Origin of the sequence: Pseudooceanicola sp. (genome assembly GCF_029213205.1) — a bacterium.
In the GTDB taxonomy this organism is placed as follows: Bacteria; Pseudomonadota; Alphaproteobacteria; order Rhodobacterales; family Rhodobacteraceae; genus Pseudooceanicola.
Window position 1 is genome coordinate 1 of record NZ_JARGNH010000023.1, and the last position, 48,525, is coordinate 48,525.

At 63.3% G+C, this 48,525-nt stretch carries 53 protein-coding genes and 1 pseudogene; 21 read left to right on the forward strand and 33 right to left on the reverse strand.

Features of this window, described 5'->3' with window-relative positions:
- Positions 1 to 50 precede the first annotated feature (50 nt).
- Together P1U48_RS14625 and P1U48_RS14630 are read right to left on the reverse strand one after the other, a co-directional pair.
- Positions 51 to 392, reverse strand: a complete 342-nt coding sequence (locus P1U48_RS14625) for an SH3 domain-containing protein (RefSeq protein WP_366142903.1) — start codon at positions 390 to 392, stop codon at positions 51 to 53.
- A gap of 849 nt (positions 393 to 1,241) precedes the next feature.
- Positions 1,242 to 2,270, reverse strand: a complete 1,029-nt coding sequence (locus P1U48_RS14630) for an NADP-dependent oxidoreductase (RefSeq protein ID WP_301069920.1) — start codon at positions 2,268 to 2,270, stop codon at positions 1,242 to 1,244.
- A gap of 103 nt (positions 2,271 to 2,373) precedes the next feature.
- Here P1U48_RS14630 and smpB point away from each other — a divergent pair, with 103 nt between their 5' ends.
- The 8 genes from smpB (at position 2,374) to P1U48_RS14670 (ending at position 7,729) form a co-directional block, all read left to right on the forward strand.
- Entirely contained in the window at positions 2,374 to 2,847 is a 474-nt protein-coding gene (gene smpB / locus P1U48_RS14635) for an SsrA-binding protein SmpB (RefSeq protein ID WP_301069922.1), read from the forward strand.
- A 39-nt stretch (positions 2,848 to 2,886) separates the two neighbouring features.
- Complete coding sequence (locus tag P1U48_RS14640; RefSeq protein ID WP_301069976.1) at positions 2,887 to 3,528, forward strand: ribonuclease D; 642 nt, start codon at positions 2,887 to 2,889, stop codon at positions 3,526 to 3,528.
- A 9-nt stretch (positions 3,529 to 3,537) separates the two neighbouring features.
- Complete coding sequence (locus P1U48_RS14645; protein WP_301069924.1) at positions 3,538 to 4,518, forward strand: KpsF/GutQ family sugar-phosphate isomerase; 981 nt, start codon at positions 3,538 to 3,540, stop codon at positions 4,516 to 4,518.
- A gap of 1 nt (position 4,519) precedes the next feature.
- Positions 4,520 to 5,131 (forward strand): LPS export ABC transporter periplasmic protein LptC, encoded by a 612-nt coding sequence (gene lptC / locus P1U48_RS14650; protein WP_301069977.1) that lies wholly within the window; start codon positions 4,520 to 4,522, stop codon positions 5,129 to 5,131.
- Between the two features lie 2 nt (positions 5,132 to 5,133).
- The gene (gene lptA, locus P1U48_RS14655; RefSeq protein ID WP_301069926.1) at positions 5,134 to 5,637 is read left to right on the forward strand and encodes a lipopolysaccharide transport periplasmic protein LptA; all 504 of its coding nucleotides are present in this window, start codon (positions 5,134 to 5,136) and stop codon (positions 5,635 to 5,637) included.
- Positions 5,634 to 6,395: an LPS export ABC transporter ATP-binding protein gene (gene lptB / locus P1U48_RS14660; RefSeq protein WP_301069928.1), complete on the forward strand. Its 762-nt coding sequence runs from the start codon at positions 5,634 to 5,636 to the stop codon at positions 6,393 to 6,395. The genes lptA and lptB overlap by 4 nt, the downstream gene beginning before the upstream one ends.
- A 243-nt stretch (positions 6,396 to 6,638) precedes the next feature.
- Positions 6,639 to 7,208, forward strand: coding sequence for a ribosome-associated translation inhibitor RaiA (gene raiA, locus P1U48_RS14665; RefSeq protein WP_301069930.1), 570 nt, complete (start codon positions 6,639 to 6,641; stop codon positions 7,206 to 7,208).
- 56 nt (positions 7,209 to 7,264) lie between these two features.
- The gene (locus tag P1U48_RS14670) at positions 7,265 to 7,729 is read left to right on the forward strand and encodes a PTS sugar transporter subunit IIA (RefSeq protein ID WP_301069932.1); all 465 of its coding nucleotides are present in this window, start codon (positions 7,265 to 7,267) and stop codon (positions 7,727 to 7,729) included.
- An 8-nt stretch (positions 7,730 to 7,737) separates the two neighbouring features.
- Here P1U48_RS14670 and P1U48_RS14675 read toward each other — a convergent pair whose 3' ends face one another.
- The 9 genes from P1U48_RS14675 to cysQ all read right to left on the reverse strand — a co-directional run bounded on the left by P1U48_RS14675 (position 7,738) and on the right by cysQ (position 18,036).
- On the reverse strand, positions 7,738 to 9,168 hold the full coding sequence (locus P1U48_RS14675; protein WP_301069933.1) for a nodulation protein NodH: 1,431 nt from the start codon (positions 9,166 to 9,168) through the stop codon (positions 7,738 to 7,740).
- A gap of 6 nt (positions 9,169 to 9,174) precedes the next feature.
- On the reverse strand, positions 9,175 to 10,875 hold the full coding sequence (locus tag P1U48_RS14680; RefSeq protein ID WP_301069934.1) for a beta-1,6-N-acetylglucosaminyltransferase: 1,701 nt from the start codon (positions 10,873 to 10,875) through the stop codon (positions 9,175 to 9,177).
- Between the two features lie 16 nt (positions 10,876 to 10,891).
- The gene (locus P1U48_RS14685) at positions 10,892 to 11,878 is read right to left on the reverse strand and encodes a glycosyltransferase family 2 protein (protein WP_301069935.1); all 987 of its coding nucleotides are present in this window, start codon (positions 11,876 to 11,878) and stop codon (positions 10,892 to 10,894) included.
- Positions 11,879 to 11,951: 73 nt separating this feature from the next.
- Positions 11,952 to 13,175 (reverse strand): glycosyltransferase family 1 protein, encoded by a 1,224-nt coding sequence (locus P1U48_RS14690; RefSeq protein ID WP_301069936.1) that lies wholly within the window; start codon positions 13,173 to 13,175, stop codon positions 11,952 to 11,954.
- Positions 13,165 to 14,148, reverse strand: coding sequence for a UDP-glucose 4-epimerase GalE (gene galE / locus P1U48_RS14695; RefSeq protein ID WP_301069937.1), 984 nt, complete (start codon positions 14,146 to 14,148; stop codon positions 13,165 to 13,167). The genes P1U48_RS14690 and galE overlap by 11 nt, the downstream gene beginning before the upstream one ends.
- A gap of 8 nt (positions 14,149 to 14,156) precedes the next feature.
- The gene (locus tag P1U48_RS14700) at positions 14,157 to 15,047 is read right to left on the reverse strand and encodes a UTP--glucose-1-phosphate uridylyltransferase (protein ID WP_301069938.1); all 891 of its coding nucleotides are present in this window, start codon (positions 15,045 to 15,047) and stop codon (positions 14,157 to 14,159) included.
- 156 nt (positions 15,048 to 15,203) lie between these two features.
- The gene (locus tag P1U48_RS14705) at positions 15,204 to 16,442 is read right to left on the reverse strand and encodes a glycosyltransferase (RefSeq protein ID WP_301069939.1); all 1,239 of its coding nucleotides are present in this window, start codon (positions 16,440 to 16,442) and stop codon (positions 15,204 to 15,206) included.
- Positions 16,439 to 17,239, reverse strand: a complete 801-nt coding sequence (locus P1U48_RS14710; protein ID WP_301069940.1) for a manno-octulosonate cytidylyltransferase — start codon at positions 17,237 to 17,239, stop codon at positions 16,439 to 16,441. The genes P1U48_RS14705 and P1U48_RS14710 overlap by 4 nt, the downstream gene beginning before the upstream one ends.
- A complete protein-coding gene (gene cysQ / locus P1U48_RS14715) occupies positions 17,239 to 18,036 on the reverse strand; it encodes a 3'(2'),5'-bisphosphate nucleotidase CysQ (protein ID WP_301069941.1) in 798 nt (265 codons plus the stop codon). Before cysQ ends, P1U48_RS14710 begins: the two co-directional genes overlap by 1 nt.
- Positions 18,037 to 18,168: 132 nt before the next feature.
- On the opposite strand from cysQ, the gene P1U48_RS14720 reads away from it, so the two are divergent.
- Together P1U48_RS14720 and P1U48_RS14725 are read left to right on the forward strand one after the other, a co-directional pair.
- On the forward strand, positions 18,169 to 18,990 hold the full coding sequence (locus P1U48_RS14720; RefSeq protein WP_301069942.1) for an ABC transporter permease: 822 nt from the start codon (positions 18,169 to 18,171) through the stop codon (positions 18,988 to 18,990).
- The gene (locus tag P1U48_RS14725) at positions 18,987 to 19,613 is read left to right on the forward strand and encodes an SH3 domain-containing protein (RefSeq protein ID WP_301069943.1); all 627 of its coding nucleotides are present in this window, start codon (positions 18,987 to 18,989) and stop codon (positions 19,611 to 19,613) included. Before P1U48_RS14720 ends, P1U48_RS14725 begins: the two co-directional genes overlap by 4 nt.
- Here P1U48_RS14725 and P1U48_RS14730 read toward each other — a convergent pair.
- The 7 genes from P1U48_RS14730 to P1U48_RS14760 form a co-directional block, all read right to left on the reverse strand.
- A complete protein-coding gene (locus tag P1U48_RS14730; protein WP_301069944.1) occupies positions 19,610 to 20,950 on the reverse strand; it encodes a pitrilysin family protein in 1,341 nt (446 codons plus the stop codon). The two genes, P1U48_RS14725 and P1U48_RS14730, sit on opposite strands and share 4 nt — an antisense overlap.
- Positions 20,947 to 22,284, reverse strand: coding sequence for a pitrilysin family protein (locus P1U48_RS14735; protein WP_301069945.1), 1,338 nt, complete (start codon positions 22,282 to 22,284; stop codon positions 20,947 to 20,949). Before P1U48_RS14735 ends, P1U48_RS14730 begins: the two co-directional genes overlap by 4 nt.
- Positions 22,285 to 22,415: 131 nt before the next feature.
- The gene (locus tag P1U48_RS14740) at positions 22,416 to 22,943 is read right to left on the reverse strand and encodes a DUF3035 domain-containing protein (RefSeq protein ID WP_301069946.1); all 528 of its coding nucleotides are present in this window, start codon (positions 22,941 to 22,943) and stop codon (positions 22,416 to 22,418) included.
- Between the two features lie 50 nt (positions 22,944 to 22,993).
- Entirely contained in the window at positions 22,994 to 23,464 is a 471-nt protein-coding gene (lspA, locus tag P1U48_RS14745; protein WP_301069947.1) for a signal peptidase II, read from the reverse strand.
- 10 nt (positions 23,465 to 23,474) lie between these two features.
- Positions 23,475 to 25,076 (reverse strand): bifunctional phosphoribosylaminoimidazolecarboxamide formyltransferase/IMP cyclohydrolase, encoded by a 1,602-nt coding sequence (gene purH, locus P1U48_RS14750; protein ID WP_301069948.1) that lies wholly within the window; start codon positions 25,074 to 25,076, stop codon positions 23,475 to 23,477.
- Between the two features lie 28 nt (positions 25,077 to 25,104).
- Complete coding sequence (locus P1U48_RS14755; protein WP_301069949.1) at positions 25,105 to 26,847, reverse strand: heparinase II/III family protein; 1,743 nt, start codon at positions 26,845 to 26,847, stop codon at positions 25,105 to 25,107.
- Positions 26,848 to 26,959: 112 nt separating this feature from the next.
- Positions 26,960 to 28,330, reverse strand: a complete 1,371-nt coding sequence (locus tag P1U48_RS14760; protein ID WP_301069950.1) for a transcription antitermination factor NusB — start codon at positions 28,328 to 28,330, stop codon at positions 26,960 to 26,962.
- A gap of 66 nt (positions 28,331 to 28,396) precedes the next feature.
- Between P1U48_RS14760 and P1U48_RS14765 the strand changes: the two genes are divergently transcribed.
- Positions 28,397 to 28,573 (forward strand): DUF1674 domain-containing protein, encoded by a 177-nt coding sequence (locus P1U48_RS14765; protein WP_301069951.1) that lies wholly within the window; start codon positions 28,397 to 28,399, stop codon positions 28,571 to 28,573.
- 299 nt (positions 28,574 to 28,872) lie between these two features.
- Here P1U48_RS14765 and dapB read toward each other — a convergent pair whose 3' ends face one another.
- Complete coding sequence (gene dapB, locus P1U48_RS14770) at positions 28,873 to 29,682, reverse strand: 4-hydroxy-tetrahydrodipicolinate reductase (protein ID WP_301069952.1); 810 nt, start codon at positions 29,680 to 29,682, stop codon at positions 28,873 to 28,875.
- Between the two features lie 97 nt (positions 29,683 to 29,779).
- Here dapB and rbfA point away from each other — a divergent pair, with 97 nt between their 5' ends.
- Complete coding sequence (gene rbfA / locus P1U48_RS14775; protein ID WP_301069953.1) at positions 29,780 to 30,184, forward strand: 30S ribosome-binding factor RbfA; 405 nt, start codon at positions 29,780 to 29,782, stop codon at positions 30,182 to 30,184.
- On the forward strand, positions 30,181 to 30,933 hold the full coding sequence (locus P1U48_RS14780) for a phosphodiester glycosidase family protein (protein ID WP_301069954.1): 753 nt from the start codon (positions 30,181 to 30,183) through the stop codon (positions 30,931 to 30,933). The genes rbfA and P1U48_RS14780 overlap by 4 nt, the downstream gene beginning before the upstream one ends.
- Here P1U48_RS14780 and P1U48_RS14785 read toward each other — a convergent pair whose 3' ends face one another.
- Entirely contained in the window at positions 30,934 to 31,143 is a 210-nt protein-coding gene (locus P1U48_RS14785) for a cytochrome c (protein ID WP_301069955.1), read from the reverse strand.
- 77 nt (positions 31,144 to 31,220) lie between these two features.
- Here P1U48_RS14785 and P1U48_RS14790 point away from each other — a divergent pair, with 77 nt between their 5' ends.
- Entirely contained in the window at positions 31,221 to 32,396 is a 1,176-nt protein-coding gene (locus tag P1U48_RS14790) for an acyl-CoA dehydrogenase (protein ID WP_301069956.1), read from the forward strand.
- A 223-nt stretch (positions 32,397 to 32,619) separates the two neighbouring features.
- Positions 32,620 to 32,980, forward strand: a pseudogene (locus tag P1U48_RS14795) (IS481 family transposase); the annotation flags it as partial.
- 48 nt (positions 32,981 to 33,028) lie between these two features.
- Here the strand turns inward: P1U48_RS14795 and P1U48_RS14800 are convergent.
- From P1U48_RS14800 to ccoN, 8 genes are all read right to left on the reverse strand, one after another.
- On the reverse strand, positions 33,029 to 33,505 hold the full coding sequence (locus tag P1U48_RS14800; RefSeq protein WP_301069957.1) for a MarR family winged helix-turn-helix transcriptional regulator: 477 nt from the start codon (positions 33,503 to 33,505) through the stop codon (positions 33,029 to 33,031).
- 303 nt (positions 33,506 to 33,808) lie between these two features.
- Complete coding sequence (locus P1U48_RS14805) at positions 33,809 to 34,255, reverse strand: molybdenum cofactor biosynthesis protein MoaE (protein ID WP_301069958.1); 447 nt, start codon at positions 34,253 to 34,255, stop codon at positions 33,809 to 33,811.
- Between the two features lie 3 nt (positions 34,256 to 34,258).
- Positions 34,259 to 34,507 (reverse strand): molybdopterin converting factor subunit 1, encoded by a 249-nt coding sequence (gene moaD / locus P1U48_RS14810; protein WP_301069959.1) that lies wholly within the window; start codon positions 34,505 to 34,507, stop codon positions 34,259 to 34,261.
- 2 nt (positions 34,508 to 34,509) lie between these two features.
- Positions 34,510 to 35,169: a CDP-diacylglycerol--glycerol-3-phosphate 3-phosphatidyltransferase gene (gene pgsA / locus P1U48_RS14815; protein WP_301069960.1), complete on the reverse strand. Its 660-nt coding sequence runs from the start codon at positions 35,167 to 35,169 to the stop codon at positions 34,510 to 34,512.
- Between the two features lie 216 nt (positions 35,170 to 35,385).
- Positions 35,386 to 36,246, reverse strand: coding sequence for a cytochrome-c oxidase, cbb3-type subunit III (gene ccoP / locus P1U48_RS14820; protein WP_301069961.1), 861 nt, complete (start codon positions 36,244 to 36,246; stop codon positions 35,386 to 35,388).
- A gap of 1 nt (position 36,247) precedes the next feature.
- Positions 36,248 to 36,442 (reverse strand): cbb3-type cytochrome c oxidase subunit 3, encoded by a 195-nt coding sequence (locus tag P1U48_RS14825; RefSeq protein WP_301069962.1) that lies wholly within the window; start codon positions 36,440 to 36,442, stop codon positions 36,248 to 36,250.
- A 10-nt stretch (positions 36,443 to 36,452) separates the two neighbouring features.
- Positions 36,453 to 37,244, reverse strand: a complete 792-nt coding sequence (gene ccoO / locus P1U48_RS14830; protein WP_301069963.1) for a cytochrome-c oxidase, cbb3-type subunit II — start codon at positions 37,242 to 37,244, stop codon at positions 36,453 to 36,455.
- Between the two features lie 12 nt (positions 37,245 to 37,256).
- Positions 37,257 to 38,861 carry a cytochrome-c oxidase, cbb3-type subunit I gene (gene ccoN, locus P1U48_RS14835; protein ID WP_301069964.1) on the reverse strand — a complete coding sequence of 535 codons (1,605 nt, stop codon included), beginning with the start codon at positions 38,859 to 38,861 and terminating at the stop codon, positions 37,257 to 37,259.
- 207 nt (positions 38,862 to 39,068) lie between these two features.
- Between ccoN and P1U48_RS14840 the strand changes: the two genes are divergently transcribed.
- A complete protein-coding gene (locus P1U48_RS14840) occupies positions 39,069 to 39,908 on the forward strand; it encodes a universal stress protein (RefSeq protein WP_301069965.1) in 840 nt (279 codons plus the stop codon).
- A 234-nt stretch (positions 39,909 to 40,142) separates the two neighbouring features.
- Here P1U48_RS14840 and fnrL read toward each other — a convergent pair whose 3' ends face one another.
- On the reverse strand, positions 40,143 to 40,889 hold the full coding sequence (fnrL, locus tag P1U48_RS14845; protein ID WP_301069966.1) for a transcriptional regulator FnrL: 747 nt from the start codon (positions 40,887 to 40,889) through the stop codon (positions 40,143 to 40,145).
- A gap of 66 nt (positions 40,890 to 40,955) precedes the next feature.
- On the opposite strand from fnrL, the gene hemN reads away from it, so the two are divergent.
- Positions 40,956 to 42,311, forward strand: a complete 1,356-nt coding sequence (hemN, locus tag P1U48_RS14850; protein WP_301069967.1) for an oxygen-independent coproporphyrinogen III oxidase — start codon at positions 40,956 to 40,958, stop codon at positions 42,309 to 42,311.
- Positions 42,312 to 42,346: 35 nt separating this feature from the next.
- Here the strand turns inward: hemN and P1U48_RS14855 are convergent, their stop codons facing one another.
- From P1U48_RS14855 to P1U48_RS14865, 3 genes are all read right to left on the reverse strand, one after another.
- A complete protein-coding gene (locus tag P1U48_RS14855) occupies positions 42,347 to 44,011 on the reverse strand; it encodes a CHAT domain-containing protein (RefSeq protein WP_301069968.1) in 1,665 nt (554 codons plus the stop codon).
- 55 nt (positions 44,012 to 44,066) lie between these two features.
- On the reverse strand, positions 44,067 to 44,234 hold the full coding sequence (locus P1U48_RS14860; RefSeq protein WP_301069969.1) for a hypothetical protein: 168 nt from the start codon (positions 44,232 to 44,234) through the stop codon (positions 44,067 to 44,069).
- A 170-nt stretch (positions 44,235 to 44,404) separates the two neighbouring features.
- Positions 44,405 to 45,097, reverse strand: a complete 693-nt coding sequence (locus P1U48_RS14865) for a dienelactone hydrolase family protein (protein WP_301069970.1) — start codon at positions 45,095 to 45,097, stop codon at positions 44,405 to 44,407.
- 200 nt (positions 45,098 to 45,297) lie between these two features.
- Between P1U48_RS14865 and P1U48_RS14870 the strand changes: the two genes are divergently transcribed.
- The 4 genes from P1U48_RS14870 to P1U48_RS14885 all read left to right on the forward strand — a co-directional run bounded on the left by P1U48_RS14870 (position 45,298) and on the right by P1U48_RS14885 (position 48,332).
- Complete coding sequence (locus P1U48_RS14870; protein WP_301069971.1) at positions 45,298 to 45,762, forward strand: NUDIX hydrolase; 465 nt, start codon at positions 45,298 to 45,300, stop codon at positions 45,760 to 45,762.
- Positions 45,763 to 45,857: 95 nt separating this feature from the next.
- On the forward strand, positions 45,858 to 46,292 hold the full coding sequence (locus tag P1U48_RS14875; RefSeq protein WP_301069972.1) for a DUF1178 family protein: 435 nt from the start codon (positions 45,858 to 45,860) through the stop codon (positions 46,290 to 46,292).
- 8 nt (positions 46,293 to 46,300) lie between these two features.
- Complete coding sequence (locus P1U48_RS14880; RefSeq protein ID WP_301069973.1) at positions 46,301 to 46,945, forward strand: SDR family NAD(P)-dependent oxidoreductase; 645 nt, start codon at positions 46,301 to 46,303, stop codon at positions 46,943 to 46,945.
- Positions 46,946 to 47,096: 151 nt separating this feature from the next.
- On the forward strand, positions 47,097 to 48,332 hold the full coding sequence (locus P1U48_RS14885; protein WP_301069974.1) for an aspartate kinase: 1,236 nt from the start codon (positions 47,097 to 47,099) through the stop codon (positions 48,330 to 48,332).
- Here P1U48_RS14885 and P1U48_RS14890 read toward each other — a convergent pair.
- Positions 48,329 to 48,525, reverse strand: a 197-nt coding sequence (locus P1U48_RS14890) for a hypothetical protein (RefSeq protein ID WP_301069975.1), incomplete at its 5' end; no start/stop codon positions are given. The two genes, P1U48_RS14885 and P1U48_RS14890, sit on opposite strands and share 4 nt — an antisense overlap.

Sequence of the window (48,525 nt, forward strand, 5' to 3'; positions counted from 1 at the left end):
GGAATTACTTCACTGCTGCCGGATATGTCGCAGGTTAAAGGCGGGACGCTTTAATCAACGTTGCAACACCCGTAGAGCGTTTCAGATCCGCCGCCCATGGCAGGCGTGGTTTGGGTCAGTGATGTGATCGGGTCCGCACCGTTGATGAGCGACCTATAGCCCACCGTGCGATCCCCGGCGATGGTCAGGCTCCAGAACGGTTCTGTTCCGCGGCATGTGAGGCCCAGCGGGAAGCCGTTCACCGTCGTGCCGCCACCGCTTTCGGCAGCGCGGGTGAGATAGCCCATGTGAATATAGCCGACCTGGCCGTTGAGCGTGATCTGCCCCCAGTCGTCGGAGACACGGTTGGTGATGTTCACCACCGAATTGGGCGTCAGGCCACCGAGCCGCACGCGCGCGCAGTTCGGGGGAGGACTTGTTCGTGGTCTTGCTCATGAGGCCCCAACCCACTCAGGAGTTGGCGCCTCCGGCAAACTCGGGGCGGTTCAAAGCACTAAAGGCCTACGCGCGCATCGAAAACGCGATACGCGGCAGGCAATCACAATAGAATAAGCGGAAAATCGAATTGAAGTGCGGCGTAAGCTGCCCTTTTCTTGTTTGAGCACCACGGATCGCTGCGCAGCCTCATGTCAAGCCATGATGATGAGCCAATTCATCTCACACACTCTGCGGCCGACAAAAAGGCACGCAGATCGTAGCGGGGTGATGGGACCGACTTTGGGGAGAACACCGGGATGATCTCAGCCGGCAAAAAATGAAATCCATTTTTTGATCGCCGCCTCTTCGCACCATATCCCTTTAGGAAAGAGCCGAACTTACATCCGCGCCACTTAGCAGGTTGCTGAACGAGCCCTGCCTCGACAGGGCCTTGAGAACATGATTCACCCTTTGGGCCGCACCGACGGGGGTGAGGATGCGCGGGACGGACGAGACGAGCGGGCCGTGGTTCACTCTGACAATAGCCGCCAACCACCCCGCCAGACCACCCCCGTTTCGTGCCGCATGACGCGGAGAAACGGCCCGCGGGGCACATATCGAGCCGCCAAAGGGCATCGCGATCAGGCGAAACAGCCCTGACGCGGGGACAGCGTTCCTGATAAGGGACTGTTTCGGCACCCTGTTAAATGTGATTCACACGGGTCGGGAAATCCACTATTCTATTGGTGCGTTTGATCCATAAGGCCGAAAACATTCCCGCCGGAGGCAATGCGCCGCAGGCGCGCATTCAGATCAGGCGCGGTTCAAACATCCGACAACTTGACCACCTGCTTGCCGACATTGCCGCCCTTCAGCAGCGACATGAACGCGGCGGGTGCATTTTCCAGCCCCTCGGCCACGTCTTCGACATGGGCGATCTGCCCGGATTTCACCTTCGGCCCGACCTCGGCCAGGAATTCCGGGAAGCGTGAGACGTGATCGGTCTGCAACAGCCCTTGCACGGTCAGCCGGTTCACCAGGATCATCCGCCACAGCTTGCCCACCGGGAACGCGGCGGATTCATCGACCGCGCCGTTATACCAGGCAATCATGCCGCAGATGATCACCCGGCCATGCAGGTTCATCACCGGCAGCACCCCGCCCAGGGTCGGTCCACCGACATTTTCGAAATAGACGTCGATCCCGTCCGGGCATTCCGCCCGCAGCGCCGTGCCCATTGCCCGCGCGTCCTTGCCGCGGTGATCGATACAGGTGTCAAAGCCAAAGGTCTCGACCGCCATCCGGCACTTATCGGCACCGCCAGCGACACCGACAACCCGCAGCCCGGCCTGTTTCGCCAGCTGCCCGACCATCGAACCAACCGGCCCGGTGGCGGCGCCGACCACCAGGGTTTCCCCGGCTTTCAGCTTGCCATAGGCGGTGACCCCGGCCCAGGCGGTGAAGCCGGGCATGCCCAGCACCCCCAGCCCCGCCGACAGCGGTGCCAGGTCAGGGTCCCATTTCATGCAGGCATCACCATTGGCGACGCCGTGATCGGCCCAGCCAAAGCGCCCGACCGCGTAATCGCCAACCGCGAAACCGGGATGTTTCGAGGCGATGACCCGGCCAATGCCGCCGGCCTCCATGGTGCCGCCGATCGGCACCGGGCTGGCATAGCTTTTCACGTCATCCATGCGGCCGCGCATATAGGGGTCCAGTGACATATAGGCGACCTGCACCAGGATCTGGCCGTCGCGCGGGGTCGGCATCTCGGCCTCTTCCAGACGGAAGTTTTCGGCGGTTGGCGCCGCGCTTGGTCGACTCGCCAGAACGATACGTTTCAGTTTGCTCATGTGAACTTCTCCCTTTTCCTCAACCTATCGCAGCTGCGCGCCGTGCCAAGCTGAAAGGTCCGGCTTGGCGAGCCGCAACGAAGCTCCTATATGCAACAGCACCATGGCCAAGAACTCAGATACTCCCAATTACAAGGTGGTCGCCGAAAATCGGCGGGCGCGGTATGATTACGCGATCGAGGATGATGTCGAATGCGGCATGCTGCTGATGGGTTCCGAAGTGAAGAGCCTGCGCACCGGCCAAGCCAACATCGCCGAATCCTACGCCACTGTCGACAATGGCGAATTGTGGCTGGTGAATTCCTATTTCGCCCCCTATCCGCAGGCGATGTTCCCGCATGAGGAACGCCGCCGCCGCAAGCTGCTGGTCAACAAGCGGGAACTCGCCCGGATGTGGTCGGACACCCAGCGCAAGGGGATGACCCTGGTGCCGCTGGTGCTGTATTTCAATCACAAGGGCATGGCCAAGCTGAAGATCGGCATCGCCAAGGGCAAATCGGCGCCGGACAAGCGCGAGACCGCGGCCAAGCGCGACTGGAACCGGCAAAAGCAGCGGCTGCTCAAAGATCACGGCTGAGCCCTACGTTGCAACGGCATCCCTGCCGGGCTATGCCAGATCAGCAACCAGACCGAGGCATCCGAATTGACCAATCACCTTTATCAACATGACCTGCCCGATGGGCTTGATCTGGGTCCGGTGGTCGCCATCGACTGCGAAACCATGGGGCTGAACCCGATGCGCGACCGGCTGTGCCTGGTACAGATGTCGGGCGGCGACGGTCACAGCCATATCGTGCAGATCGCGGTCGGCCAGAGCGCCGCGCCGAACCTGTGCCGGATGCTGGCCGACCCGAACGTGTTGAAGCTGTTCCACTTCGGCCGGTTCGACATTGCCGCGATGTTTCACGCCTTTGGCACCCTGGCCGCGCCGGTCTATTGCACCAAGATCGCCAGCAAGCTGGTGCGCACCTACACCGACCGGCACGGGTTGAAGAACCTGACGCAAGAGCTGATCGGCGTTGATCTCTCCAAGGTCCAGCAATCCAGTGACTGGGGCGCTGAGACGCTGAGCCCGGCGCAGTTGGACTATGCCGCCTCGGATGTCCTTTACCTGCATCGTCTGCGCGAAGAGCTGGACATTCGGCTGGCCCGCGAGGGGCGCAGCGACCTGGCGCAATCCTGTTTCGATTTCCTGCCAACCCGGGCCCGGCTGGACCTGGCCGGCTGGCCCGAAACCGATATCTTCTCCCATAGCTGAGCCACAGCCATGACCGACCGCGCCGCCATCTTCCTGACCACCGCCCGCCGGGTCATCGGGATCGAGGCGGCGGCGCTGAACCTGCTGGAATCGGCGCTGGACGACAGCTTTGCCGAGGCGGTCGAGGTGATGCTGAACGCCAGGGGCCGGATCATCGTCTGCGGTATGGGCAAATCCGGCCATATCGCGCGCAAGATCGCGGCGACCCTGGCCTCGACCGGGACTCCGGCGCAATTCGTGCATCCGGCAGAGGCCAGCCATGGCGATCTGGGCATGGTGGCGCAGGGCGACGTGGCACTGATCCTGTCCAATTCCGGTGAAACCTCCGAGCTGGCGGATATTCTGGCCCATGCCAAACGGTTCCGCATCCCGGTGATTGGGGTGGCGGGCAATGCCAGCTCGACCCTGATGCAGCAATCGGATGTCGGCATCGTGCTGCCCGAGGCGGACGAGGCCTGTGGCACCGGTGTGGTGCCGACCTCGTCGACCACGATGGCGCTGGCCCTGGGCGACGCGCTGGCGGTGGCGCTGATGGAACAGCGCCAGTTCACCGCCGAACATTTCCGCGCCTTTCATCCCGGTGGCAAGCTTGGCGCGCAGTTGCGCCTGGTGCGCGACCTGATGCACCGGGGCGACGCCCTGCCGCTGGTCGCGGGCAGCGCCCCGATGAGTGATGTGCTGATCGAGATCAGCCAGAAAGGCTTTGGCGTTGCCGGGGTCACCGGCCCGGACGGGCGGCTGGCCGGGATCATCACCGATGGCGACCTCAGGCGGCATATGTCCGGCCTGCTGGATCACAGCGCCGCCGAGGTGATGACCGCGGATCCGCGCTTCATCAGCCCCGACGCCCTGGTCCAGGAGGCGGTGGCAACGATGAACGAACGCCGGATCACCTGCCTGTTTGTTGTCGACCAGTCACAGGACCCAGGATCGGGGCAGGCAATCGGGCTGATCCATATCCACGATTGCCTGCGCATCGGTCTTGGCTGACATGACGCTCAGGGATCGGCATTCGCGTGTGGTGGCCTGGCTCAGGGTGCTGCTGCCGCTCAGTGCGCTGACGATCCTCTCAACCCTGTTCCTGCTGTCGAGCAAGGTCGAACCGCCCAGCGATCTGCCGTTTGCCGAAGTCGGGCTTGAGGATCGCGCCCGGCGTCAGCAACTGACCCGGCCCAGCATTTCCGGCGCCACCGATCGCGGCGACCTGATCAAACTGACCGCCGACTCGGTGCGCCCGGATCCCGAGCGGCAGGAAATCGTCCATGTCAGCGGCGTCACGGCCCGGATCGACACTGTCGACGGCAGGGTGATCCGCCTGCGCGCAAACAGCGCGGAGATCAACCGCAGCACCCAGCGAGCCGAACTGCGTGGTGACGTGGTGGTCACCGCCTCGAACGGCTATGAGATCCACACCGACATGGCCCAGCTGGCCTTTGCCGCCCTCGATGCCTCGGCCTCCGGCGCGGTGCGCGCCACCGGGCCAGAGGGGCAATTGACCGCCGGTGGCATGCGCTTGACCTCGGACCCCACGACCAATGACATTCATTTGGTTTTCACCAACCGGGTGAAGCTGATATACGACGCCCAAAGTCCCAAGGAATGAGTATGGCCCTGGATATCCGATCCGCATTGCGGCACCTCGCCCTGATTGCCGCGCTGGCAGTGCCTGCGCCCGGCCTCGCCCAGGGGCCCAGCCTGGCGTTTGGCGACAATTCGGCGAATTCCGACGCCCCGGTCGAGGTCGAGGCCGACAGCCTGGCGATCAATCAATCCGATGGCACCGCCGAATTTTCCGGCAATGTGCTGATCCTTCAGGGCACGATGAAACTGACCGCCACCCGGGTTCTGGTCACCTATGCCGAGGATCAAAGCCGGGTGCAGAAACTCGAAGCCACCGGCGGCGTGGTGGTGGTCAGCGGCGCCGATGCCGCCGAATCCGACCGCGCCGATTACGATCTGGACCAACGCTCCATCGTGATGATCGGCAATGTGGTGATCGTGCAGGGCCCGAACACCCTGACCTCGGATCGGATGACCATCGACCTCGAGGCCGGCACCGCGCGCATGGACGGCCGGGTGCGCACCCTTCTGAAAACGGGTGACAAATGACCGACGCGCCGCAACTCCATGCCGTAGACGGCACCTCAGGTTTGCGCATCGTCAACCTGCGCAAGAGCTATCGCAAACGGGTGGTGATCCGCGACGTGTCCATCGATCTCGATCGGGGCGAGGTCGTCGCGCTGCTCGGTCCGAACGGCTGTGGCAAGACCACGACATTCTATTCCATCGCCGGTCTGGTGGTGCCCGAAGGCGGGCATGTACTGATAGACGGGCGCGAAGTCACCGGCCTGCCGATGTATCGCCGCGCCCGGCTCGGCATCGGCTATCTACCCCAGGAAATGTCGATCTTTCGCGGGCTGAATGTCGAAGACAATATTCTGGCGATTCTGGAAATTGCCCAGAAGGATGCGCACAAACGCCGTGAGCGTCTCGAAGAATTGCTGTCGGATTTTTCGATCGAACACCTGCGCCGCGCCCCGGCGCTGGCACTGTCGGGCGGCGAACGGCGGCGGGTGGAAATCGCACGTTGTCTGGCCGCCGACCCGAAATACCTGCTGCTCGACGAACCCTTTGCCGGGGTTGATCCGATCTCGGTCGCTGATATTCGGCATCTTGTCGCCGACCTCAAGAAACGCGGCATTGGGGTGCTGATCACCGATCACAATGTTCGCGAGACTCTGGAAATCGTCGATCGCGCCTATATCTTGCATGATGGCAAAGTGTTGATGTCGGGGTCGCCGTCCGAGGTTGTGGAAAATGAAAACGTGCGCCGGGTCTATCTTGGCGACAGTTTCCGCATTTCCTAACACCGTTGCACTCCATCAACCTGTCGCAAACGAAACCCTGCCGAATCCGTTGACAGGATGGTGGCATGTCGACTCAAATGGGACTATGACAGCCGCGTATCATGCCAGATGCCGCCGCACGACCGGACCAACCGGGACTGGTGGCTGCACCAATGACGGGTTGTTCAATCACGGCAATGCGGACTGACCGAAACCGGCGCCTGGCGCCCGGTCCCACCGAATTGCCCCTTGGAAGGAGTCGCCATGCGCTACCAGATCACCGGAAAACACATTGACGTTGGGGAAGCCCTGCAAACCCATGTTCAGACTGAATTGGGTGAGGTTGTCGGCAAATACGCCCAGCGTCCCATTGATGCGACCGTCGTTTTTTCCAAAAGCGCACATGAGTTCGTCTGCGAGGCGGTCGTGCACCTCAGTTCCGGCCTTACCGCGCAGGCCAAGGCCCATGCGACCGAGATCTATGCCGCCTTTGATGAGTGCAACGAAAAGATGGACAAGCAGCTGAGGCGCTACAAGCGGCGGCTGAAAGATCACCATGCCAAGCGCGACCAGCCGGTTGAACATCTTGAAGCGGCCTCGTATATCCTCGCCGCGGATCAGGAAGAGGGGGAATCGGACGCCCCTGACCTGCAACCGGTCATCGTGGCCGAGATGCAGACCCAGATCCCGTCGCTTTCCGTTGGTGAAGCGGTGATGCATATGGAATTGGCGGGCGCACCGGTCTTGGTGTTCCGTCAGCAAGGCAAGGACGGGTTGAACGTCGTATACCGCCGCGATGACGGCAATATCGGCTGGATCGACCCGCGCATGTGAAGCGTTAGCCCCGCCGTCAGGCGGGGCGGCCCCGCGGCAGAGCAGGACGGAAATTAATGGATCTTTCGCCACTACTGAAAGCCGAGGCCGTCAAGGTTATCGGGGCGGCTTCGAGCAAGAAGCGACTATTGCATGATCTCGGTGAATTGGCACAGACGGCACATGGGCTGGACTCCAGCCGGGTTGTCGAGGCGCTGATGGAACGCGAAAGCCTGGGCCCGACCGGTGTCGGGCATGGCGTGGCGCTGCCGCATGCGCGCCTGTCGGGGCTGAGCGACGTGACCGGCGCCTTCATTCTGCTGGAAAAGCCCGTCGATTTCGACAGTGTCGACCGGCAGCCGGTTGATCTGGTGTTTGCCCTGTTCGCACCCGAGGATTCAGGAGTCGAACACCTCAAAGCGCTGGCGCTTGTCTCGCGGACCTTTCGCGATCCGGGGATTTGCAAGAAGTTGCGCGCCAATGCCGATCCCGCAACAATCTATGCGATCCTGACCTCGGATCAGGGCGTTCAGGCCGCCTGAGCGGCCTCTCAGCCCATCCAGGCGTCAAACCCGAACATCATGTAATCACGCTGATAGACATCGGCGGTCCTTGCCTCGACCTCGGCATCGTAGAAGGCTGCGAGCGGGACAAACCCGCTGTCCGGTTCCGCTGTCGGAACCGGCGCATCAGGCCGACCGATGGCGGCGGCCAGATGCGGCAGCCCGGTGGTCATCTCGGACTCGCGCAGCACCCTATCGGGCAGCGCGAATTGCCCCATGCCTTCGAGCGTCGCGCTCTGGCTGGCCCAGCACGGGTCAATCCGGATCGAGGTCTGGCCGGCCAGGTTGGCCTTGACGAAATCCAGAAACGCCAGGAAAGCCGTCTTGTGCTGGCCAGCGTCCCAATCAGCGCCAGGCGCCTGGCCGGGAATCGGCAGTTTGTAGCGCTTGCGCAGGGTGCGCCGGATCTCGGTCAGGCTGCCCTCACCCGTCGCCAGAATCCGCTCGCAGAACGCCCGATGGGCACGGACGACCGGATGGCTGACGATGGTAAAGCTGCGGTGCCCCTTGTGCCGTCGCTTCCATTGCCGCAGATCCTTTTGCGACAGCCGGGTCTGCAACTGATCCTCGCCAACCCCGTCCAGCGCCGCCAGCCAGGCCCGCACCGCCGTCTCAGGGCCGGAGCGCACTGGCAGATACATTAGCGCGGAGTCAGCCGCGGCGACATAGGACGGCACCGCAGGGCCACGGCGCGGTTCGAAATTCGGGGTTCGCGACAGGTTGAACCGGTCGAGCCGGGCCAGCGCCTGCTCCATCTCCCGGAAATTGGTGACCTTGTCAGATACCGGCGCAGGGTTCTGGCGCTTCAGGCTCTGATCCAGCCCCTCGAGCCGGTCCGGCTGGCCCAGATAGGCCGCCAGCCCGTTCATCACGCTGACATCCTGAAGATCCTCATAGGCGACATAAAACGCGGTCTGGCCCGCGCGTTGCAGCGCATTCATCAGCTGCACCTGAAACGCCTGAAGCGCCTCGAGATGGGCCTCGAATTCGGCCGGATCAAAGGGAATGGCATCTTCTCTGCGACGTCGCACATCGGTCAGCTTCCACTGGCCGGTGGCCTGGGCGATCTTCCAGCTGACATAGCTGTCAACCGGGTTGCGGGTCAGCACGATCTTGGCGCAGCGCGGATCATTCACCACGATGTCGAACACCCGCGGGTCGTGGTCGTGGAAATAGCGGAACCCGCCCAGCCCGTCCGTGCGTTCGCGGATCGTCCGAATCAGCCGTTCGGGATTTGAATCGCGGATCTCCTGGGTGATCCCCAGAATCTCATCACGGTTCGGATAGCCGATGAAATGCGGATTGAACGCCTCGCCATGGCAGGTGATCCGGGGAAAGGCATTCAGGTTGGCCTCAAGAAAATTGGACCCGGTTCGCATTTCGGCAAACACGATGAAATAGTCGAATGGGCTGCTCATGTTCACTTACTTCTGCACCAGATAGGGTTTCGGTTTCTTGACGAGCCGGGGCATCGGATCGGGCGAGGACGGGAAATCACCCATCAGATAGGGGTGCATGCCCTGGTTTTTCAGGTTCTGCAGGAATTGGCCAAAGCCGGCCAGATCGACCATCTTCGGGGCCTCGGACAGGCGCCGATTTGACTGCACGCCCAGCTCTTCGATGATCATCTGCAACGGTTCCATCGGTGCCTCGATGAATTCCGCCATGGTCCAGATCCGCGACCGCGCCTTGGCATAAGGCGAGCGCAGGGCGTCGAGGAATTTCGATTCGACCTTTTGCAGCAGCGCCGCCTCGGCGCGAATTTCGCTGAAATTATTGTTGGAAAAGAACAGCGGCAGCGCCCAGGCCCCCGAGATCACCGCGATCTGCGCATTGGGATCCTTGGACAGCTCCCAGATGATGTCCTGATTGTCGCGCGGGCCGAACTGAAAACATTGCCGCTCGCCACGGGTCGACCAGATCAGATTGGTCAGAAAGGCGCGCGGGTTGTAATCGCGAATTTCGGCGCTGTCGGAAATCGCGCCGTTGATCACCTCTTGACCGCCGGCAAATTCGACCCGCTCCTGGCCAAAGAGATGGCCATGCACCCGCATCCCGGTCATCCGGTTCAGCCAGGGTTCAAAATCCTCAAACAGGTTGGCAAAGCCTTGGAACACCGCGTATTTGGCGCAGGTCGATCCATTTTCCCAGCCGGGATTGGGCCAGCGCGATTGCATGTAAAGGCCGGGGCGCCCCCGGGTCCGGCGATCGACGGCGCGGCTGAAAATCCGGTCAATCTTGCCGGGATTGGGCTCGGTTCGCTTCAAGGCGGATTCTGAATCTGTCAGAAACGCCCGATAAAGCCGCCCGGCGTTCGGCCAGATCTTGCGCGCCACGAAACAGTCAGAGCGACGCAGCAATTGCAGGTGGTCGTCATAGAAAATATGCGGCTTGCCCTGAAAGTCGAACTTGGACAGGGTCAGCGACCGGCTTTCGATATGTTGCGAATAGAGCCGCGCCAGGGTCTGGAAATAGCTTTCATCGGGGATCCAGACCCGGCGGAAATAGCGATCATAGGTCAGCCGATCCGGGTCTTCGAGGATCGCCGACAGGGTTTGACGGGTCAGGCACCACCATTGCGAACCCATATGCGGGGTGATGCCATTGGGCACCCTGCGGCGGAACCCGACCCGGCGCTGCAGGGCGACATAGCGGTCAAACAGAAAGCGGTGGTTCTTCCAGGAGAAGGGAAAGCGCAGGGTAAAGCGTTCGCTGTCCAGCCCGCCAACCGTCCAGGGCACATCGGCGGTGGTGGCGCTTTCGATGAAGTCGGTCTTGGGGCGGGCGGCGAGGTAATCGATCAGCTCTTGCACCGGGCGCAGCGGCAGGCACGAGCCCGAGGCCAGATAGACATGTCGGACCGCGGGAAATTCCTTCAGCATCAATTCCGACGCTTCCTGGGTCGCGGCGACGATACCCCAGGTGCCCCATTCGCAGCGGTGGCGCGGCGAAAACCGAATGATCGGCACATCCGACAGCGACTTCTTGAACGCCTTGAAGGTTTTGCGCGACACGTTGTCGTCGGCGTGAATGACAACAGGACACCCCGCCGCCGCCCAGTGACGGGCGACCTGCTCGGCCCTGTTCAGGGCGGTGTGGACCAGCATCACAATGCCGACTGTCACGTGGGCACCTCCGTGATCATGCCCAATTGCCCTTTGACATCAGCCCGAGGATCTCCAGCTGGCGCCAGTTGATGTATTTCTCTGACCAGCGGCACCACAATTCCGGGTTGTCGCGCAGGCTTTCGGCATAGGCGCGGTATTCGACCGAGGCCGCATAATGCTGTTTGCGCTCCAGCTCTTCGGCGGCCTTTTCGCTGAAGGTGTGCAGGAATTTCGTGTGCAACAGGATGCCGCTGGCCTTTTCGCCGCCCCATTCGTCATAGACCAGGTTCAGGCCACGCGGCAGCAGCATATGGGTCGAGCTGACATAGGCATATTTCCGGTCCCATTTGACCAATGGGATCTTGTTCAGCGCCGGGGCCTTTTCCGGAGTTTTGGGGAAAAACGCCCGCATCCGGGGGCCACCCTGAATCCACAGATTGCCGAATTTCTTGTTCCGGGAAATCGTGTAATTGCCCGCGTCGAACCAGGCGGCGATTTCCATCGGGTTCTGCCCGGCCTTGTAGGGCTGTTCGTCGATCCGGCCCTTGGGATACATATCCAGCAGCATCGCCGAGAACGACTTGATCGACGAGGCGTCCAGCCAGTCGGTCAGCGCCGACAGCGGCCTGGTGTCGCAAAACGGGTAGATCAGGAATTCATCCGGGTCGACAACCAGGGTCCAGTGGTTGTGGCCATAGCGCGATTGCAGCCAGTTCAGCCAATCGACACCAAAGCGCGCCCGCTTGTAGCCGCGCGTCGCCGACCAGACCGAGACATCTGGCTGATCGGCCAGGTACTCCAATGTGCCGTCGGTGCTGTCATTGTCGACCATCAGAAAATGCGAAACCCCGAGGTCGCGGTAGTAGCGCAGAAAGAACGGCAGACGGATTTTCTCGTTCCGCATGGTCGAGAACAACAGGATATCACGCTTGCGGATCTGTTCGGTGCGATCGGCCACGGCGGTCAATTCGCGGCGCTTGCGAAACGCACGTATCAGCCAGCGTTTCCGCTGGAGCCTCAAGCGATATGATTGCGCAAAGCTCACTGTCGCCCCGTCCGACCCCGGTCACGGCACCGGCTGGCGAATGCGGCTATCAGGTCAACATTAATACGATGTTGAAATGATCCCGCCAGCTGGGCGGAACAAAGCCGTTATTCAGGCCGATATCCGGTCGCGTTCCGTCTGCCTCTGCCAAATTTTTAATCTTCTTGACCCAAGGATATCTGTCCACAGGGCTCAGGTAAACGGGAATGTCCCCCAATACCTCGTGAAAAACCGGCAGGTCGGCACAAATTACAGGTGTTTGCAGGGCTGCGGCCTCGATCGGCGGCAATCCATAGCCTTCGGCGAAACTGGGTTGCAACAGCGCCCGCGCGCCCGCGACCAGGGCGGCCAGTTCCGGGTCCGACAGATCCGGGCATTCGCGGACCGGGCCATCCGCTGGCAGCGCGTCGAGCCGGGCAAAGACATCCTCGTTGCGCCAGCCGCGGGCGCCACAGATATAGAGCGTCGGCGGGATAGAGTCTTCTTTTGCAAGCTCCTCCCAGATATCCAGCAAAAGCGTGTGGTTCTTGCGCGGCTCGATGGTGCCGACGGCGACGAAATACGGGCCCTTCGGCGTGATGGCATTGGCCATCGGCGCAGGCAGGTCGACGCCGAGATGGGCGACCACACTGGCCGGGGCACGGATAGACCGACGCAACAGGGTGCGCTGAACATCCTGCCGGGTCTGTTCGGAATTGCAGATGATCAGGTCGGCCATCCGGCCCACCCGTTTCAGCATGTCGACAAACCGCCGGACCGTGCCTTCGCGCTGGAACTCCGGGAGATCGAGCGGGATCACATCGTGGATCATCACCGTGATCTGGGCATCGTCCAGCGCCCGCACCGCCGCCAACACCCGTTGGGTCAGGTTGGAATGGCCAACGTTCAGATAGGCGGTTCCGCTGGGCAGATGCCGGGCCAGCAGCCCGCGCAGCCCGGTGCGCCCGGCCCGCGCCACTGCCAACCGCCGCAGATCGGTGTCGGCCCGACGCTGGGCAATGGTCAGCCGCCGCCCGAGCCGGGAAATCAGATCCATATTGCCCCAGTCGGTCACGCCGTCGATGCGCGCCAGCAGCCCAGCCAGCCCCGCCCGATCCAGCAGCGCGTAACCGGCCACCACCCGCGCCAAACCGAACACCGGCACATCCAGCGTGAGCAGATGCGCAAGATACGCGCGTTCGACCCGGTCAACCCCGGTCAACCGGCGTCCAGCGCGGCTGGCCAGCCGGGTGACATCCAGCAAACGGGCGGAGGGCGGTGTCTTATCGGTCATAATGACCTGTCTGATGCCAATGCCAGGCATTTGCAATCATCTGTGCCAGGGTCGAGCGATGCGGAACCCAGCCCAGTTCCGCCAGGGCGCGGGTCGATCCCGAGACCAGCCTTGTGCAATCGCCGGGGCGGCGCGGCCCTTCGGAATAGGGCACTTCGCGATTGGTCACCACTCGCGATTGTTCGATCACCTCGCGCACCGAAAATCCGGTGCCGCTGCCCAGATTGTACACCCGGCTCGGCGCGCCCGCCAGCAGCCGGTCGAGCCCCAGGAGATGGGCATCAACCAGGTCGCAGACATGCACATAATCGCGGATACAGGTGCCATCCGGGGTGTCGTAATCGGTGCCATGAATGGTCAGCGCCGGGCGCTGGCCGTCAATCGCCTCAAGCATCACCGGAATCAGATGGGTTTCCGGCCGGTGGTGTTCGCCGATCTCACCCTCGGGATCGGCGCCGGCCACGTTGAAGTAGCGAAAGATCACATGCCGCAGCCCATGTGCCGCCTCGAAATCGCGCAGGATCTCTTCGATCGCCCGTTTGGACGAGCCATAGGCGTTGACCGGCAATTGCGCGCTGTCCTCGTCCAGCATCACATTGTCCTGCTCGCCATAGGTCGCGCAGGTCGAGGAAAACACGAAACGCGTGCACCCCGCCGCCACCGCCGCCTGAATCAGGGTCAGCGAGCCGCTGACATTGTTGTGCCAATAGCGCCCTGGCTCCTGCATCGCCTCGCCAACCTGGCTGAGGGCGGCGAAATGCATCACCGCATCGGGCCGATGCTTGGCAAAGACCGCGTCAAGGCGGGCGCGGTCGGTCAGATCGCCCTCTTCAAGCGGGCCGAATTTTACCGCGTCACGCCAGCCGGTGACGAAATTATCAAAGGTGACGGGCAGGTGTCCGGCGGTTTTCAGGGCTTTACAGGCATGCGATCCTATGTAGCCCGCACCGCCAGTGACAAGAACTACGGCCATGCTGTGTCCTATTGTGCGGCTTTGTCGACGTGCATGATCGCGCGCAGATACACTGACAATTCATCGCGCAGATCTTCGCGCGCCAGGCCAAAGGCGACGGTCGCCTGCAGGAACCCGGCCTTTGAACCACAGTCAAAGCGTTCGCCCTGAAACCGGTAGCCATAGACCGGGCGGCCTTCGGTGATTTCCTGCGCGATGGCATCGGTCAGCTGGATTTCGCCATTGGCTCCGGCGCTTTTCTTGTTCAGGTTCTTCAGCACCTCGGGCATCAGCAGATAACGCCCGATCACCGCCAGGTTCGACGGCGGGTCTTGTTTCGGCTTTTCGACCATGCCCTTGACCGCGACCAGGTTGCCCTGCTCACTTTCAATGTCGAGCATGCCGTAATTGCTGGCCTTTTCGGCGGGCACTTCCATCGCGGCGACCATATTGCCGGGATTTTCCTCGAAGGCTTCGATCATCTGTTGCAGACAGGGTTTGTCGGCGGCGATCACGTCATCGGGCAGGATGACCGCAAAGGGTTCGTTGCCCATCAGCCGCCGGGCGCACCACACCGCATGACCCAAGCCCAGCGGCTTGTGCTGACGGATATAGGCGATGGCGCCGCTGTCCATATTGGTGGTTTTCAGGACCTCAAGGATTTCCTTTTTGTCCTTCCTGCGCAGCTCTGCCTCAAGCTGCGGGTTGTGGTCAAAGTAGTCCTCAAGCGCGCTTTTGCCGCGCGAGGTGACAAAGATGAATTCCCTGATCCCGGCCGCACGGGCCTCATCGATGGCGTATTGGATCAGCGGACGGTCGACCAAGGTCATGATTTCCTTGGGAACAGCCTTGGTGGCCGGCAAAAACCTCGTACCCAGGCCCGCGACCGGAAAAATCGCTTTGGTAATCTTGTTTCGCATAACGCCCCTCAAAATGCCTCTCAAAACCGCACTGCATCCAGCGTTCAAATTGGTTGCGTCATCTTTAACATCCCCAAGAAGGCGACAAAATGACAATCCGGGGCGCAGTTATGTTTCCGACAGGATGTGCGGGAAATTTGCACGAAATCGAGCAGTTCAACCAGTGCCGAGCCGTTGATGCACGTTGCGAGCGATCTCACGCTTCAACCTGCGCGAAAATGTCGTCAGGTGGAATAGCCTCTGATCACGCTCGCTGCGCCCCCAGAGCCCACCGCGTTGTTCCCAGACCGCATCAGGGGTGAAGCGCAGCTTGTGCGCGAGCCCCGTGCGCGAAAACAGGTAAAGCGACACGATTTCACCCTGCGCCGCAGCCTGCCGCGCCGCAGCGCGATGACGGCGGCGGAACAGATGGCGGCCGCCGATTTCGCGGTGGCGCCCGTCCACCCGGCTGTCAAACGGCAGGAACCAATGCGGGGCATGCGGGATCGGCGGCATTGGCGAGGCCGGGCGCGCGCGCCCGTCGGCAATGCCTTTCTCAAGACCATCCATCAGCCGCGCCACATCGCGTGGTTCGATCCGCCCGTCGACCATATAGGCCAGCAGCGCCTGCCGCTGGGTCTGGCGCAACCGGTCCAGAACCGTCGCATGTTCACTGGCCGGGCAATGCTTGGCCAGAAACACCGCGGTGCTGGCGCCCACATCGAACAGGTCCAGCGGTGCGCGGTGCCGGGCCCGGCGCGGGCTTTCGGCATAGGCGTGGTGCACCTCGGCCAGCGGCACGATGGCAGTGCTGTGCCCGGCCAGCATCAGCCGCATGTTGAGGTCGGTTTCATCCAGATAGAATCGGAACGCCGGATCGAACCCGCCGATTTCGGCCAGCACTGAACGGCGGAACGCCATATTGGTGCCTTCGGTCTTGATCGCCCGCCCGCCAGACGGGGTCAGCAGCACCGGCGCGGTGCCGGGCAGCGTCAAGGGCTGCGCCGCGCCGCTGTGATCGACGCTGCGCGCCGCCCATTGGTAACTGATGCCGTTGCGGCCCCGCACGAACCCGCCAACCGCCGCCGCCTCGGGCCAGAGAAACCCCTGAATCAGATGGTTCAGCCAGGCCGGTTCCGGCACCGCATCGTCGTCGACAAAGGCAACGATATCGCCTGCCGCTTCGGCGATGCCGCGGTTGCGCGCGGCCGAGATGTTGGCCTCGTCATAGGCGACCAGCTTGACCTCATCCGCCAGCCCGGTCGCCTGCACGGCGGCCAACCCGGCAGGTTCCGCAACCACGACGATTTCGTATGGCGCATAGAGCAGACGCGACAGCCCCAGCAGGCAGATCGGCAAGCGTTCAGGCCGCCCACGGCTGACCACAACAATGCTGACGGTCGGCGCTTCGCTCATGCCATGCCCATCGCGGCCATCATCGCCTCGACCCGGGGCACGTCTTCGGGGTTGTTGACCTCCCAAAAGGCGCGGCCCTGGGGCGAGACTTCGACACAGAGGATGGCATGACCGTTTTCCAGGAACCGCAATTGCTCAAGCCCTTCCAGCGCCTCAAGCGGGCCCGGCGTCCAGGTCGGGTAATCGGCCAGCGCGTCGGGGCGAAAGGCATAGACCCCGACATGGTGGAACACCGGGGTCGGCGCGGCATCGGCATAGCTCTGCGGGGTGTAGGGAATCACCTCTTTCGAGAAATACAGCGCCCGGTGTGCGCCATCGAACACCGCTGTGGTGCCGCCGACCCGCCCGGCACGCCGATCCGCCAGCAGCCCGGCCAGCGCCGCACCGTCACAGCACAACACCGGGGTTGCCATGGCGGTGCCGGGATCGGCGCGCAGACCGGCAATCAGATCGGCAACGAACCAGGGCGGCGTCAACGGTGCATCACCCTGGAAATTCACCACGATATCGTAACCGCCGCCCAGCACCTCATGCGCCTCGGCCACCCGTTCGGTGCCGTTCCCACAGGTTGAGGAGGTCATCACCACCTCGCCGCCAAATGCCGCCGCCGCATCGCGAATACGCGCGTCATCGGTGGCGATCACCACCCGGTCGACACCGGCAATCGCCTGCGCCGCCTCCCATGACCGGCGGATCAGCGATTTCGCCTGTCCCTCCGCCCCGGTCAGCGCCACCAGCGGCTTGCCGGGAAAGCGCGACGAGGCATAGCGCGCCGGAATGACGACCAGAACCGACATCAGGCCGGTTTCAGCACAACGCCAGGCGCGCAGGCGATGAAGAACGGGTTGGCATAGCCCGGTTTGCCATAGGTCAGCGGCGTGTGATCATCAAACCGCAGCACCTGGCCACCGGCGCCGGTCAGCACCGCGTGGCCTGCGGCGGTGTCCCATTCCATTGTGCGCCCGACGCGCGGATAGAGATCAGCCTCGCCGGTGGCGACCAGACAGAATTTCAGCGAGGACCCGGCGCTTTTCAGGTCCTTGACCTGGTATTTCCCGATGTAATCGTCGGTCGCCTGATCGCGGTGGCTTTTCGAGGCGACGATCAGCAGCGCGGCGTTGTCCGGGTCCGACACCTTGATTGCCCGGGTCGCGCCACGCACGGCGGGGTCAAAGGGACCGTCCTCTTCGACGGTCGAGCCATCGGCGAGCGTATAGAACATCCGCGCGCGCGCCGGGGCATAGACCACGCCACGGGTCGGCAGGCCGGATTCGACATAGGCGATGTTGACGGTGAAATCGCCGCGCCGGTTGACGAATTCCTTGGTCCCGTCCAGCGGGTCGACGATCAGAAAGCTGCGCGCCTGCAGCTCATGCGTCGCCGATTGCTCTTCGGTGATCAGCGCCACATCCGGGAACGCGGCGCGCAACCCGGCAGAAATCAGCGCATCGGCAGCCTCATCCGCCTCGGTCACCGGACTGTTGTCGGATTTGGTTTTCACCTCAAAATCGTCGGTGTCATAGATTTCCATGATTTTTTCGCCCGCCTCGATGGCAAGGCGTCGCATCACAGACACAAGCTGTTCGAAATCCAATGAATTCTCCTTGATGTTGGCCCTCTGGGCCGCGCGGCGTTTGAAAACAGGTGCGCCGCAAGTTATGGTCAAAGTTAAACAGAACGGCAACATTTGCCTGTCACACCGGCAGGGTTGTCCAGGGCCGCACATATGTTTGAGCAGAACACCCCCTCCACCACGCTACAGTCGGCGCTTCAGCATTTCGAGCTGATCTATCATTCCATCGTCCGCGATGTTCGCAAGACTCATGGCAATGCGCTGGTGTCGATCCTGCTGAACATGATCCAGGCGGTGATGTTCGTGGTCGCCTTTTATGTGATGTTCTCGGTGCTCGGGCTGCGCTCCTCGGCGGTGCGGGGGGATTTCCTGCTCTATATCATGTCCGGGATTTTCCTGTTCATGACCCATACCAAGACGATGGGGGCAGTGGCCGGATCCGAGGGGCCGAATTCCCCGATGATGAAACACGCGACGATGAACACGCTGATCGCGATCCTGTCGGCGGCGCTGGGCACGCTTTATATCCAGGTCCTGTCCCTGGTGGCGATCCTGTTCATCTATGATGTGGTGTTCACACCGATCACCATCGAGGATCCGATTGGTGCCTTTGGGTGTCTGCTGATTTCCTGGTTCACCGGCGGCGCCATCGGGGTGATGCTGCTGGCGCTGAAGCCCTGGTTTCCGCGGATGGTGGGGATCGTGGTGACCATCTATCAGCGCGCCAATATGATCGCCTCGGGCAAGATGTTTCTGGCCAACACCCTGCCCGGCTACATGCTGGCGATGTTTGACTGGAACCCGCTGTTTCACTGCATCGATCAGGCGCGCGGCTATGTCTTCATCAACTATTTCCCGCGCTACACCAATCTGGAATACCCGCTTCTGTTGGGGCTGGTGTTTATCATGCTGGGGATGATGGGCGAATTCTATACCCGCCGCCATGCCTCGGTCAGCTGGTCGGCGCGGCGGTGATCCGGCGCAGGCGACTGGCGCTGCTGGTCGCTCTGGCCGCGAGTCCGGTCGCCGCAACCGAGGATCAGTTTCCGGCGCTTTACGATGTGCAGCATGTCGCCAGCATCGACGTGTTGAACCTGCGCGAATACCCCAACGCCAGCGCCCCGGTGATCGCCGCATTGGCACCTGATGCCCACGATATCGAAGTGGTCGAGGCTGGCCCGAATGGCCGCTGGGGCCGGGTGAATATCAATGGGGTCAGCGGCTGGGCATCGCTGCGCTATCTGCGCCGCCACCCCGATGCCGGGATCAGTCGGGTTCCAGACATTGCCCGCTGTGGCGGAACCGAGCCGTTCTGGGGGCTGCGTCGTAGCGGCACCGGCTATGTCTTTGACGCGCCAGAGATTGATGAAACCCGGTTCACCCGCGATTGGCGCGGCACCGCATTGGGCCGGTCGGACCGGTTCGCGATGACCCTGCACTCCCAGCGCGCCAGCATCGGCGAAGGCGTGGCGGTGATCGCCCGGGCCAGCTGCAGCGACGGGATGTCAGGCTATCTCTTTGGGCTGACGATCGATCTGTTCCTGAACGGAACAAGCGGCGAGACCCTCTATTCCGGCTGTTGCAGCCTGCAACCCTAGTCGGCTGTCGCTGGCAGCCCCTCAGGCTTGCCAGTCACCACAAAGGTCAGCGCCTCCGGATCCATCAGGCTGGCGGCCACCCGGTTCACCTGCTCAAGCGTCACCGCATTCACCCGGTCATTGCGGGTCGCGGCATAGTCGATTGGCATCCCGGACAATTGCATGCTGGCAATGATATTGGCGATCGGTCCGTTGCCGTCAAAGCGCAGCGGATAGGCCCCGGTCATGTATTTCTTGGCCGCCTCCAGCCGCTCTGCGCTCACCCCGTTGGCGGCGATGCGTGCCCATTCGGCGCGGATGACCGCAATGGTTTCGGCAACCCGGTCATTGGCGGATGAGACCGATCCGACCCAAACCTTGGCCTCGTCCTTGTCCAGAAGATACGCATAGACGCCATAGGTCAGCCCGCGCTTTTCACGCACCTCCTGCATCAGCACGCTTTCAAACCCACCACCGCCAATGATGGTGTTCAGCAGATAGGCGGCAAAGAAATCGGGATCGTCCTGGGACATGCCCGGCTGGCCGAACCGGACCACCGATTGCGGCGTGTCGAACTCGACGACATGGGTGCCGCCATCGAAATGCAGCGCCGCCTCACCCGGCAGGGCCGGGCCGGATTGCGGCAGATCGGCGAGCAGCGAATCGAGCAGGGTCGAAAGCTCCTCAGCCGTGATGTCACCGACGACGCCGACGAACAGCCGGTCGCGCACCAGCGCGTTTTTCCAGGCGGTGACCAGATCGTCGCGGGTCAGCCCGGCGACGCTGTCCAGATCGCCCTGCCCCGGCGTGGCATAGGGGTGGTCCTGATAGATCCGGGCGGCAAAGGCACTGCTGGCGATCTCATCCGGGTCGGTCAGATCAGATTTGATCCCTGACACCACCTGCGCGCGCACCCGCTCGATTGCCTCCGGGTCAAAACGCGGCGCGACCAGGGATTGGCGCAGCAGCTCGATCGCCGCATCGCGATTTTCGCTCAGGAATTTGGCTGAAACGGCAAGGGTGTCGTCATAGACGTCATAATGGAACGAAGCGGCCAGGTTTTCGACGGCGCGGGTGAAATCGCGCGCCCCCAGATCACCGGCGCCTTCTTCCAGCAGCCCGGTCATCAGATTGGTGGCGCCGCGCTTGCCCGGTTGGTCAAGCGAGGTGCCGCCGCGAAACCGCAACTCAAGCGCGGTGAAGGGGATCGAATGCTCCTCGACCAGCCAGGCGGTGATGCCGCCGGGTGTGGTGACCTCCTGGATGGCGACTTCGGCACGGACGGGCAGCGCCAAGATCAGGCCCAGAAACAGACCCCGGGTCAGGCCCCGAGCCAGGGTAGCGACAAAGCGGGTCATTGGGTCATCTCCTCGGTCATCAGCCAGCCGGTCACCGATTTTTCCGGATCGAACACCATGCGTGCGGCCTCGAGGATGTCCTCGGCGGTGACCGCGTCCAGCAGCTCCGGCCAATCCTGCACATCCTTGACCGTCAGCCCCTGCGCCAGCGCCGCGCCATAGCGGTTGGCAATCGAGGCGACATCGTCACGGGCATAGATTTCCGAGGCATGGATCTGCATCTTGATCCGGGCCAGCTGTTCGGCGTCCACCCCCTCTTGCATGAATTCGGCAATCGCCTGATCCAGCGCCGCTTCGGCCTGTTCCAGGCTGACACCCTCGGCGGGCACGATGTAGACGCCAAAGGTGGTGTCATCCAGCGACATGCCGGAATAATAGGCCGAGGCATATAGCGCCTGCTTGGTCCCGAATTGCAATTTCTCGCTCAGAACCGAGGCCTGACCGCCGCCAAGGATCTCTGCCAGCATGGTCAACGCGGCCGCCTGGGTCTGATCGCCCGCGTCGCGTTCCGGCGCCAGGTAAGAGCGGATGACATAGGGCTGCGCCACCCGCGGGTCACGAAAGGTGATGCGCCGGGCGCCAGTCTGCGGCGGCTCTTGCGGGCGGACGCGTTCGGGCAGCGCGGTATTCGGCGGCAGCGCCCCGTAATATTGTTCGGCCAGGGTGCGCACCCCGTTCGGGGTTACATCGCCCGCAACCACCAGGATCGCGTTGTTGGGGGTGTAAAAGCGCTGGTAATAGGCCATCGCATCGGCCAGCGACAGCTGTTCCATCTCGTGTTTCCAGCCGATCACCGGCACGCCATAGCGATGGTTGAGGAATTGCGCCGCATTGGCCTGTTCACGATAGAGCGCCCCGGCGTTGTTTTCGGTGCGCTGGTTGCGCTCTTCGATGATCACATCCCGTTCGGTAGCGATATCGCTTTCGTCGAGGCGCAGATTGACCATTCGGTCGCTTTCCATCCGCATCATCAGTTCCAGCCGGTCGGCGGCGACGCGTTGGTGGTAGGCGGTGTAATCGAAACTGGTAAAGGCATTGTCGGTGCCGCCGTTTTCGGCCACCACCTTGGAAAACTCGCCCGGCGCCAGGGTATCGGTGCCCTTGAACAGCAGGTGCTCAAGGAAATGTGCCACCCCTGAGACGCCCGGCGTCTCATCCGCCGATCCGGCACGGTACCAGACCATATGGACGACGACCGGGGCACGGTGGTCTTCGACGACGATCACATCCATACCGTTGGACAGGGTAAAACTGGTGACCAGATCGCGGACACCTTCAGCCCTGAGCGGCAGGGCGGCGGCCAGAATCAGCGCTACGGCGGCAAAAAGCTTCATCGACGATCCTTTAAGCAGAGGGCCTTTCAGCGAGAGGCCTTTGGGCAGAGGGAAACAGACGTGCAGTCAGCAAGATACGCCGATCGCAGCACGCCGCAACCGGTCTGACAACCTTGTGACAAAAGCGGAGATCAGCGTTCGCGCGGCGGGGCTGTCGGTGTCGGTGCTCCGGCACGACGATAGCGGTTGGCAATGGTCTGCGGGTCCAGAATCTCGCGCCGGTAGGCGTGATAATAGCGGTCGACCTTGAACAGGCGGATCTTGGTGAAACGCGACTGGCGACTGCGGAAATCCTCGTCCTCTTTGGCCAGGGTCGCGCGGATCGCCGGATCGCGGCCCTGCCGCGAGGCGTAATTGACCAACGCGCCTTCGCTGCTGGGCACGCCGCTGGGATCCAGCGCCGAGGCGCGGCCACCGAGGGCGGCGACGGCGTCTTTCTTCGGTGTCAGATCGGCCCGGTTGCCGCCGCCCGGCGTCGGTTCCGGCAGGCTGGCATAGCTTGTCGGTTTTTCCAGCGGCCGGGACGGCAGGATCGCGAATTCCTCGGGGCCGCCGACGTTCTGGAACGACCGCATCGAAATATCGCGTTCGCGGTCCGAGCCGCTACAAGCTGCCAGCGCGGGCAGGCAGAGAAGGATCAGCAGGCGCAGCGGCTTCATCATGGGCTCCGTCGTCATTCGCTTTAGTTTACCTTATCCTGATCGCGCCGTCACCCGGCCTTTTTCTCGGCCGGGACCAGGATCAGCGCCACGGCGCCGAAAAAGATCGCGATGTCGGCGACATTGAACGCATAGGGGTTTTCAAAGCCGCAGCAGGACATGTTCAGAAAATCCGCAACCGCGCCATAGACCAGCCGATCGATGACATTGCCCAGCGCCCCGCCGATCAGCAATCCGGCAGCGATCATGCCAGCCGGACGTGGTCGTTCGCGGTAGGCCCACCAGAACACCCCGGCGCTGATCACGATGGCGATGCCAATCAGCAGCCATTTCATCAGGGTGCCATGGTCTGACAACAGCCCGAAATTCATGCCCTGGTTCCAGGCCATGCGAAAGTTCAACAGCGGCGGCAGCACGTCGATTTCGCCCCGGTCACGCAGATTCAGCCCGTGCACGACCAGCGCCTTGCTCGCCTGATCGGCAAGCAGGGTCCAGAACGCCGTGAGAAACAGAACCCGCACCCGTGCGCCCCTAGTGCCGGAAGTGGCGCATGCCGGTCAGCACCATCGCCAGCCCCGCCGCATCCGCCGCCGCAATGACTTCGTCGTCGCGCATCGAGCCGCCAGGCTGGATCACCGCCGTCGCCCCGGCCTCGGCCGCGGCCAGCAGCCCGTCGGCAAAGGGGAAAAACGCATCCGAAGCCACGACCGAGCCCTTGGCCGGGGTTTCCGGCAGGCCCAGCGCCTCGGCCATCCTCTGCGCCTTGAGCGCGGCGATGGTCGAACTGTCCAAGCGACTCATCTGGCCGGCACCGACGCCGACCGTGGCGCCGTCTCGGACATAGACGATGGCGTTTGATTTCACATGTTTGGCAATGGTCCAGGCGAACATCAGATCGGCCAGTTCCTTGTCGCTGGGCGCGCGTTTGGTGACCACCTTGAGGTCGGCGGGCGCGATATGGCCGTTGTCGCGATCTTGCACCAGCAGCCCACCGGAGACCTGACGATAGGTCAGCCCGGCCCGCGCCGGATCGGCAAGACCGCCGGTCAGCAGCAGCCGCAGGTTCTTTTTCCGGGCCAGCAGCGCGATCGCCGCGTCATCGGCATCGGGGGCGATGATCACCTCGGTAAAGATCTTGGAAATCGCCTCGGCGGTGGTCAGGTCCAGCAACTGGTTCAGCGCGATAATGCCGCCAAAGGCCGAGGTGCGGTCGCAGTCAAAGGCACGGCCATAGGCCTCGACCAGGGTCGCGCCACGGGCGACACCGCTGGGGTTGGCATGTTTGATGATCGCGCAGGCCGGGCCATCCTCGGGGCGGAATTCGCTGACCAGCTCAAACGCCGCATCGGTGTCGTTGATGTTGTTGTAGCTCAGTTCCTTGCCCTGAAGCTGACGGGCACTGGCAACCCCCGGGCGGTTGCCGCCATCGGTGTAAAACGCCGCTTTCTGATGCGGGTTTTCGCCATAGCGCAGGGTCTGCGCCAGGGTCCCGGCAAAGGCCCGGCGGCGCGGCGTCTGAGTGCCGGTCGCCGCCGCCATCCAGCCAGAGACCGCCGCGTCATAGGCGGCGGTGCGCGAATAGGCGGTCAGGGCCAGCAATTGGCGAAAGCCATAGCTGGTGCGCCCGCCATTGGCGTCAAGCTCGGCCAGCAGCGCGTCATAATCGGCGGTGTCGGTGACAACGCTGACAAAGGCATGGTTTTTGGAGGCGGCACGGATCATTGCCGGGCCGCCGATGTCGATATTCTCGATACAGGTCTCGTAGTCGGCACCTTTGGCGACGGTGTCCTCGAACGGATAGAGATTGACCACCAACAGGTCGATCGCCTCGATCCCGTGTTCCAGCATGGCGCTGACATGGGCGTCGTTGTCACGCAGCGCCAGCAGCCCGCCATGCACCATCGGGTGCAGGGTCTTGACCCGTCCATCCATCATCTCGGGAAAGTTGGTCAGATCGCTGACATCGCGCACCGTGAGGCCCGCGTCACGCAACGCGGCGGCGGTGCCACCGGTCGACAACAGGTCGATGCCGCGCTCGGCCAGCGCGGTGGCCAGTTCGACAAGGCCGGTCTTGTCAGACACGGAAATCAGCGCGCGGCGCAGGGGTTGCAGGCCGGGGTCTTGCTCAGTCATGGGATCGGTAATTCCAATTGCTTCGGTCTCAGGCGCTCATATCCGCCTCGTCAGGGGCCAGGTCACGGATGGAGATGGGAGTCTCCTGCGCCTTGGACAAGGACCAGCGGATGCGTGTCGCATACTCCATCGCGCGGCCAGACAACACGATCTGTTTGGTCGCACGTGGTTTCAGCCGGTTCTTTTCCAGGAAGACCGAGGCGTCAAGTGACATTTCCACCCGCCCGTCATGACGAAAGATCCAGATTTCGCCGCTGCGCAGTGCCATCGACACCGCCGACCCGCCCAGATCGACGGCGGTGTCGACCTCGGGATGCAGATGAAACCTGAGCTGAAACGGGATCCCGCCCAGCTGCACCGCGTCCATCGCCTTGTCGAAGCGTTTCTTGTCCGGTTCTTCCAGCGCCAGCAACATGTCCTCGCCCGCCATGCCGCGCCCATCAAAGGTCAGTTCCAATTGCCTGGCATGAGTCAGCCCATAGGGTTTCACATAACCGTCGTGACCGCCCTCAAAACGGATGCCATCGCTGGCATGGGTGATCCGGATCGGCACCCGCTGCGGTGCGTCGACCAGCATTTCGCGGGATTCAAAGCCGCGCACCTCGGTCAACCGACCGGTCGACCGTCCATCCAGCGACAGGGTGGTGTGGCTCGGCGTCGCCCGCCCGGCGCGGCGCCAATCGGGGCCAAAGCTGACGCCGGAACCGCAGTTCACGATCAGCGGGCGCCGCCCCGAGGTCAGTTCAAACGCCAGGGTCGAGGCATGAGCGTTGAAACTGGCCTTGCCGACCGGCGGCGGGCTGGCGTCAATGATCACGCTGGTGCGCCCGGCGCTGATCCTTGCGTAACCCATCGCCAGACCATCCGAATGTCGGCTCTTGACGCCGCTCGCCGCCAACGCCTGATCCAGCCGCCCTTCCAGCCCCTTGCCGCCACCATGGAACCGGGCCAGCCCGCCATCGGCATGGCGCAGGGTGCGCAGGGTCGGGGCGATGCGCCAGATCGCCTCGCGGTGCGGTTCCGTCACCTCACGCCCGGCCTCGGCCAGCGCGGCGGCGGCCCAGGTCAGCAAGGTGAACACCTCAAGCAGCTCTTCGGGATTGCGGGTCGGGATGCCGCCCTGTTCATCGACCTGCGCGACGCATTCGCGTCCCAATGCCCGGATCGCCGGGGCGGCAAAGCGTTCCATCCCCTCCAGCGACAGGCCGGCATAGATCAGCCCGGTGAGCGCCTCGAACCGGGGCAGGCCGGGGGCCGCGCTTTTCCAGCGGCGACCAAGAAAGATCGTCTGCTGACCCAGTGAGCGATAGAATGCGTGGCTGGCCTCAGGCTCCTGCGCGCGTAACAGGAACAGCGCGTGGCTGATCCAGCGGATCAACCGGCGCCCGGCCAGATCGGGGGCCCAGCCCGGGCCACGGCCGCGGCCATAGCGGGTGATCCAGGCCCAGAGCCAGGCCTGGGCCCGCGCGCGCGCTGCGGTATCGCCAACGGCGGCCAGATCGTCGAGCCAGGTGAACCCGTGAATTTCCTCTTCGAATGCCTGTTCCGGCATCTCGAGATCCCAGATGTCATGATCGGGATCGGCCACCAGATAGCCGGCAAACAGGAAATTGCCGACCATCAGCTGCCGGCCCTTGGCAAAGCTGCCGACACTGCGGGGTTCAGGCTGCGAGACGAATCCGGTGGCAGGGCGGGCCAGCACGCTCAGACGCGCATGCAGGCGGTCCATGAACCGACCGCGCCGTGCCGATGTGCTTTCGGGACGTGTCATTGCCTGCCTCGCTCACGCTCTTTTGGCGCCTGTTAAGTGGCAGTTTACCGCTCCGGGCGGCAAAAGTCATCGCTTATCGCCCGCCGGGGGAGGTCGGGTGATGTTCGGCGGATCATCGCCGAAGCAGCGCCATGTAGAAGCCGTCAAGCCCGCCAAGCTCGGGCCAGTAATCGGGACGGATTCGCAACCCGCCCTCCGAGCTGAACCAAGCCTCGGGCACCCCGGGCAGGGCGCAGGCGGTGGGGTCGACGGTGATTTCGGGATGGCGGGCCAGTGCTTCTTCGATCTGGCATTCGCCCTCGTCCGGAATCAGCGAACAGGTGCAGAATACCAACCGCCCGCCGGGGGCCAGCAGGGTCAGCGCATGGTCCAGCATCGCCGCCTGCAGATCGATCAGCCCGCTGATGTCGCGGCCGTCGCCCGCATGTGGCAGATCGGGGTGGCGGCGAATGGTGCCGGTCGCCGAACAGGGCGCATCCAGCAGGATCGCGTCATAGGGACCGCCCGCATGAGTCAGGGCATCGTCGACCAGAAAATCGGCGCTCAGCCCGGTGCGGGCCAGGTTTTCTCCGACCCGCTCCATCCGCCGGGCCGAGAGGTCGAGCGCGGTCACCTTGGCCCCGGTGGCGGCCAGCTGCATCGTCTTGCCGCCGGGCGCGGCGCAGAGGTCGAGCACGGTTTCACCCGGCTGCACCGCCAGCATCCGCGCCGGCAAGGCGGCGGCGGCATCCTGCACCCACCAGAGCCCCTCGCCGTAGCCGTGCAGCGCTGTCACCTGGCCCGGATTGCTCAGTCGCAGACTGCCGGTGGGCAGCACAGTTGCGCCGAGTTCAGCCGCAATCGTCTCTGTCTGCGCCGGATCGCGCAGGGTCAGGTCGAGCGCGGCACCGGCGAAATGCGCGGCCTCCATCGCGGTGATCGCCTCGGCCCCCCAGGCCTGTGTCAGCGGGTTGCGCAGCCAGTTCGGCAGGCGTGGCACCCTGAGCGCCGCCCAATGGTCGGCACCGGTCGCCGCGACCTTGCGCAGCACCGCGTTCACCAGCCCCTTGAGCGCCGCGCCATTGGGCGCATCCGCAGCCAGGGTGACGCAATCGTTCACCACCCCATGCGCAGCGCCGCCGGTGCAAATCTCCCACGCGCCCAGTCGCAGGATGTTGTGGACGGTCAGCGGCGGCTGTTTGCTCAGATGTTTCGACAGCACCCGGTCGACCCGTTCCAGCCCGCGCAGCACCTCGGTCGCCAGACGTTGGGCCCGGGCCCTGTCGGGCGGGCTGAGCGCGAACAGCGTGCCGCCGCCGCCGGTGAGATCGGTCAGCAGCCGCTCTTGCCCGAGAACCGCGTCGAGCAGCGCCACCGCACCGCCGCGCGCCGTGGTCACCTGTCGCGTCACCCGGCGCGGCGGCGCCACCGGTGCCTTGGCCAATGGCCGCGCCCGAGGGCGGTTTTTCGGGCCGGGATGAGGGCGGTCGGGACGTTTGGCCATGCGGGCAATCCTTGCGGTCAGGCGAGGGCGGCGTATATCAACGCCTGTGCCCGGAAGGAAGCCGAGATGAACAAAACCGATCAAGACCTGCCGCCTGCCGCCCAACGTGCCCTGGCCGAAGCCGAGGAACGCCGCCGCAACGCCACTGCCCCCGACCGGCCCAAAGAACTGGGCGGACGCGACGGGCTCGACCCGGTTCGCTATGGCGATTGGGAGAAGAAAGGACTGGCGGTCGATTTCTGACGCGGCGCTATTGCCGGTGCCGCCGGGCATATCCGCCCTGCCCCCGCCCCCTGCAGGCTGACCCCGATATGGGTCAAATCACGACTGGTCCCCATCGCGACCGGCCCCCCACGGCCAGGAATTCGCCCCGTTCAGTGATCCTGCGCCTGTCATCGGCTGGGCCGGATCGGCGACAAGGCGCAACAGAACGGCATCCAGGGCGCGACGAGGGGGCATTGGGCAAATCCCTGGCTGAATCTCAGCCAACGGCGGTTGGACCGCACCCGATCACAATGATGTTGCCATGCCGTGAGTTCTGGTCAGAACCCGAGCACATCCGCCATGTCATATTCGCCCGGCCCCTGGTCCAGCCCCCAGAGCGCCGCCTTGACCGCGCCACGGGCGAAAATCGCCCGGTCGGTGGCGATATGGCGCAGGATCAGCCGCTCGCCATCAGCGGCGAACACCACGTCATGTTCGCCGACAATGTCACCACCCCGAATGGCGGAAAACCCGATATGGCCCCGGCCACGCGGCCCGGTGATGCCATCGCGGCCCCGGTCTGACACCTGGTCAAGCGCCACGCCCCGGCCTTCGGCGGCGGCGGCGCCCAGCATCAGCGCGGTGCCCGAGGGGGCATCGACCTTGTGGCGATGATGCGCTTCGATCACCTCGATATCAAAATCCTCATCCAGCGCGGCGGCCACCTTTTTCGTCAGTTGCACCAACAGGTTGACCCCCAGGCTCATATTCCCGGCGCGGATGATTGCGGCGTGACGGGCGGCGGCGGCGATGCGGTCCAGATGCGCCGCTTCCAGGCCGGTGGTGCCGATCACATGCACCGCACGGGCCTGCGCCGCGAGGGCGGAAAACTCCACCGTTGCGGCGGGCGAGGTAAAATCCAGCACCGCCTGGGCGCTGGCAAAGGCTTCGAGCGGATCGTCGGTGACGATGATGCCGCGTGCCGCGCCGCCCATGCAGTCACCCAGGTCGCGGCCGATCCAGTCATGGCCCGGCCGTTCAATCGCAGCCGAAAGCCGCGCCTTGTCCGAGGCGGTGATGGTTTCGATCAGCATCTGCCCCATCCGGCCCGATGCGCCGGTCACCACGAAATTGGGAAGCTCTGTCATCGCCGCGTCCTTCTGTGTCTTGATCCAGGCCCTGGCGCCTCATTACCCGCTGCCGCGCGGCTTGGCAAAGGCCGCGCAAGCGCGTAAATGCGAGGACATGAACAAGCCTTCAGCATCCGCGGGCCGCGGCCCATCGCAACGCCAGCTTCGCGTTGGCGAATTGGTCCGTCGCACCCTGTCCGAAATCCTGTCGCGCGGCGAGATCCACGACCCCGATCTGAACCGGCTGTCGATCACCGTCGGCGAGGTCCGGGTGACCCCGGATCTGCGCACCGGGACGGCATTTGTGCTGCCGCTTGGCGGGCAAAATCAGGACGAGGCGATTGCCCTGCTGGCCCGCAACAAGGGCGAGATTCGGCGGCTGCTGGGCAAGAAGTGCGATCTGCGCTTTGTCCCCGATCTGCGGTTTCGCATCGACGACACCTTTGACCGGATGGACGAAACCCGGCGGCTGTTTGCCCAGGACGAAGTCCGCCGCGATCTGGACGGCGACGAGGAATGAACCTGGCGGCGCGCCTTCTGCTGGCCTTGGGCCTGCTGGGTGCTTCGGCGGGGGCGGGCACGGCGCTGGAATGCCGGGTCGAGCGCTTTCGTGACAAGGCCTTTTCGCTCTGCGAGGTCGCCCCGGCCCGCGATGATCTGCGGCTGTTTCTCTATGATGACGATGGCGCCCCCTATGGCCAGTTTGACCGGATCAACGCCGGGCTGAGCGGCAAGGGCCAGCGCCTGGGGTTCGCGATGAACGCGGGCATGTATCACGAGAACCGCGCACCGGTCGGCCATTACGTCGAAAACGGGCAAGAGGTGATGCGGGTGATCGCCAATCCCGGACCGGGCAATTTTGGCATGGTGCCGAACGGGGTGTTCTGCATCCGTGAGGGCCGGGCCGAGGTGATGGAAACCCATCGCTTCATGAAAACCCGCAAGGGCAAATGCCGCTTTGCCACCCAATCCGGGCCGATGCTGGTGATCGACGGGCAATTGCACCCGCGATTTCTGCCTGACAGCACCTCGCGCTATCTGCGCAATGGTGTCGGCACCAGCGACAGCGGCGACCGCGCGGTGTTCGTGATTTCGCACAGCGCCGTCACCTTTCACGAATTTGCCAGCTTCTTCCGCGACGCGCTGCATCTGCCGCAGGCCCTTTATTTTGACGGCAATGTCTCGCGGCTCTACGCGCCGGACCTGGGCCGGTCGGACGCTGGGCGGCAGATGGGCCCGGTGGTCGGTGTGGTCTCGACCGCTGACTGACTATTTCTGTAGCCGATCAACCTTGTGACAGACTGCACAGGCCTGCCCAACCGCGCCGGTCCCGGCCCGCAGCGCATCGAGGCGGACGATATCGAGGTTTCGTGCCGCCGCCTGCAACAGGTCGGCCTTGCCGGTGAAATCATCGAAATCGTCCCAGATCGCGGGTGTCGACCTTGCGCAGCGTCGGATCCGATCTGGACCGGAGATCATAGATGTGCAGTTGCGCCAAAACCGCGTGACACCGCTGCCCTGATCGCCTTCACTCTCTGCAACCGAAGGAGAACACCGTGGATTTCAGTCTGACCCAAGAGCAGCAGATGCTGCGCGACCTTGTTGGCAATTTCGTGCGCGACAATGTCATCCCGCTTGAACCGAATGTGCTGGCGCGCGAGGCCTCGGGCCAGCGCAAATCGCTGACCGCCGAAGAACATGGCGCGCTTGATGACAAGGCCAAGGCGCTCGGGCTTTACGGCCTGGAATCGCCGGAGGAATTTGACGGCGCCAATCTGGATGCGGTCAGCATGGTCGGGGTGTTCGAAGAGTTGGGCAAGACCGCGGTCGATTACTTTTTCCCACCCGACAGCCCCAATCTGCACATGCTGATGCAGACCTGCAACGACGAGCAGCGGCAGAAATATCTGGAACCCTATGCGCGCGGCGAGGCGACCTCCTGCATCGCGATTTCCGAACCCGGTGGCGGCGGTGACCCGGCGGCGATGACCTCGCGCGCCATCGAGGACGGCAATGGCTGGAAAATCACCGGGCGCAAGATCTGGGTCAGCGGCGCGGCGAATGCGGATTTTGTGATCCTGATGGCGGTGACCGACCCGAGCAAGGGATCGCGCGGCGGGATTTCCGCTTTTATCGTTGAAAAAGGCACGCCGGGATTCAACATCGCCCGCGAGATCCCGATGATCGGCGGGCGCAAGACCTATGAAATTGCGCTGGATGACATGAAACTGCCGGGCGGCGCGCTGCTGGGCGAGCTGGGCAACGGCTTTGGCCCGATGCAATTGCGGCTGAGCCGTCGGCGCATCGAAATGGCGGCGCGCTGCGCCGGCACCACCCGCCGGGCCCTGGACGAGATGAAGGGCTGGGTGAAACAGCGCAAGACCTTTGGCGCGCTGCTGTCCGACCGCCAGTCGATCCAATGGTGGATTGCCGATGCCGAGATGCAGCTGCACGCGCTGCGGCTGATGGTCTATAACACCGCCGCCAAGATCGACCGCGGCGAACAGGCCCGCACCGAATGTTCGATGGTCAAGCTGATGGGCACCGAACTGGCCTGGGACACGGTGGACAAGGCGATGCAATCCTTTGGTGCCATGGGGATGACCCAGGAACTGCCGCTGCAGGCGATGGCCAACCACGTCCGGGTGCAGCGGATTTACGAGGGCCCGTCCGAGGTGCACCGGATGCTGATCGCCCGGCACGCCCTGCAGGACCGGATTCCGGGGTTGTAAGACAGAAAAGAGTCTGACTTTCACACCCTTGCATGACAGAGGATCGCCGGCGCCCAGAGGTGGAGAAAAGACCACGCCACCTCCCCCTGTCCGAGGTTTAGCCGCAACCTTGGCGAGGGGACTCGCGCAGGTATTCCATCATCGGGTCGTTTTGTGGATGTATCAGCTATCTGATCCCACGGTTTGATGGTGCGATCCTTTCTCAGGAATGGAAGGGAGCATTATGGGACAAGTTCGTCACGGGAGCGCCACGACCACCTACGCCGTCAGAGCTGCAATACAGCGATCGCAAGCTTCGATCGCGGCGCTGAGCAAAGAATTCGAGATCAATCCGAAGACTGTTGCCAAGTGGCGGAAGCAGGAGACCGTTGGGGGATCTCAAGACAGGGCCGAAAGAGCCTCGTTCTACCGTCCTCACAGAAGCAGAGGAGGCGATGATCGGCGCATTCCGGCGACATACTCTCCTGCCGCTGGACGATTGCCTCTACGCCCTTCAGCCGTCGATCCCACATCTGACCCGGTCGGCCCTACATCGGTATCTTCAGCGACAGGGCATCTCTCGCTTGCCAGATGTCGATGGCGACAACGCGCGCGGCACGGAGGGGGGAATGCTCGTGTGCCGGTGTTCCGGATTATGAAAGTTCCTTGCCAGCAGCGGATGCTTCCGTGCTGCGCGCGCCGGGAACGTGACCGCCGAGGCCGTCGCGCAATTCGTGTGTCAGCCGTGTCAGCGTCTCGGCATTCTGCGCCCCAAGCTGCTCTTCGATCAGAGCGTCGATGTCGTTCCAGGCGGCGTGGATATCTGACAGCAACTCACGCCCGCGCTCGGTGAGGCGCAAGACGTTGCTGCGCGCCTCGTCGGGATGCGGTCCGCGTGAGACGAAGCCTGCCTCGATCAGTCGGACAGTCATTGTGCTCATGCTGGCGGGGGTAATGCGAAACTCCCGCGCAAGGCTTACCTGGGATGTAGGTTCCATCCGGGACAGGGCTTGGATGATGCGGGCCTGGCGCGGTCGGATGCCGACTTCGGAGAGGCGTTCGCGCAACCGCTCCTCCACAAGAGCAGCCGCGTGTAGAAGGAAGTGGGTTGAGAATGAATCTGTTTTCATGCGAACTATTCGTATACGAACCCTATTCAGATATCAACTGCGGACACTGCCCGACGCTTGAGCAGGAACAGATAGAATGACCCAGGTGACCAGTGCGGTAGGCGCCCAATGAGGCCAGGCGGGTCGCGTGTTCCGCGCCACCCTGCCGGCGCCTGCGCTGGGCCTACTGTCTGCACTGGGGCTTCTACGCGCTGGACGCCACAATCACGCATCCCGTTCTGACGCTGCCGAAAAGGGCGATGCGATGGGCTGGCCGCTACGGGCTCCCAGGGCGCCAATGACGTGCCGCCTGGCCCTGCAGATTCAATCGCGCCAGCGGGACAGCGCCGCTTCATCCACGTCGCGTGCTGCGACCCAGGCAGCGCCGTCGCGGGTGACTTCCTTTTTCCAGAACGGCGCGCGGGATTTCAGGTAATCCATCAGGAATTCCGCCGCCGCAAAGGCATTGGCGCGATGCGGCGCGGCGGTGGCGACCATCATGATCGCCTCGCCCGGTTGCAACCGGCCAAACCGGTGGATGACCAGCACATCGCCCAGTGACCAACGGGTGTTGGCCTCTTCTGCGATGGCGGTGATCGCGCGTTCGGTCATCGCCGGGTAATGCTCGATTTCCATATGATCGAGCCTGCCCTCACTGTCGCGCACCATGCCGGTAAAGCTTACGATTGCCCCGATCTCGGGCCGCACGTTGGAAAACTCCGCCAGCTCTGCGCCGATGTCGAACGCCGCGTTTTGCACCCGGATCCGCATGCCCTAGCCGCCAGTCATCGGTGGAAAGAACGCCACCTCGCGCACGCCAGCCAGCGGCGCGTCGAAATCCGCCAGGTCCTGATCCACCGCCACCCGCAGGGCGCTGAGATCGGAAAAGGCCAGCGCATAGCGGGCCTCGCGCGCCTTCAGCTCTTCGATCAGCCCGGCGACATCGGTGGCCTGGGTTTCAACCCGCTCTTTCGGCATTCCGATGCGTTCGCGCACCCAGGCAAAATAGAGCACATCCAGCATGATCAATCCTTCAGATGCGGCACGGCCTTGCGCAGGTAATCCGCCCCGGTGATCAGGGTCAGCAGCGCCGCGATCCAGAGCAGCACCACACCGCCATTGGCGCTCGCCTCGGTGGCGCGCAGCTTCCAGTTCAGCCCGACCTCGTCAGACACCGCCCCGGTCAGGATGTCATCGACAATGCCCTGATCCATGCCGAACACCGCCATGCCGAGATTGTGTTCCAGAATACCATGGCCGAACAGCACCGCAATCGCCACCATCTGCGAGGCGGTCTTCCATTTTGCCAGCCGGGTCACCTTGAGGGTGCCCGCCACATCGCCGAGGAATTCGCGCAGGCCTGACACGAACACCTCGCGGAACAGGATCAGCCCGGCGGGTGCAACGATGAACAGGGCCATATCGGAATAGGCCGTCAGCATCAGCAGCGCGATCACCACCATCGCCTTGTCGGCAATCGGATCCAGCATGGTGCCCAGCTTGCTCTGCTGGTTCCAGGCCCGGGCGATCCAGCCATCGACATAATCGGTGAGCGCGGCGCCGACAAAGAGGATCAGCGCCGCCCAATCGGCAATCGGGCGCGGCAGCACGAGGAACACCAGCACCAACGCCGGGGCGGCAACCAGGCGCAGCAGGGTCAGGATATTGGGCAAGGTCCAGATCATGCGCCCTGTGTAGCGCTTGCCGCAGCCGGGGGGAAGCAGCGGCGGCGTCGCATCGGCATCAAGGGGCGCAAAATCGCCCGTGCAGGCGCGCCATGCCAGTCAAAGCTTCGGTGATGGGGTGAGGAAGAGCGTCGGCGGCTCAGGAAACGCGCGAACAGGACATGAGCGCGCCGACGCGGCCCCCGGCCCGAGGGCCAGGGGATTGGTCAGGCGGGGCTATTCGCCGCCGCCAAGTTGATGGACATAGACTGCGACGGCGCGAATCTGCGCCTCGTTCAACCGACCGGCCCAGGCTGGCATGACGCCGAAACGGGCGTTGGTGACCGTCTCCTTGAGCGTCGCGTAGTCGCCACCATAGAGCCAGATCGCATCGGTCAGGTTCGGCGCGCCCTGCTCGCGGTCGCCGGTGCCGTCTTCGGTGTGGCAAGCGGCGCAGTTTTCCTCGAACACCAGAGCGCCAGCCTCGACCTTGCCAGCATCCTGCGGTGTGCCCGACAGCGACATGACGAAGTTCACCACCTGGTCGATCTGTTCCTCTTCCAGCAGTTCATCGCGGCCAAAGGCGGGCATCTCGGAATAGCGGGCATCGTCATCCTCAGTGTTGCGGATACCATGGCTGACCGTGGTGTGGATCGCCTCGATATCGCCGCCCCAGAGCCAGTCGTCGTCGAGCAGGTTGGGATAGCCCTTGGCCCCCGCCGCGCCGGAACCGTGGCATTGCGCGCACCAGGTGCGGAACACCGCGCCCCCCTGCGACACCGCATATCCGTTGAGGTCGCCATCGGCGGCAATCTCGGTCAGTTCGGCCGAGGCCAGCTGTTGGTTGATCCCAGCCTGCGAGGTTTCCACCGCCGCGATATCGGCGGCGACTTCGGCGCGGGTCGAATAGCCAAGGAACCCTGGCGTCGCGCTCTTGATCATCGGCCAGGCCGGATAGGCGATCGAATAGATCACCGCCCAGACGATGCAGGCATAAAGGGTCCACAGCCACCAGCGCGGCAATGGGGTGTTCAGCTCTTCGATGCCGTCCCATTCGTGGCCGGTGGTGCCGTGTTTGTCTTTCAGGTCGTTGCTCATCTCACGCCTCCTTGGTGGCGTTGGCATCGGCGGGCGCCGGGGCCTGTTCATTGCGGAACGGGATCATAGCCGTATCGGCATAGGTCTTGCGGCTGCCTGGCCGAAACACCCAGAAGATCACCCCGACGAAAAAGCCGAAAAGCACCAGCAACATCCAGCTGTCTGCAAATTCGCGAAGCAGGGAATAGAAATCCATGGGCCCCTCCTCAGCGGCTTGCGTCAGGCGTGAAGGTCGAGAAATCGACCAACGTGCCCAGCATTTGCAGATAAGCGATCAGCGCATCCGCTTCGGAAACCCCAGGCGCGCCGTCGAAATTACGCACCTGCGCCTTGAGGCCATAGCGTTCCTGCAGACCGTCATAATCGCTGTCCGGATCGGCCTGCGCCGCAAAATCGGCCTGCGCGTTCTCGATCATCTCGTCGGTATAAGGCACCCCGACCAGCCGGTGGGTTTTCAGCAGATCGGCAACATATTCGCCCTCGATCATCCGTTTTTCGAGGAAGCCATATTTTGGCATCACCGATTCCGGCACCACCGATTGCGGGTTGTGCAGGTGATCCACATGCCATTCGTCGGAATAGCGGCCTCCGACGCGGGCCAGATCGGGCCCGGTGCGTTTTGACCCCCACTGGAACGGATGGTCGTATTTCGACTCCGCCGCCAGCGAGTAATGACCATAGCGTTCGACCTCGTCCCGCATCGGCCGGATCATCTGGCTGTGGCAGACATAACAGCCCTCACGGACATAGATGTCGCGCCCGGTCAGCTCCAGCGGCGTATAGGGCCGCATCCCCTCAACATCCTCGATGGTGTTCTGAAGATAGAAGAGCGGCACGATTTCCACGGCGCCACCGATGGTGACCACGAGGAAGGAGAAGACCAGCAGCAAGGTGGCGTTCTTTTCCAGAATCGCGTGGCGATCCAGCAAAGTCCGCCGCTTGGGCCGCGCGCCTGCATCCGTCGCGGAGGTCGGGATCGGTTCTTTTTCTTGAGCCATTGTCCTGTCTCCCTATTCAGCCGGAACGAGGTTGTTGGTGCTGGCGATCGCCGGCTGGCGTTTGACCGTCAGCCAGAGGTTCACACACATGATGATTGCACCGGTGATATAGAGGGTGCCGCCTATGCCGCGCACGACATACATCGGAAACTTGGCCGCCACGGTGTCGGCGAAGGAGTTCACGAGGAAGCCGTTGGCATCCACTTCACGCCACATCAGACCTTCCATGATGCCGGTCACCCACATCGACGCAGCGTAGAGCACGATGCCAATAGTGGCGAGCCAGAAGTGCCAGGAGACCATCGAGAGCGAATAGACCTCTTTGCGGTTCCAGAGCTTGGGCACCAGGAAGTAGAGCGCCCCAAAGGTGATCATGCCGTTCCAGCCAAGGGCGCCGGAATGGACGTGACCAATGGTCCAGTCGGTGTAGTGCGACAGCGAGTTCACCGCGCGGATCGACATCATCGGACCCTCAAAGGTCGACATGCCGTAAAAGCCGATGGCAATCACCATCATCCGGATCACCGGGTCGGTGCGCAGCTTGTCCCAGGCCCCCGACAGGGTCATCAGCCCGTTGATCATCCCGCCCCAGGACGGCATCCACAGCACGATCGAGAACACCATGCCAAGGGTCGAGGCCCAGTCAGGCAGTGCGGTGTAATGCAAGTGGTGCGGACCGGCCCAGATATAGAGAAAGATCAGCGCCCAGAAGTGGATGATCGACAGTTTATAGCTGTAGACCGGGCGCTCGGCCCGCTTCGGCACAAAATAATACATCATCCCCAGGAATCCGGCGGTGAGAAAGAACCCAACCGCGTTATGGCCATACCACCACTGGGTCATGGCATCCTGCACGCCGGAAAACACCTGAACCGATTTGGAGCCGAAGATCGACACCGGGATCGACAGGTTGTTGACCACATGCAGCATCGCGACGGTGACGATGAAGGACAGATAGAACCAGTTGGCCACATAGATATGCGGCTCTTTGCGCTTGATGATGGTGCCGAGGAAAACCGCCAGATAGGCCAGCCAGACCACCGTCAGCCAGAGGTCGATATACCATTCCGGTTCGGCATATTCCTTGGACTGACTGCTGCCGAGCACATAGCTGAGGGCCGCCATCACAATGAACAGCTGATAGCCCCAGAACACGAACCAGCCGAGGTTGCCCCCCCAGAGCCGGGCGGCACTGGTGCGCTGCACGACATAGAACGAGGTGCAGATCAGCGCGTTGCCACCAAAGGCGAAAATCACCGCCGATGTATGCAGCGGTCGCAAGCGTCCGAAGTTCAGATAGCCCTCGCCCCATTCAAAATTGAGCACCGGAAAGGCGAGTTGAAACGCGATACTGACGCCGACCAGGAACCCGACAACGCCCCAGAGCGCCGTCGCAATCACCCCGGCGCGCACCACGCCGTCCATGTATTCGCCGGATAAATCCGCTGTATTGACCGGTTCGTCGGTGCGGCGCAGCGTCCACAGGAACATCCCGCCCGCGGTCACCATGACCACCAGCGCGTTCACCATGTAAGCCAAATCGCGCGCATAGCTGGCTGCAATCGCCGCACAAACGGTGATCACGCCCAACACGATCAGCTTTATGTAATTTGTCATTTCGCGTCCCTTCGTCATGTCCTGTTCGGCGAGAAGAATCCCCCGCGCTCCGGATGGTTGACTGGGCCGGTTAATGGCCGTCTGGTCAACTGATTGCTTTGATCTGCGTCAAAACAGTTAGCTTGGCAAATTGACCCGTGTCAAAGTCGACGCGTCCCGCACCGGCCTATGGTGCCGCATCACAAGCCCTCCGGGGAAGGAGCCAAAATGACCTTTCAATCGATTCTCACAACTTTAACCGACAAATCCGAAGTGCGCCCGATCCTCGACCATGCGACCACCGTTGCCGAAAGCTATCGCGCCCATCTGGATGTGCTTTGCCTGGGCGTCGACCGGTCGAATCTCGGCTATTATTATGAGGGCGCCAGCGCCGTAGCGCTGCAGGAATCGATCGACCGCGCCCGCGCCGATGCCGAGGCGATCGAACAGGCCGCCGCAGCGGTGCTGACGGCCTCTGGCCTGCGCTACGGCACCGACGCCGAAGTCGCCCAGCTGGCCGATATCGGTCGCCATGTCGCTGAACGCGCGCGGTTTTCCGATCTGGTGGTGCTGCCGCAACCCTATGGCACCGACAAGGGGGCCGAGCTTGAAGCGGTGCTCGAAGCCGCGCTGTTTGACGGGCGGGCCCCGGTGCTGGTGATGCCGACGACCGGGAAACTGGTGGCAAAACCGAAACGGGTGATGGTCGCCTGGAACGAAAGCACCGAGGCGCTGAGCGCAGTGCGTGCGGCGCTGCCGATCCTCAAACACGCCGAGACCACGCAGATCGTCGTCATCGACCCGCCGGTGCACGGGCGCAACCGCTCCGATCCGGGCGGGCTCCTGGCGCAATTCCTGACCCGGCACGGGGTGCATGCGGAAATCGACGTGCTGTCGAAAACCATGCCGCGCGTCTCGGACATCATCAAACGCCATGCGACCGACAGCGCGGCCGAGATGATCGTGATGGGCGCCTATGGCCATTCGCGGTTCCGCGAGGCGATTCTTGGCGGTGCCACCCGCAATATGCTGGAAGAGATGCCGGTGCCGGTGTTCATGGCGCATTAACACGGCGCGGCAGACAAAAGCGGCTTCGACCGGCAGCGGGGGTCTGCCGGTCGTCCCTGGCCAGGCGAGACCGAAATCCGCCTCCGGCGGAGAGAGTTGAAGTCAGAAGAAACGCGGGTGACATAAGGTCCACCCTCTGCGCTTGGCAGGGGGGGGGCTCCTGGTTTTAATTCTCTCGGGGGAATCGGCGGCAAAGCCGACGGCGGGGGCAGCGCCCCCTTCTTGGCCTGCACCTCAACTCAGCATGCCGCCGTCATTGTCATCACCCGCCTCTTCCAGCAGGCGGTCGAAATCCGGCACCACGATATGCCGCTTGCCTTGCAGGGTGATCACCCCGTCACGTTTCAGCGCCGATACCTGGCGCGAGACGGTTTCCAGGGTCAGTCCCAGGTAATCCGCCATCGCTTCGCGGGTCAGCGGCAGGTCAAAGGCCAGCGACCCGGCTGCAGGCACCATGTTCAGCGAGGCATCGCGGCGCGCAACGATCGCCAGCAAGCTGGCGATTTTCTCGCGCGCGGTCTTGCGGCCAAGTACCAGCATCCATTCCCGCGCCGCGTCCAGCTCGTCCAGGGTCATCTGCAACAGCCGCTGCGCCACATGCGGTGTCTGTTCCATCATCTGTTCAAACGGTTTCTTGCGGAAACAACACATCACCAGATCGGTGGTGGCGACGATATCATAGGCGGCACCCTGGCGGCCCGGGCGACCGACGAAATCGCTGGGCAGCAGCAGCCCGACCATCTGGGTACGCCCGTCCTCCATCGCCTGGGTCAGGGTCGCGACTCCGGACACCACAGAGGCGACGAAATCCATCCGATCATCGGCCCAGACCACCGTCTGGCCGGCCTCGAACGAGCGGTAGTATTTGATTTCTTCGAGCTTCAGCAATTCATCCGTGTCGCAACGGGCGCAGACGGCGCGATGCCGAATCGGGCAATCTCCACAATCCTGCGGCGCGATTTTTGGCGTATCCAGCAGCATCGTATTCCTAAAACGCGATTGATCTGCGTCAAGGCGGGGTCCTGAACGCAGTTTAAAGGTATACTTATGATAGGTGAAACGCAACTTAATCGCTTCCGGCTGTTTGACGCGAAAGTGCCGCGTTACACCAGCTATCCGACCGCCCCGCAATTCAGCCCGGCGGTCGACGCCGCGACTCATGTCAGCTGGATCGAGGCGATTCCGGAAGGCGCGCAGATATCGCTCTATCTGCATGTGCCGTTTTGTCGGCGTTTGTGCTGGTTCTGCGCCTGCCGCACCCAGGGCACCCAAAGCGACCGACCGGTTGCCGCCTATCTTGAGGTCCTGAAAAGCGAATTGGCCCTGCTACGCCAGCATCTTCCAGCCGGGGTAACCCTGTCGCGACTGCATTGGGGCGGCGGCACCCCGACCCTGCTGAGCCCCGGAATGATGAGTGAGCTGGCGGCGGCGATTGCCGAGGTGGCGCCGTTTGCCGAAGGCTATGAATTTTCCGTCGAGATCGACCCGAACGAGATCGACGCGGCACGGGTCGCGGCGCTGCACCGCGCCGGGCTGAACCGCGCCTCGATCGGGGTGCAGGATTTCGACCTGGAAATCCAGAAATCGATCGGCCGCGAACAGAGCTATGACCAGACCCGCGACGCGATCGATCTGATCCGCGCGCATGGGGTGCAGAGCCTGAATGCCGACATCCTCTATGGTCTGCCGCACCAGACCCCGGACCGGATCACCGCCAGCGTGCAAAAACTGCTGTCGCTGTCGCCCGACCGGGTGGCGCTATATGGTTATGCCCATGTGCCCTGGATGGCGCGGCGGCAGTCGTTGCTGCCCTCAAATGCCCTGCCGACCCCGGCTGAACGGTTAAACCTGTTTGAAACCGCGCAGAAATTGTTCCTCTGGGACGGCTATGCCGAGATCGGGATCGACCATTTCGCTTTGCCCAGCGACGGGTTGGCCACCGCCCAGCGCGACGGCCGCCTGCGGCGGAACTTCCAGGGTTACACCGATGATCCGGCTGAGGTGCTGATTGGCATCGGCGCCTCGTCAATCTCGCGCTTTCCGCAAGGCTATGCGCAGAACGCACCGGCGACCTCGGCGCATACCGGGGCAATCCGCGAGGGTCGGTTTTCAGTCTGCCGGGGTCACAGCCTGACCAAGGACGACCTGCTGCGCGGCCGCATCATCGAGGCGTTGATGTGCGATTTCGCGGTGCGGGTTGATGATCTGACGGCGCGGTTCGCGGTCAACCCGACCGACCTGCGCGCGATGTTCGACGCCGCCAATGCGGCCTTTGAGGGCATTCTTGAGGTCGATGCCGAAGGCCTGCGCATTCCGGCCCCGTCCCGGCCGCTGACCCGGATGATCGCCAGCCAGTTCGATGCCTATTCGATGAACACGGCGCGGCATTCCTCGGCGATCTGAGGCGCACTCAACCGCGCTGGATCACCGGCCGGGGATCAGCCATCCAGCCCCCCCTCACCGACCACCACGAACGGCGCCCAGATTCGCGGATGGGCAAAGCGGGCATCGCTGCTGTCATCCAGGATCGCCAACGCGGATTGGCGCAGGGCTTCGGCCCGGCCTTGCGGATCAGCGGCCTGCATCCGCTCCAGCATGCCGGTGGTCAGCACCGAGGCCGCGTAATCGTCGACCGGCCAATGTGACACCAGAATCGCCCGCGCCCCGGCATAGATGAAGGCCCGCGCCAGACCGGAGAGCCCCTCGGACCCCGGAGTGCCATCGCTGCCTGCGGTGTCACAGGCCGACAGGATCACCAGCGAGGCCGACAGGTTGAGCTGCGCCGCCTCCGAGGCTTTCAGCAACGCGTCATCTTGGGCCGAGGGCTGTGCCGGTGGGGTGAACACCAGCGCCGGTTCATCAAGCCCGGGCAGACCGTCGACCAGCAGACCATGGGTGGCAAAGGCCAGGATCCGGGCCTTTGACAGATCGGCGGATTTCACATTCGCCTCGGTCGCGTTGGCGCCGAGGTAAAGCGCCCGGTCATCCACCCCCATGGTCGCGGCCAGCGCCTGCAATTCATTGGCGGTGTTGGGCAAGGGCGACAGATCGGCCACCCGGGTCACGTCGTCATAGACACCTCGGGTGACAACCTCGCGTCCGGTGGTGGCGACAGTACCAGCATCGGCCATCAGGCGGTATCCCAGCAACGGGTTGCCAAAGCCGACAAAGGCCTGATTGCTTTCGGATCGTTTCGCCACCGCCCCGGCCCGGCGCAGCGCCTTGAGCGCAGAGACACTGGGCAAGGTGGTCAGCGCGTGACGGCGCAGCAACCAGGCGGTGTCGCGCAGTGCCACGGCCGAATCATCGGCGCCTTTCGGCGCTTCGGTGACCAGGACCGCTGGCGGCAGCGAGGTCAGCGGCCCGTCCAGAACCATCATCACATGATCAGTCGCGGCAAAGACATGCTCGAGCGGCGCGAACAGATCGGCATAGAGCTGATGCGCCAGGGTGCGGTCAAACGGGCGCACATCGCCGCGCGCCGCGCGTTTCAGCGAGACGCCGCCGCGATTGTCGGCATTGGCCGACAATTGCGCCCGCAGCGCCTGCACCCGGTCAGCGATGTCATCGCGCTTGATTTCCTGCCGGAACCAATCCGCCTGATCCCGCGAAATCGCCCAGGCGTAGAAAAACTCCTGATCGGTAAAGCTCATCACCAGCGCCTCGCCGGGGCGCAGAATCGATTGCACCTCTTCACGGCTCAGCGCCGCCGGGTTGGTCAATTCGCGAAAATCGGGGAACCGGGCATCGAGGTCTTGATCCAGGGCGCTGAGCTGCGCGCGCGCCTCGGCGATGCGGGTGCGCAGCGCGGCGATGGTGCGGTCGCTGGCGGCACCGCTTTCCAGCGCCGCGCCGGCCAGACGGTCGTTCATCACATCGAGTGCATCCGCGGTATCCTGACGTTCCCTGAGCAGCATTGCCAACCCGGCACTGCCCGCCGCGATCCGCGTCGCGGCCTGGGCCAGCGCCTTGCCGGCGGTGGAACTCTGCGCCGCCTGGGCCGACATAAAGACCCGGTCGCGGATGCTGGCGCGGCTGTCCTGGGCCAGCGCCGGAAGAGCGGCGCAGATCAGGGACAACAATGCGGAAATCACTTTCATCATGGCGTAATCCTGCCTCCGAAAACCGCGGGCTGGCAAGGGGCCAGCTGACCTGGGGTCATCGGAAAGTCGGGAAATGGACGGTGGCGGGCGCCACGGGAAGGCCCGCCACCGTCCCCTCGCCCTGCTCGGCAGCGAGGGCCGGACCGGTCAGCGCCAGGATCCCGCCCAGGAGGAGAAGCAGGGCGGCCACCAAAACCGCAGCATAGGTTGTTGCCAGGTTCATGACGCGTTCCTTTGATCCGGTTGATCGTCGATCCGGAGCGATGCGCCGAGACTGAGAGACAGGCGCACCGACCGGATGCCCCTTTTATGCCGTGACGCTCTGGCCCGGTCCCGTGACAAAGGCTGTCATGTCAGAATATCCGCCGAAGAAACCCGTTAGGCCCTGAAAAGTCAGGTAAAATACTCCTCCAGCATCGCGGTCAGCCAGCGCCAGCTGCGCCGCGCCGCCTTGTCGGAATAGCCCGCGCTGACCGGATTGGTGAACCCGTGGCCGGTGCCACCGAACCCCAGGATATCCCAATCCGGGCAATGCTCTGACAGCTCTTCGGCGATCGCCACCACCGCCTCGGGCTTGGCCAGCGGATCGTCCCAGCCATGCAGAAGCACCACCGCCGATTTCATCGTCTCGGTCGGGAAATCCGGGCGGTCGAACAGCCCGTGCAGCGGCATTGCGATCTTGAAGTCAGCCCCGGTGCGGGCCAGGTCCAGTACCGCCTTGCCGCCCAGGCAATAGCCGATGGCGGCCAGCCGTGCCGGATCGACCCCGTCAAATCCGCGCATCTCTTCCAGCGCGCAGACCATCCGGTCGGCCAGAAGACGGCGATTGTCGTTCACCTCTTTCATCCTTTCGGCGGCCTCGGCACGCGCCTCGGTGCGAAAACCATCGCCATAAAAATCTATCGCAAAAGCGGTGTAGCCAAGTTCGGCCAGCCGCCGCGCCTGTTCCATCTCGAAATCGCGCAATCCCATGAAGGCGGGCGCGATCAGCACGGCCGGGCGCGGGCCAGCGGTGTCAGATTCGGCGACATAGCCGATATAGGTCGTGGTGCCATCGGAATAGCTGTGGGTTCGGGTGGTGATCATGATTGCTCTCTCATCAATCCGCGGGCCCGGGACCGGCAGGTGATCGCCGATCCCGGGCCCAGGCCATTCACTTTTGGGTTCAACGACCCCTCAACAAAATCAAGCCTACTGTTGTTCTTGGACATTTTGCGCTATGTTTTACATATCAGGCAAACAAGACCTGTAGCCGGGCAACTGGCACAGCAGGCGGTGAGGCATCTGTGGCGATTCAGAACAAAGGAACGCTGTTCCAGCCCGACGCAGAGGGCGCGCGCACTCAGTTTGCGGCGCTGTGTTACCGTGTCGTCAAGGACAAGCCGCAGATCCTGCTGATCACCAGCCGCGGCACCCGCCGCTGGATCGTCCCCAAGGGCTGGCCGATGGCGGGCAAGACCCCGGGCGCCTGCGCCCTGCGCGAAGCCTATGAAGAGGCCGGGGTGATTGGCCGCGTCGCCGACCGGCCGCTGGGGATTTACCCCTATATCAAGCTGATGGACGACAGGTCCGAAGTGCCCTGCGCCGGGCTGCTGTTTCCGGTGCGGGTCTCGGCGCTCAGGGCCGAATATCCCGAGGTCGGTGAACGACGCCGCAAATGGGTGTCACGCAAAAACGCCGCCGCCCGGGTCGATGAACCGGCGCTGGCCCAATTGATCCGCGACTTCGACCCGCGCCAATTCCGCCTGTGATGGGGTGCGGGATCTGACGCTCTCGTGCTGATCCGCGGCCTTGAACTCATCCAGAACGCGGCTATGTTCAATGGGATCGACCAGACAGGATTACGATGATCCAGTTTTCTCTCAAATGCCCCAATGACCACCGATTCGACAGCTGGTTCCAGTCTGCCGAAGCGTTTGAAAAACTTGCCGCTGCCGGCATGGTATCCTGTGCCATCTGTGGCGCGAACAAGGTTGAAAAAGCCGTGATGGCGCCGCGCGTCGCCACCTCGCGCACCGACAAGGACCAGCCGAAAGAGCGGCCGCTGTCCGCCCCGCGCAGCCCGGCCGAACAGGCGCTGACCGAGTTGCGCCGCAAGATCGAGGCGCAGTCCGAGGACGTGGGCCGCGATTTCGCCCGCCAGGCCCGGGCCATCCATGACGGCGACATGCCGGATCGTGCAATCCGTGGTGAGGCCCGGGTGGAAGAGGCACGCGCCCTGATCGAGGACGGGGTGCCGATCGTGCCGCTGCCGTTTGCCGCCAGCCGAAAATCAAACTGAGGCCGCCCATGCATGTTGTCATCACCGGGGCCAGCCGTGGCATTGGCGCCGCTCTGGCCGGTCTCTATCGCGCCGAGGGCCATACGGTCACCGGGACCTCGCGCTCCGGGGCCGGTGGCCTGATCGCCGCCGATCTCAGTGACATGGCCGGGATCGCCGCGTTGGCCGCTGCGGTCGAGGATCGCCCGGTCGATCTGCTGATCTGCAATGCCGGGCTCTATCTGGACCGCGACGAGGCGCTGGACACCGGCTATCCCGCCGCCATGTGGGCCGAACAATTCACGCTCAATGTCACCGCGCCCTTCCTCTGCACCCAGGCTCTGCTGCCCAATCTGCGCGCCGCGCGTGGCAAGCTGGCGATCATCTCGTCGCAGATGGGCTCATCGACCCAGGCCACAGGCACCGCGCTGATTTACCGGAGCAGCAAGGCCGCGGTGTTGAATCTGGGGCTGAACCTGTCGGCGGCGCTGAAGCCCGATGGCATCGCTGTCGGCATCTATCATCCCGGTTGGGTGCGCACCGATATGGGCGGCGCGGGCGCTGACATTTCAACCGACGAGGCGGCAAGTGGCCTCGCCGCGCGGTTTGCCGGGCTCGACCTGGCCAGCACCGGCGCCTTTCAGACCTGGGACGGGCGCGATCATCCGATCTGATCCCTGCTCTGATCCCTGCCGGACACCACCGCCCTTGGCCCCGGTATCGGGGGCCTGATCGCAACACCTGTCATCGGAAACCCCGAGAGCCTTGCGCGCCGTCGCGCCTGCGCGTAAACCGCCCGGCAATTCGCACTCCGGGAACCTGGCCATGCCTGTCCTCGTCATGAAATTCGGTGGCACTTCGGTCGCCAATGTTGATCGCATCCGACGGGCGGCCAAACGGGTCGGCGTCGAGGTGGCCAAGGGCTATGACGTGATCGTCATCGTCTCGGCGATGTCCGGCAAGACCAATGAGCTGGTCGGCTGGGTGAACGAGATTTCGCCGCTCTATGACGCCCGCGAATATGACGCCGTGGTCAGCTCGGCCGAAAACGTGACCGCCGGGCTGATGGCGCTGGTGTTGCAGGAAATGGATGTCCCGGCACGGTCCTGGCAGGGCTGGCAGGTGCCGGTGCGCACCACCTCGGCCCATGCCTCGGCCCGGATCGAGGAAATTCCGACCGACAATATCAACTCGAGGTTCGCCGATGGCATGAAGGTGGCTGTGGTCGCGGGCTTTCAGGGGATTTCGCCTGAGGGGCGCACCACCACCCTGGGCCGTGGCGGGTCAGACACCACCGCCGTCGCCTTTGCCGCCGCCTTTGATGCCGAACGCTGCGATATCTACACCGATGTCGACGGGGTCTATACCACCGACCCGCGGATCACCGACAAGGCCCGCAAGCTGGACAGGATCGCCTTTGAGGAAATGCTGGAACTGGCCTCGCTCGGCGCCAAGGTTCTGCAAACCCGCTCGGTCGAGCTGGCGATGCGCTATGGCGTGCGGTTGCGGGTGCTGTCCAGTTTCGAGGAAATGAGCGACAATGCCGGCACATTGGTATGTGCCGAGGAGGACATTATGGAATCCAAAGTGGTCAATGGCATCGCGTTTTCCCGCGATGAGGCCAAGATGACGCTGATCTCGGTCGCCGACCGCCCCGGCATCGCCGCGGCGATCTTTGGCCCGCTGGCCGAAGCCGGAATCAATGTCGACATGATCGTGCAGAACATTTCCGAGGAGGGGCGCACCGACATGACCTTCTCCTGCCCCGTCGATCAGGTATTGCGCGCCGAAAAGACCCTGCAAAAGGCCAAGGACAGCGGCGAGATCAATTATCACGATCTGGTCGCTGATCAAAATGTGTCAAAGGTTTCCGCCGTCGGCATTGGTATGCGTTCGCAATCCGGTGTCGCGGCCAAGATGTTCAAGACACTCTCGGATGAGGGCGTCAATATCAAGGTTATCGCCACCTCCGAGATCAAGATCTCGGTGCTGATCGACCGGAAGTATGTCGAGCTGGCGGTGCAGGCGCTGCATGATGCCTTTGAGCTGGAAAAGCCCTAGGCAGCAGGCCCCGCGCTCGCATAGACCGGCGTGCCATCGGATTGATAGCCGGTCACGCCCGGCTCCCACCACCAGAGCTTGTTGGATTTGACGGTGTCGCGGACCTTCAGCCGCGGCAACAGAACCGCGATCTCGGGAGGTAATCCCCCCATTTTTAGCGGGGTGCCTTCGTAGAACTTACGCGGCCATTTTC

Excerpts from the sequence above, each read along its gene's own strand:
- P1U48_RS14630 (WP_301069920.1), bottom strand. The coding sequence starts at position 2,270 with ATGAGCAAACTGAAACGTATCGTTCTGGCGAGTCGACCAAGCGCGGCG.
- smpB (WP_301069922.1), top strand. The coding sequence starts at position 2,374 with ATGGCCAAGAACTCAGATACTCCCAATTACAAGGTGGTCGCCGAAAAT.
- P1U48_RS14645 (WP_301069924.1), top strand. The coding sequence starts at position 3,538 with ATGACCGACCGCGCCGCCATCTTCCTGACCACCGCCCGCCGGGTCATC.
- lptC (WP_301069977.1), top strand. The coding sequence starts at position 4,520 with ATGACGCTCAGGGATCGGCATTCGCGTGTGGTGGCCTGGCTCAGGGTG.
- lptA (WP_301069926.1), top strand. The coding sequence starts at position 5,134 with ATGGCCCTGGATATCCGATCCGCATTGCGGCACCTCGCCCTGATTGCC.
- lptB (WP_301069928.1), top strand. The coding sequence starts at position 5,634 with ATGACCGACGCGCCGCAACTCCATGCCGTAGACGGCACCTCAGGTTTG.
- raiA (WP_301069930.1), top strand. The coding sequence starts at position 6,639 with ATGCGCTACCAGATCACCGGAAAACACATTGACGTTGGGGAAGCCCTG.
- P1U48_RS14670 (WP_301069932.1), top strand. The coding sequence starts at position 7,265 with ATGGATCTTTCGCCACTACTGAAAGCCGAGGCCGTCAAGGTTATCGGG.
- P1U48_RS14675 (WP_301069933.1), bottom strand. The coding sequence starts at position 9,168 with ATGAGCAGCCCATTCGACTATTTCATCGTGTTTGCCGAAATGCGAACC.
- P1U48_RS14690 (WP_301069936.1), bottom strand. The coding sequence starts at position 13,175 with ATGACCGATAAGACACCGCCCTCCGCCCGTTTGCTGGATGTCACCCGG.
- galE (WP_301069937.1), bottom strand. The coding sequence starts at position 14,148 with ATGGCCGTAGTTCTTGTCACTGGCGGTGCGGGCTACATAGGATCGCAT.
- P1U48_RS14700 (WP_301069938.1), bottom strand. The coding sequence starts at position 15,047 with ATGCGAAACAAGATTACCAAAGCGATTTTTCCGGTCGCGGGCCTGGGT.
- P1U48_RS14705 (WP_301069939.1), bottom strand. The coding sequence starts at position 16,442 with ATGAGCGAAGCGCCGACCGTCAGCATTGTTGTGGTCAGCCGTGGGCGG.
- P1U48_RS14710 (WP_301069940.1), bottom strand. The coding sequence starts at position 17,239 with ATGTCGGTTCTGGTCGTCATTCCGGCGCGCTATGCCTCGTCGCGCTTT.
- P1U48_RS14720 (WP_301069942.1), top strand. The coding sequence starts at position 18,169 with ATGTTTGAGCAGAACACCCCCTCCACCACGCTACAGTCGGCGCTTCAG.
- P1U48_RS14730 (WP_301069944.1), bottom strand. The coding sequence starts at position 20,950 with ATGACCCGCTTTGTCGCTACCCTGGCTCGGGGCCTGACCCGGGGTCTG.
- P1U48_RS14735 (WP_301069945.1), bottom strand. The coding sequence starts at position 22,284 with ATGAAGCTTTTTGCCGCCGTAGCGCTGATTCTGGCCGCCGCCCTGCCG.
- P1U48_RS14740 (WP_301069946.1), bottom strand. The coding sequence starts at position 22,943 with ATGAAGCCGCTGCGCCTGCTGATCCTTCTCTGCCTGCCCGCGCTGGCA.
- purH (WP_301069948.1), bottom strand. The coding sequence starts at position 25,076 with ATGACTGAGCAAGACCCCGGCCTGCAACCCCTGCGCCGCGCGCTGATT.
- P1U48_RS14755 (WP_301069949.1), bottom strand. The coding sequence starts at position 26,847 with ATGACACGTCCCGAAAGCACATCGGCACGGCGCGGTCGGTTCATGGAC.
- P1U48_RS14760 (WP_301069950.1), bottom strand. The coding sequence starts at position 28,330 with ATGGCCAAACGTCCCGACCGCCCTCATCCCGGCCCGAAAAACCGCCCT.
- P1U48_RS14765 (WP_301069951.1), top strand. The coding sequence starts at position 28,397 with ATGAACAAAACCGATCAAGACCTGCCGCCTGCCGCCCAACGTGCCCTG.
- dapB (WP_301069952.1), bottom strand. The coding sequence starts at position 29,682 with ATGACAGAGCTTCCCAATTTCGTGGTGACCGGCGCATCGGGCCGGATG.
- rbfA (WP_301069953.1), top strand. The coding sequence starts at position 29,780 with ATGAACAAGCCTTCAGCATCCGCGGGCCGCGGCCCATCGCAACGCCAG.
- P1U48_RS14780 (WP_301069954.1), top strand. The coding sequence starts at position 30,181 with ATGAACCTGGCGGCGCGCCTTCTGCTGGCCTTGGGCCTGCTGGGTGCT.
- P1U48_RS14785 (WP_301069955.1), bottom strand. The coding sequence starts at position 31,143 with ATGATCTCCGGTCCAGATCGGATCCGACGCTGCGCAAGGTCGACACCC.
- P1U48_RS14800 (WP_301069957.1), bottom strand. The coding sequence starts at position 33,505 with ATGAAAACAGATTCATTCTCAACCCACTTCCTTCTACACGCGGCTGCT.
- P1U48_RS14805 (WP_301069958.1), bottom strand. The coding sequence starts at position 34,255 with ATGCGGATCCGGGTGCAAAACGCGGCGTTCGACATCGGCGCAGAGCTG.
- moaD (WP_301069959.1), bottom strand. The coding sequence starts at position 34,507 with ATGCTGGATGTGCTCTATTTTGCCTGGGTGCGCGAACGCATCGGAATG.
- pgsA (WP_301069960.1), bottom strand. The coding sequence starts at position 35,169 with ATGATCTGGACCTTGCCCAATATCCTGACCCTGCTGCGCCTGGTTGCC.
- ccoP (WP_301069961.1), bottom strand. The coding sequence starts at position 36,246 with ATGAGCAACGACCTGAAAGACAAACACGGCACCACCGGCCACGAATGG.
- P1U48_RS14825 (WP_301069962.1), bottom strand. The coding sequence starts at position 36,442 with ATGGATTTCTATTCCCTGCTTCGCGAATTTGCAGACAGCTGGATGTTG.
- ccoO (WP_301069963.1), bottom strand. The coding sequence starts at position 37,244 with ATGGCTCAAGAAAAAGAACCGATCCCGACCTCCGCGACGGATGCAGGC.
- ccoN (WP_301069964.1), bottom strand. The coding sequence starts at position 38,861 with ATGACAAATTACATAAAGCTGATCGTGTTGGGCGTGATCACCGTTTGT.
- P1U48_RS14840 (WP_301069965.1), top strand. The coding sequence starts at position 39,069 with ATGACCTTTCAATCGATTCTCACAACTTTAACCGACAAATCCGAAGTG.
- fnrL (WP_301069966.1), bottom strand. The coding sequence starts at position 40,889 with ATGCTGCTGGATACGCCAAAAATCGCGCCGCAGGATTGTGGAGATTGC.
- hemN (WP_301069967.1), top strand. The coding sequence starts at position 40,956 with ATGATAGGTGAAACGCAACTTAATCGCTTCCGGCTGTTTGACGCGAAA.
- P1U48_RS14855 (WP_301069968.1), bottom strand. The coding sequence starts at position 44,011 with ATGATGAAAGTGATTTCCGCATTGTTGTCCCTGATCTGCGCCGCTCTT.
- P1U48_RS14860 (WP_301069969.1), bottom strand. The coding sequence starts at position 44,234 with ATGAACCTGGCAACAACCTATGCTGCGGTTTTGGTGGCCGCCCTGCTT.
- P1U48_RS14865 (WP_301069970.1), bottom strand. The coding sequence starts at position 45,097 with ATGATCACCACCCGAACCCACAGCTATTCCGATGGCACCACGACCTAT.
- P1U48_RS14875 (WP_301069972.1), top strand. The coding sequence starts at position 45,858 with ATGATCCAGTTTTCTCTCAAATGCCCCAATGACCACCGATTCGACAGC.
- P1U48_RS14880 (WP_301069973.1), top strand. The coding sequence starts at position 46,301 with ATGCATGTTGTCATCACCGGGGCCAGCCGTGGCATTGGCGCCGCTCTG.
- P1U48_RS14885 (WP_301069974.1), top strand. The coding sequence starts at position 47,097 with ATGCCTGTCCTCGTCATGAAATTCGGTGGCACTTCGGTCGCCAATGTT.